Raw genomic sequence first — 57,671 nt, forward strand, 5'->3', positions numbered from 1 at the left:
GATGAAGATAAATCCATTAGTATGTTGTAACTAAAGCGCGCGTTTTTTTAAATTTACTGCCCATCCAGGCCGCGAATTGGCTTAATGGTGGACCACGAGCGGCACGACGGGCAGTGCCAGTACAGCGTATGCGCGGTGAAACCACATTTTTGACAGCGGTAACGCGGCTTGCTGCGGACCTGTTCGCCCACCATCTGGCGCAGAACACCCAGGCTCTGCTTCGCACGCCCCTCTTCGGCTTCATTAATATGGTAATCGATCAGCTTATGGAATACGCGCATCGTCGGGTGGCGCTCCAGCTGGCGCGTCACATAGTTTTGCGCGGACTCAATTCCTTCTCGCTGCTCAAGGATTTGTGCCAGCATGAGGTCGGCCGTCGCCCCGGTGTTTTCCTCCGCGCAGCGGCGTAAAAACGCTTCCCACTCGTCGATTTTCCCCAGCTGCTGGTAACAGGTTTGCAGCATCTCCAGGGTTTCACCGACCAGTTCTTTGTCTTGCTCAATTACCCGTTCCAGGCTCTCGACGGCTTTAGCGTAGTCGCCCTTCTCCATCCACACCCGTCCCATCATGATGGAGACGCGAGCGCTGTTCTTGTCCGCAGCGGCACCTTTTTTCAGTAGCGCCATGGCCTTATCCAGGTCATTGCCCGCCATTTGCTGCAGCGCCAGCTCGCACCAGAAGTTGGCGATTTCGCCGCGGTGCTTCTCTTTACCGAGCTTAACCAGGCGTTCCGCCACTTCAATCGCCGACTGCCAGTCGCTGGTTGACTGATAAATCTGCAGCAGCTGCTGTAGTGCTCCAAGGCGAAAATCCGTTTCATCCACCAGCTGTTTAAACATCCCCTCCGCCCGGTCATACAGCCCGGCTGCCATATAATCGCGCCCCAGCTGCTGAACCGCCAGCAGGCGCTGATCGTAAGTTAACGAGGCGCTTTCCATTAAGCTCTGGTGAATGCGGATAGCGCGGTCAACTTCGCCGCGCGAGCGAAACAGATTGCCCAGCGTAAGGTGGGCTTCGACGGTGCCGGTATCCTCTTTCAGCATATCGAGGAACAGATCGACGGCTTTATCCTGCTGATTGCTCAGCAGGAAGTTAACCCCTGTAACGTAGTCACGCGACAGACGGCTCGCATCGTCCTGTTTGGACTGTTGTGCACTTCTGCGCCCCATATACCAGCCATATGCTGCGGCAACGGGCAAAAGCAGAAACAACAACTCCAGCATAAATGATTATTCCTTCACCGCAGGAACACCGGCTTCAGCGGGCGCAGCGCCGGCTGGCGCAATCTGATGCTCCAGACGCTTAATTTTGCGCTCGGCGCGCGCCAGAGAGACGCGGACGCGCAGCCAGAAAAGGCCGCAAATCAGCCAACCGATGGCAAAACCGGCAGCAAAAAGCACGGCCAGCAGCGTTGAGATACGGAATTCACCCTGCGCGAGCAAATAGTTGAACGTGACCACCTGGTCATTCTGCGCTCCCAGCGTCACTGAAATGACGAAGATTGCTAACACCAATAAGAAAATTAGAAAATATTTCACATGACTTCCCGTTATGTGGGTTGCGCGTAAGAATCCCGCGTTCAGCCCTATAAAGTATCATTTTCGCCGCAGCGGTGAAATGGAAATGCATGACGCCAGTACAGGATATGCGGCCTGAAGCTGGCAATATCAACACTATTCCGGCGCTGCCGCCCTTTTTTTAATATCCTGCGCCTCTTCACCCGGCGGCGATAGCGGACCGCAGAACCGCTGGGCAAGCCAGGTCGCCAGGGTCACCAGCAGCCAGGAAATGAGCGTCGCGACGATCAGGTCCTGCGGCCAGTGCATGCCCAGCGCCAGGCGGCTCCCCATCACCGCTACGGCCCACGTCAGCAGCAGCGCCATGGTTACCCAACGACGCCGGGGCCACAGCAGACCTACGCCAAGCAGCGCCCAGCTGGCAGCAAACATGGTGTGACCAGAAGGGAAAGCGAAGCCGGTCTCTTTTTGCCAGTGATTACGCAAAAAGTGCGGAATTTGCTGCTCCTGGGCCAGCTGCTCATGCACCAGTTTAGCGCGTTCTTTGCGTTTCAAGGTGTAGAATTGGGTGACCGGCACCTGCCGGGCCTGTTCCAGCCAGATGACAAAGGGGCGAGGCTCCTGAACGCGGTCTTTAATCCACGACTTCATACCCTGGCCCAGCAGGATCGCGGCGCCCAGAATCAGGAACAGGACTACCGCGGCGCGCAGACGAAATCGCAGGCACCACAGGAACCAGGCGCATAAAATAACGTGCGTGATGATGCCCCAGGGTTGCGTCACCGTCTCGGTCACCCAGTACAGCAGCTTCATCATGCCTGCCGACAGTTCCGGATGCCATTTCCAGCCGGAAATCCACACCACAGCAGGCATAATCAATAGCAGGGCCGCGCCAACGGCGGTTCGTCTGGCAATCAACAGCATTTCATCTCCTTATTCTTTGACCTCAATATCATAACGGAAAGTAGTTCGTTTGTGCGCTTTGCGCGCAGGTAACCGTACGCAATTAGGAGAACGTCGCGCCGTTGTGGCAAAATAGCGGCAAACAGAAGCACAGTCAGGTGCTGATAGAATCTGGAGAATCACATGCAGCTTAAACGTGTGGCAGAAGCCAAACTGCCAACCCCATGGGGCGATTTTCTCATGGTGGGTTTTGAAGAACTGGCAACCGGGCAGGATCACGTCGCGCTGGTTTTCGGCGATATTTCGGGGCAATCCCCGGTGCTGGCCCGCGTACACTCTGAGTGTCTCACGGGCGATGCCCTTTTTAGCCTGCGCTGTGATTGCGGATTTCAGCTGGAAGCGGCGCTGTCGCATATTGCCGAAGAGGGGCGCGGTATCCTGCTGTATCACCGGCAGGAAGGGCGCAATATCGGCCTGCTGAATAAAATTCGCGCTTACGCTTTACAGGATCAAGGCTATGACACCGTCGAGGCTAATCATCAGCTGGGCTTTGCCGCCGATGAGCGTGATTTTACCCTGTGCGCGGATATGTTTAAGCTGCTCAACGTTGAACAGGTGCGTCTGTTGACCAACAATCCGAAGAAGGTTGAGATCCTTACCGAAGCCGGAATCAACATTGTCGAACGCGTGCCGCTGATCGTGGGCCGCAACCCGAAAAATGCCCACTATCTCGATACCAAGGCGGCGAAAATGGGCCACCTGCTGAGTAAATAATCCGCCGCATTAATAAGAAAAGGGCCAGAGCATATGCTGGCCCTTTTTATATCAGACGCAGGTTTAGAGCATATTGCGGATCACATAGTGCAAAATACCGTCGTTCTGATAGTAGGTCAGCTCAGTCGCGGTATCGATACGGCAGCGGCACTCAATGACCTCCTGACTACCGTCCGCGCGGGTGAGCTTGACCGGTACCGTCATACCTGGCTGTAGAGCCTGCAGGTTGCTGATATCAATCCGCTCCTCGCCGTTCAGCCCCAGCGTTTTGCGCGTTACCCCTTGCGGAAACTCCAGCGGCAGAATCCCCATACCAATCAGGTTGGAGCGGTGGATACGCTCGAATGACTCGGCAATCACCACCCTGACGCCCAGCAAACGCGGGCCTTTAGCCGCCCAGTCGCGGCTGGAGCCGGAACCGTACTCTTTGCCGGCAATGACCGCCAGCGGCGTGCCCTCCGCTTTATAGAGCATTGCAGCATCGTAGATAGCAATAGGCTGGCTATCCGGAAGATGGCGGGTCATTCCCCCTTCCACGCCGGGCACCATTTCGTTACGTATACGGATGTTGGCAAAGGTGCCGCGCATCATCACCTCATGGTTGCCGCGACGTGAGCCGTAGGAGTTAAAGTCGATGCGTTCGACGCCGTGATTCTGCAGATAACGCCCCGCAGGACTGTCGGCTTTAATGCTGCCCGCCGGTGAGATGTGGTCGGTAGTAACCGAGTCGCCCAGCATGGCCAGAATGCGCGCGCCATGAATATCCTCCACCGGTTCAGGTTCAACGCCCATTTCATCAAAGAAGGGCGACAGACGAATATAGGTCGAATCATCCTGCCAGTCGTAGGTATCAGAGCGATCCACTTTAATCGCCTTCCACTCGGCGGTCCCTTCAAATACTTCAGCGTACTCTTTGCGGAACATCTCCGTTGAGACCTGCTCAACCGCCTGGGCCACTTCGCTGCCGCTCGGCCAGATATCTTTCAGATACACCGGCTGACCCTCTTTACCGGTCCCTAATGGTTCACGCGTCAGGTCAAGATTCATATTACCCGCCAGAGCGTAGGCGACCACCAGCGGCGGTGAAGCCAGCCAGTTAGTTTTTACCAGCGGATGAATACGTCCTTCAAAGTTGCGGTTGCCGGAAAGCACGGCCCCGACGGTCAGATCGCCCTGCTTGATTGCCCGCTCAATGGGATCCGGCAGCGGCCCAGAGTTACCGATACAGGTGGTACAGCCGTAACCGACCAGGTTAAATCCCAGCTCATCCAGATAGGGCGTCAGCTTTGCATGGGCCAGATAGTCGGAAACCACCTTCGATCCCGGCGCCAGCGATGCTTTAACCCACGGCTGCGGTTTGAGGCCCAGCTCGACAGCTTTCCTCGCCAGCAAGCCAGCGGCCATGAGCACGCTGGGGTTGGAAGTATTCGTACAGGAGGTGATCGCGGCAATCACCACCGCCCCGTCCGGTAGCGAGTACTGCTGCCCGTTTAAGGTATAGTCGATTGGTCGTTTATCTTTCTGCGCGTGGTTCACCTCCAGTTCGGTGCTGGCAGCAAAGGCATGAGGCACATCGCCGAGAGCCACGCGATCCTGGGGACGCTTCGGCCCTGCCAGACTGGCTTCGACGCTACCCATATCCAGCGCCAGCGTACTGGTGAAGACCGGTTCATCTCCGGGCTGACGCCACATCCCCTGGGCTTTCGCATAGGCTTCCACCAGCGCCACCTGCTCTTCACTGCGCCCGGTCAGGCGCATATAGTCAAGCGTGACCGCATCAATCGGGAAGAAGCCGCAGGTTGCGCCATACTCCGGCGACATATTAGCGATAGTCGCACGGTCCGCCAGCGGCAGGGAATCGAGGCCATCGCCGTAGAATTCAACAAACTTACCTACTACGCCATGTTTACGCAGCATCTGAGTGACTGTCAGGACCAGGTCCGTCGCGGTGATGCCTTCACGTAGCTTGCCGGTCAGCTTAAAGCCGACAACGTCCGGTATCAGCATGGATACCGGCTGTCCAAGCATGGCGGCTTCCGCTTCGATACCGCCCACGCCCCAGCCGAGTACGCCTAAACCGTTAATCATTGTGGTATGTGAATCGGTACCGACCAGCGTGTCCGGGAAGGCTACCCACTCGCCGTTTTGCTGTTCGCCCCATACCGCCCGACCGAGATATTCCAGGTTAACCTGGTGGCAAATCCCGGTGCCCGGCGGCACCACGCTGAAGCGGCTGAAAGCCTGTTGTCCCCAACGTAAGAAGACATAACGCTCATGGTTACGCTCCATCTCAAGCCGGACGTTTTCTTCAAAGGCATCATCATCGCCGAAACGGTCTACCGTAACCGAATGGTCAATGACCAGGTCGACAGGAGAAAGCGGGTTCACTTTGGCGGTGTCGCCTCCCAGGCGTTTTACCGCTTCGCGCATCGCCGCCAGATCGACGACGGCGGGAACACCGGTGAAGTCCTGCATCAGAACGCGCGCTGGACGGTAGGCAATTTCCCGGTCGGCATGGGCATGCTCCAGCCATCCGGCAAGGGCATCAATATCTTCGGCGGTGACGGAATCACCGTCCTGCCAGCGCAACAGATTTTCCAGTAGCACTTTAAGTGATTTGGGCAAGCGCGAGAGATCGCCCAGTTCTTTGGCGGCCAGCGGTAAGCTGTAGTAATGCCAGGTTTTATCTTTAACCTGAAGCGTATCCTTGCTGGCTGCTCGTAGGGTTGACGACATAGCTCCTCCTTTACCTTAGGGATAGCATCCCCTGATCCTCCTCAGGGTCATTATTAAAGATAACACATCTTTGATGTAACACTTTGATAACAACTCAAATTGCTAAAATTGGTTAAGCGGATTAAGACAGGAAATTTGAATAATAGAGGGTGGTAATATTGAGAAGCATTGAAGAAGGTGCGTTTACTTCAACAACCGAGGTGTATTAGTACGCGAGTACAAAGAAGGACTAATCGCCATTATTTTGCCGATTAGTCCAATAGAGAAAATTTATTGAGCGAATCTAAAAAGAGAAAGATTATATCCTCCTTATTGCCGCTATTTTTATCAGATGGAAATTATTCTCAATATTTCACTTGTCATAAAACTGACACAACCATTTTGACTGGCAGGTGCTCTAGCTTAGAAACCAAACGTTGCAGATAACCAGAGCAATGACGCTCCAGAACATCGCAAGCCCAAGGATAACGGCGCTCCAGGCCTTACTTCTCAAAACCGGATCTATCTCAGTCTTGTCACGTTCCTGTGACATCGTAAACTTCATATAATCGATATCACTAATCATTTTTTCACCACCAATCGCTAAGAATTGCTAACCACAGATAAATCTTAATTATGGATGCGCTATTAATCCAGCGAATTCGCTTCCCGGCAGATATCTTTAATCATTATTTTGATCGCGACAGGTATATTTGCAAATCTGGTATGAGGAGTTAACGAAAATTGTGATTCAGACAACGTTTAGATATTCAAATTCAGGTCATTATAGGTTTTGGCATCCCCGTGAGGATGCCATCATTTTTTCTGCGGTTATTTTTCCGGTAACTTAATATCTTTGAACATGGCCTCAATATCTTCATTTGAGCGCAGAGCGACCGCGGTATCGACCACGTCTCGGGTCAGATGCGGTGCAAATCGTTGAATAAAATCATACATATAGCTTCGTAAGAAGGTGCTGCGCCGGAAGCCTATTTTGGTGGTGCTGTGGCTGAATATATCATTGGCGTCCAGCTTGACCAGGTCCGGATCGGAAACCGGGTCGACCGCCATACTGGCTATTACCCCTACCCCAAGCCCCAGGCGGACATAGGTTTTAATCACATCGGCGTCAGTCGCGGTAAACACGATGCGCGGCGTTAAACCGGCGCGATTAAAGGCGGTATCCAGTTCAGAACGACCGGTGAAACCGAAGGTGTAGGTCACCAATGGATACTGCGCCAGCTCTTCAATCGATACCGACTCTCGCGACGCCAGCGGATGTTCCGGCGTCACGACCACGGAACGGTTCCAGTGATAGCACGGCAGCATGACCAAATCATCATAGAGATGAAGCGCTTCCGTAGCGATAGCGAAGTCGGCATTGCCTTTCGACACCGCCTCGGCGATTTGCGTTGGCGAGCCCTGATGCATGTGCAGCGAGACGCGGGGATAGCGTTCGATAAAACCTTTGATAACCCCCGGCAGCGCGTAGCGCGCCTGGGTATGCGTGGTCGCCACGTACAGCGAACCTTTGTCAGGCCAGGTGTGCTCTCCGGCCACCGATTTAATCGCATCCACCTTCGACAGTACTTCGCGAGCGATGCGGATGATCTCCTGGCCCGCAGGAGTAACCTGGGTCAGATGTTTGCCGCTGCGGGCGAAAATCTGAATTCCCAGCTCATCTTCCAGCATGCGAACCTGCTTGCTGATGCCCGGCTGTGAGGTATACAGACCTTCGGCAGTAGAGGAGACGTTCAGATTATGGTTAACAACCTCAACGATATAGCGGAGCTGCTGTAGTTTCATGGCTGATATCCGATAGCGCGTAAAATGAACCCGCTTAATACATTTTACGTTCAGGCGACGATCCGGCTGGCAATCCAGTCTGGCTCTGCCTCTCTGCGACTCGCCATTTAGACGCCACAACGTATCCTGAAGACGATGATGTATAAGACGATTTGATAATAAAAAAGAGATTAGCTATAACCACTATATCATTTATATCTACTATGTATAGATACTAACAAAAAATAATAAGACAGTTATAAGGCGGGAGATAAAAAAGCAGATTAACGTGGGAGATCAGTCACTTGGGAAATGAATGAAGGGCCGCAACGCGGCCCTCAGGAGAGGTTATTTCTTCGCTTCGGTCCATTTACCGTCGATATAGAAGGCTGACCAGCCGGTCGCTTTACCCTCTTTCTCAGAAGCAACGTACTGCTGTTTAGTTTTGCGGCTAAAGCGCACCAGCGTTTTGTTGCCTTCCGGATCCTGCTGCGGCGCATCGGCCAGATAGCGCAGCTTCTCAGGCAGACGATCGCGGAAGCGGAACAGCTCCTCCACAAGCGGCGCGCGAGTTTCGCGGGATTTCGGGAAAGTATTGGCGGCAAGGAATACGCCCGCCGCGCCATCGCGCAGGACGAAATAGGCGTCTGACTTCTCGCACGGCAGTTCCGGCAGCGGAACCGGATCTTCTTTCGGCGGAGCCACTTCCCCATTACGCAGGATCTTACGGGTGTTTTTACACTCGTCGTTGGTGCAGGCCATGTACTTACCAAAACGCCCCATTTTCAGGTGCATTTCGGAGCCACATTTCTCACACTCAACGATCGGACCGTCATAGCCCTTGATGCGGAATTCGCCCTCTTCAATCTCGTAACCATCGCAGGTCGGGTTATTACCGCAGACGTGCAGCTTGCGCTTCGGATCGATAAGGTAGCTGTCCATTGCCGTGCCGCATTTTTTACAGCGGCGTTTGGCCCGCAATGCATTGGTTTCGGCGTCATCGCCTTCCAGCACGTTGAGGACTTCGTTTTCCGGCACCAGGTTAATGGTGGTTTTGCAGCGCTCTTTCGGCGACAGCGCATAGCCCGAGCAGCCAAGGAACACGCCGGTGCTGGCGGTCCTGATCCCCATCTTGCGCCCGCAGGTTGGGCAGTCAATGCTGGTCAGCACCATAGGGTTCGGCTGCATGCCGCCCTCTTCCGGATCTTTCTCTGCCGTTTGCAGCTGCGAAGTGAAGTCCCCGAAGAAGCTGTCGAGCACCTGCTTCCACTCGGCCTGATGGTTCGCCACCTGGTCAAGACGGTCTTCCATCTGCGCGGTGAAGTCGTAGTTCATCAGATCGCGGAAGTTCTCTTCCAGTCGATCGGTGACGATTTCGCCCATTTTTTCCGCATAGAAACGGCGGTTTTCCACTCGTACGTAGCCGCGATCCTGAATGGTCGAAATGATTGACGCATAGGTAGACGGACGACCGATGCCACGTTTTTCGAGCTCTTTAACCAGCGAGGCTTCGCTAAAACGCGCCGGCGGCTTGGTAAAGTGCTGCGCTGGCGTCAGTTCGACCAGGCTCAGGCTGTCGCCCTTATTGACCAGCGGTAAAGTACGATCTTCATCGCCTTTACGCAGGGCTGGCATCACCTTAGTCCAACCGTCAAAGCGCAGCGTACGGCCGCGGGCTTTCAGTTTGAAATCGCCGGCTTTTACCGTCAGCGTGGTGGAGTCGTACTGCGCAGGAGTCATCTGACAGGCGACAAATTGGCGCCAGATCAGCTGATACAGTTTCTGCGCATCAGATTCCATATCTTTTAAGGTTTCGGCCAGCACGTTGACGTCGGAAGGACGAATAGCTTCGTGCGCCTCCTGCGAGTTTTCTTTGCTGGCGTACTGATTCGCGCTCTCCGGCAGATACTTCTTGCCGAAGTTATCGCCAATGTAGCCGCGCACCATGCTCAGCGCATCCTGGCTCAGGTTCGTCGAGTCGGTACGCATATAGGTAATGTGTCCCGCTTCATAGAGTCGCTGGGCCATCATCATGGTTTTCTTCACGCCGAAGCCAAGACGCGTGCTGGCGGCCTGCTGCAGCGTGGAAGTGATAAACGGCGCGCCCGGCTTGCTGCTGGTCGGTTTGTCTTCACGCTCCAGCACGCTGTAGCTGGCTTTTTCAAGCAGCGCGATGGCCGCCATGGTTTCATCACGGCTTACCGGACGGAATGGCTTATCGCCGTTGTGCGTTACCTGCAGCGGCAATGCATCGCCGCCTGGGGTGGTGGTGCTGGCGTCAACTTCCCAGTACTCTTCCGGAACGAACGCTTTAATTTCGCGCTCGCGCTCGACCACCAGACGTACCGCAACCGACTGGACGCGGCCTGCGGACAGACCGCGGGCAATTTTTTTCCACAGCAGCGGAGAAACCATATAGCCCACCACGCGGTCCATAAAGCGACGCGCCTGCTGAGCGTTAACACGGTCAATATTCAGTTCGCCCGGCTTTTCGAAAGCCTGACGGATAGCATTCTTGGTAATCTCGTTGAACACCACGCGGCTATAGCGCTGTTCATCACCACCGATAACTTCCCGCAGGTGCCATGCAATGGCCTCCCCTTCGCGGTCAAGGTCGGTTGCGAGATAGATGTGGTCGGCTTTTTCCGCCAACTGTTTGAGTTCAGAAACGACCTTTTCTTTACCCGGGAGTATTTCATAGTGCGCATTCCAGTCATGCCATGGGTCCACGCCCATACGGTTGACCAGAGCGCCGCGTTCATCCTTCTTAGGCTTTTTAGCCCCTTTGGTGGAGGTAGAGTCGGCGCTCTTTTTAGATGCTGAGCCACTGGTCGGCAAATCGCGGATATGACCGACGCTGGACTTAACCACGTAGTCATTACCCAGATACTTATTGATCGTTTTGGCTTTTGCCGGGGACTCAACGATAACGAGAGCTTTACCCATATTCACCTTTACCTAATTTGATTCATCCAGGAATACATCGCACATTGATTCACCATCCACTGGCGACACGTCACAACCTATGTTGCGTCGTTGTCGATGGATATCAACCCTTTGCACCGGTTTCACATCCATAAAACCAGATAGCTGAGTTTGCTGGCTTTTTCTTGCCAGGCGACATAGCACGAATAATTTTTGGCCGAATGTCAAGCAAATCTGTTACCAGATCGCTGAAAGCGTCACACTGTACCTGATAAAATTCGTTACGCAACTTTATTAGCATGCAAAAGCAAATCCCGCCACTAACTGATGTTTATTCGGCGCCTGCAATTACCCCTGTAAGATCAATGGAAAATTTGCCCCTCGCCGTCGTGCGGCGTAGACTACCCGCGAAGAATCACAGGAGGCATTTATGCAAGGTACAACCCAACCCATCGATCGCCAGACGCTTCTGGAAAAAGCCAACAAACTCATTCGCGAACATGAAGATACGTTAGCCGGGATCGAGGCCACCGACGTCGTGCAGCGTAACGGCGTGCTGGTGTTCAGCGGCGAGTTTTATCTTGATGAGCAAGGACTGCCCACGGCGAAAAGTACGGCGGTATTTAATATGTTTAAATACCTCGCGCACGAACTGTCTGATAAGTATCACCTGGCGGATTAACACTTCTGCCCGGCCCTGACGAAAACGCGAGGCCGAAGCCTCGCGTTGTCTGGATTACATCAGCGGTTTTTGCCCGCGCTGCCACCAGCGCAGCAGGAGTTTATCAGCGCTTTCCGCGGCGCTACCGGTAAAACGATCGAGCATTTTCTTACGCTGCTGATAGCGCACGCCGATCACCTCGTGTTTATCCATCAGACCCAACAGTAGCTCATCGCTGGTTTCCACCGCATCCACAAGCCCTTTCTCCAGCGCCTGAACGCCGTACCAATGTTCGCCAGTGGCTACCTGTTCAATATCGAGTTCGGGACGCATCTGGTGAACAAAATCTTTGAACAGTCGATGGGTATCGTTGAGGTCTTCGCGGAACTTCTGACGCCCTTCTTCGGTATTTTCGCCCAGCATCGTCAGGGTACGTTTGTACTGGCCTGCCGTATGCAGCTCGATATCGATATCTTTGTTCTTCAGGAAGCGATGAAGGTTCGGGATTTGCGCGACGACGCCAATAGAGCCAAGGATAGCAAACGGCGCACAGACGATTCTGTTCGCCACGCAGGCCATCATATAACCTCCGCTGGCCGCGACTTTATCTACCGCCACCGTTAGCGGGATCTGTTTGTCGCGCAGACGCTGCAGCTGTGAAGCGGCAAGACCATAGCCGTGAACCACGCCGCCGGGGCTTTCGAGGCGAATGACCACCTGATCGCGCGCCTTTGCCGCCGCCAGGACCGCGGTGATCTCTTCGCGTAGACTGCTGACTTCATGCGCATCCATGCTGCCTTTAAAATCGATCACCCAGACGCGCGGTTTGGCGTCCGGCTCAGGCGTTCCCAGCTTCGCCCGCGCCTTAGACGCCTTAGCTTCCTGCTTAAGCTTTTTCTTTTGCGCTTTATGCCACAGCTTCTGCTGCGGCGCATCGAGCAACGAAACCGCCAGCTCTTCCTTCATCTCTTTATATTGCTCGCTAAGATTGGTTACCCGCAGCTCGCCGCGCTGTTTTTTGCGCTGAGTCAGGTTAACAATAATGGCGACGATAACCGCAATTGCGACAACGATGGTCGCGATTTTGGCCAAAAACAGGCCATATTGAGCAACTAATTCCACGTTTTCACCTTGTGTAAACCACTGACGTTGGCGCACAGTGTACATCAGCCGTCGGCGAGAAGTCTTTGTGCTTTGTGTCGCGTGCGAGGCGCCTTCCTGTTTTTTTCAGCGACGATGAAATCGTTGCAAGATATTAATTCCGCGAAGAGTTTCCGCTTCGCCGATTGCATTAGCGGGCGCTTTCAGGCATAAAGCGCAAAAGTGAGATACCGAACAGCAAGCGCGATCGTCAGCAGATCGCCCGAGGAGTCGCCGTGCACTATCAACCGCAACGTCACCTGTTACAGGACCGCATCATCCTGGTTACTGGCGCCAGCGACGGCATTGGCCGTGAAGCCGCCCTGACCTATTCCCGCTATAGCGCCAGCGTTATTCTGGTCGGACGCAATGAAGAGAAACTGCGCGGCGTCGCGCAAGAGATTGAGCAGGCTGGCGGCATTCCCGCCAGCTGGTTTACTCTCGACCTGTTAACCTGCACGCCGCAGGAGTGCCAGCAGCTGGCGCAGAAAATAGCCATCCACTACCCACGACTCGACGGAGTGCTACATAACGCGGGTCTGCTGGGCGACGTTTGCCCGATGGATCAACAAAAGCCGGAAGTATGGCAGCAGGTGATGCAGGTGAACGTGAACGGCACCTTTATGCTCACCCAGGCGCTGCTTCCTTTATTACTCAAATCCGAATCGGGTTCGCTGGTCTTTACCTCTTCCAGCGTCGGCCGCCAGGGACGCGCGAACTGGGGCGCTTACGCCGCGTCGAAATTTGCTACCGAAGGCATGATGCAGGTGCTGGCCGAGGAGTATCAGAACCGCCATCTGCGGGTCAACTGCATTAACCCAGGCGGCACCCGCACCAAAATGCGCGCCAATGCGTTCCCGACGGAAGATCCGCAAAAATTGAAAACCCCCGCTGATATCATGCCGGTATACCTGTGGCTGATGGGCGACGACAGTCGTCGTAAGACGGGAATGACTTTTGACGCCCAGCCGGGCCGCAAACCAGGAATCGCACAATGAGTGATGAACGCCACCGCGAACGCCAGCAGCGGGTAAAAGACAAAGTTGACGCTCGCGTCGCCGCCGCGCAGGAAGAGCGCGGTATCGTGATCGTTTTTACCGGCAACGGTAAGGGTAAAACGACTGCCGCCTTCGGTACCGTCACCCGCGCAGTTGGGCACGGTAAGAAAGCAGGCGTCGTGCAGTTTATTAAAGGCACCTGGCCGAACGGCGAGCGCAATCTGCTCGAACCCCACGGCGTCGAGTTTCAGGTGATGGCGACCGGTTTTACCTGGAATACGCAGGATCGCGAAAGCGATACCGCCGCCTGCCTCGCGGTCTGGGAGCACGGGCGCCGCATGCTGGCCGATGAAAGCCTCGATCTCGTTTTACTGGACGAGCTCACCTATATGGTGGCGTACGACTATCTGCCGCTGGAAGAGGTGCTTACCGCGTTACGCAACCGTCCGGCGCAGCAGACGGTGATTATTACCGGACGCGGCTGCCACCGTGAAATTACCGAACTGGCCGATACCGTCAGCGAACTACGTCCGGTGAAACACGCGTTTGATGCCGGTATCAAAGCGCAGATGGGGATCGACTACTAGCCACCAGCCGCTCAAGCAGCGCATGGTTGAGCGGCAGACACAGGCAATCCTCCCCCGGCGCCAGTTCGCTTTCGACAATATTTTGCCGTGAAACGAAGCGCTTGCGATATTCGGTCGGCGTAACGCCGCAGTATTTATTAAAGGCGGCAATCAGGTATTTATGCTCCTGAAATCCGCAGCTGTGGCTAATCTCGGTAATCGGCGTACGGGTATCGCGCAACAGCGTGCGGGCTTTGTTTAGCCGCACCAGCGTCAGATACTCTTTAAAATTATAGCGACTCACCTTTTTAAACAGCCGCGAAAACCATGAGTAGCTCATCCCGCTATGGCAGGCGACCTCGCTCAGCGTCAGCGGCTGGTCAAAGTGTTGATTGATAAAATCTATGCCTTTTTTGATCATCGCCTCGTCGCGCAGCGAACTTTCGCCGCGCTGCGTCGGCTTGCCGGCGGAGACTAATGCATCCAGTAACAGATAAATGGCGGCGATACGCTGAAACGGCGCAGGGTTGTCGATCAGCTGTTTCAGTAACCCCGCCAGCCGCTGATGTACTTCACTGTCCGCCGCAGTGTAAGATCGTCCGCAGGTACTCCATTCCAGCTGCGGCGAGGGGTGAAGTTCGTCAAACAGGCCGGGCGAAAACTGAACGGTGACCAGTTGGCTGCCCGCCGCCTCCGCGTTGAGGGAATGAACCTCTTCCGCATTGATGTACAGCATGTCCCCCTGCGCCAGCTCCAGGCTCTGCTGGCCGACGGCGAGCGTAAACCGCCCTGCCAGTACGGTAATCAGCTCAGGAGCCGGATGCCAGTGCGGCTCGCAGTAGCGAACCTCCGCGGCAAACACGTTCAGCTTCTCGGCATCGAAGGCAATCAGCTCGTAGCCGCTGTTCGCCGTCTGTCGTCCGCTCTGCGTGAGCGAACCGGGGTGAGTCACTGAAAAAGGAAACATGCGCACTCTCCTGTCATTGGCAACGATCAGCGCCCTGTCAGCACGGCGTTAAGTTCGTCGCGCTCAATATCCAGCGCCAGAAACTCGGTCAGCGCAATCAGCAGCCCGCAGAACAAATCCGGCGCCAGGCGGATCAGTTTTTCACGGACCTGTTCCGCAGGCATCTGGCTCTTATCGGCAATCAACTTGACTACCCGGGCAAAAGCTTCCGGCTGCTGAATCAGCTGCTGCAGCGAATTATCATCGCTAAGCGGGACGTACCGCTGCGGGCAGTCCACTTCGATTTCCGCCGTCAGCGGCAGATCCCGCGATGAGCCGCCGACTCGGATCTGCCAGAGCCCCGGCGTCACGACCCAGTCGCCGAGGCCAGGATGATAGCAGGCCAGGTCGCCGATAGGCAGCTGCAGGCTGACCCGGCGGCACTCCCCTGCGGCCAGCGCCACTTTACTGAAGGCTTTTAATGACTGCACTTCGCGAATCAGCTCTCCCTGAGGCGCGCTCACGTACAGCTGAACTATCTCCTTGCCTGCATACTCTCCGCAGTTGGTCAGATCGAACGAAACGGTAAGCGTCTCGCTTGCGCCTACACGGGAGGCTGAGAGCGCAATATTATCGTAAGCAAACCGGGTATAGCTTAAGCCAAAACCGAAGGGAAACTGCGGCGTCAGACAACGCTTGTCGTAATAGCGATAGCCGACAAAAAGCCCTTCTCCGTAATGATGGCGCAGGTTTTCGCCCGGATAGTGCAGCCAGGCCGGCGTTTCCTCCAGCGTATTGGGCACCGTCACCGTCAATTTACCGCAAGGGTTGCGCTGGCCGAAGAGGATTTCCGCAACCGCGCGCCCCATTCCTTGTCCGGCAAAAAACGTTTCCAGCAGCGCCTTGCACTCGCCAAGCCACGGCATCACCACCGCATCGCTATTTGCCAGCACCACTACGATATTCGGCTGGACTGCCGCCACTTCGCGAATCAACCGTTCATGCACCGGCAGAATATTCAGATCCTGACGATCGCCATTTTCACCATCTTCACCCACGGCGGTACTGACGAAAATCACCGCCACGTCAGCTTCCTGAGCGACCCGGCAGGCCTGCGCCAGCGCCTGTTCATCGCTGCGCAGATCGTCCGGCGCGCCTACGGCCCATGAGACGCTAAAATCGTCCCCGGCGAGATCGAAAATTTCATCCAACGGGCGGTCGAGCAGATACGGCACCGTTGTCGCGCATCCGGACCCCTGGATCACCGGCTCCTGGGCTGGTTTACCCAACACCGCAATACGCGGTGTTTTCTCCGGATGCAGCGGCAGCAGTCTATCTTCGTTTTTCAGCAAGACAATGGATTCGCCGGCCAGGCGCTGCGCCAGCGCGTGGTGCGCCGGGAAATCGGCTCGCGTTTCCGGGCGGCGATGGCGCTGAACCTTGTCGAGCAGTTTCAGCATGCGTAGACAGGCGCGGTCTACCACCGCCATCGGCACCTCTGCGGATTCAATAGCCGCCAGCAGAGTTTGTTTATCGCGGCGGGTTTCCGGCATCGCCAGATCGTTACCCGCCATCAGCGATGCCGGGCGATCTTTAATACCGTACCAGTCGGACATGACCAGGCCGTCATATCCCCACTCATCGCGCAATACCTGAGTGAGTAAAAACGGATCCTGCGAAGTTTGTACGCCGTTAAGACGATTGTACGAAGACATGACCGTCCACGGCTGGGATTTTGTAATCGCCCGCTGGAAACCCGCCAGGTAGATTTCCCGCAGCGCCCGTTCTTCAATGATCGAATCCATTTCCGTACGGCGGTACTCGGAGTTGTTCGCCGCAAAGTGTTTCAGGCTGGCGCCGACGCCCTCCTGCTGCAGACCGTTGATCAGCGCAGCAGCAATGTCGCCGCTGACCACCGGGTCTTCGGCATAATATTCATAGCCTCGACCAGCCAGCGGCGTACGGCGGATGTTAATGCCCGGTCCGAGCAGAATCCCAACCCCCATATGCTGGCACTCTCTTCCCAGCGCCTGCCCCATCTGATGCACCAGTTCCACGTCCCAACTGCAGGCCAGGCTGGAACCGTTAGGAAAGCAGGTCGCCGGGAGCGACGTACTGAAGAGCGCCTCGCTTCCCCCTTTCGCGGTAGGTTCTTCCGCGCTGGCCTGGTCTGCTGTTTGGGTGATGACCGAAATAAAATCATCCATGCTCCACTTTTCCCGGCCATCAATCTGCGCGCTGCTGTAGCGAACGCCATAGGTACCGTCGGTCATAATGATATCTTCGATACCGTGCTGCGGCAGCGACGCGGTACGCCACAGGCCGCTGCCGGTCAGTAGCGCCACTTTATCTTCGATGCTCATCGCGGCGAGGGTGGTATTAAAATCGTTATTCATCTCTCTGGCTCCCTGAGGTTAAAGCGCGTTCTGTTTACGCAGGCTGATTTTTTGCACAATATCGCGATAGGTTTTTTCATCCAGCGAATAGCACGCGACAAATATGGCGCTGAGAGCAAACATCGCGCCGGGGAATAGCGTCATCAGTACGTTAATACCGTTAATTGCGCTGGCAGTAATGTTACCCGCGTCATAGTGATAATAGTCCAGCATCCATCCCGCACAGCCGCCGCCGATAGCCATTGCTATTTTGGTGATGAAATTAAAGAAGCCGTAGATGGCGCCTTCGGTACGCACCCCATGGTGCCACTCGGCATATTCCACGGTATCGGCAATCATTGACCACATGGAAACAAAGCCCATCCCCAGCGTAATGCTATACAAGCATACCCCGGTCATAATCAGCCAGATATTGTCGCCAGCGATAAAATATTGCATAAGTACGCCGACAATGCCGATTAACAGCGCCACCAGAGTCATTTTCTTTTTACCTATCAGCGCAATGATTTTTTCCGAAATAACGGTGCCGACAATATACGCTGCGGACTGAATCATAAAGAAGGTCGACGTAAAACCTTCGCTGCCAATAATGTATTTAATGAAGTAAATAGCAATCGCCATCCACACGGTATAGGCAATATAAAAAAAGACGGTAAACATCGAGAGGTTAATAAGCGGCGCATTGCCTGCCACCGCCTTCAACATTTCCCGCAGCGTCGGCGCGGGAGTCTCCTCTTCCTCGCCAACGTGCTCTTTGGTCATTCCGAAACAGGCAAGGAACAAAAAGGTCGCCAGCAGCGCAAAGCAAGAGACCGCAAAGACGTAGCCCAGTTGCTTATCACTAAACGGGGAAATCAGCATATCGGCAGTAGTGGAAACAATCAGATAGCCAACAATCGCCAGCACAAACCGGTATACCGATAGCGATGAGCGGGAGGCTTCATGCTGGGTCAGACGATTAGTCAGCGCCGAATAAGGCGTATTCACCGCCGTATACGCCAGGCAATAAATGGTATAGGAGATCAGCGCAAAATAGAATTTTGCCTCACCGCCGAATGGCACAAAGCAGAGCACCGTTAAAAAGCCGAGCGGAATTGAGCCATATAACAACCACGGGCGTAGTTTACCGTAACGGCTGTGGGTTTTATCGATGGCAAAGCCAATCAGAATATTAAAAGCGGCATCAACCACGCGCGCAATAACAAAAATCAGGCTCGCCTGTACGGCGCTAATGCCGTAAATGTTGGTATAGAAAAAGAGTAAGAACAGAGAAACAAAACCGAACGATAAATTAGAGGCAAAATCACCAAAGCCATAACCTATTTTTTCTTTAACGCCGATAACCACATAGCTTGCCGATAGTTTTCCTGCTGTATCCATTTTAGGCTACCTGTTTTTGTAATCAGTGGCCTCAGTATATGGCGTTGCCTGGCGCACCGCTTTGCGTTATTTGTCCGGGGATTTCCTGTTTTTTGTCTTTATGCAGAAGTGTGAAAGGAGTCACAGGAGGAAGAATTCCGGCGGTAACCGCCGGAACTGAAATTATTAACCGTTACCGTTATTACGGCTGCTGGAGCGACGGTTGTTATTATTATTGCCCATCTGACTGTGGCGCTTAACCGCACGGCGAATCTGGTTCGCTTTCATACGGCGACGGTCTTTTTCAACCGCAACCTTAGAGCTGGTTTCCGGCGCAAGTTCGACCAGTTCGCGCAGGTAGTTGGTCTGCGCCAGGTCCAGCTCGGTATAGCCGCCGCGCGGCAGGCCTTTCGGCAACAGAATATCGCCATAGCGCACGCGGATCAGGCGGCTGACCTGCACACCAACGGCTTCCCACAGGCGGCGAACTTCGCGATTACGGCCTTCCGTAAGGGTGACGTTGTACCACTGGTTGATCCCCTCGCCGCCGGTAAACTTGATAGTTTTAAACGCCGCCGGGCCGTCTTCAAGCTGCACGCCGCGAGCCAGCTGGCGCAGCTTGTCATCATCGATCTGCCCGAACACGCGCACCGCGTACTCACGTTCCACTTCGCGGCTCGGGTGCATCAGGCGATTCGCCAGCTCACCGTCGGTGGTAAACAGCAGCAGACCGCAGGTATTAACGTCCAGTCGGCCGACTGCAATCCAGCGCGCGCCGCGCAGCTTTGGCAGGCGATCGAACACCGTCGGACGTCCTTCCGGGTCATTACGGGTACAGAGTTCGCCTTCCGGCTTATAGTAAGCCAGCACGCGACAAATCTGTTCCGCAGACTCTTTCACCGAAATCAGGTGACCGTCGATGCGAATTTTTAAACCCGGGACAATTTCAACGCGATCGCCAAGGGTGGCGATTTTGCCATCGACGCTGACGCGGCCAGCTTCGATTTTGGCTTCGATTTCACGGCGGGAGCCGTGGCCAGCGCGGGCCAGCACTTTTTGTAATTTCTCGCTCATTGAGCTTCCTTAAGGTGTCGCCTTCCCAGGCGTCTGGTATACTTCGAAAAACAGGGAGTCGGATAGAATTCAACCTAACACCCTGTTCTGTAAATAAATGATGCATCGGCTCGTGTCGTTTTTTATGTCACCGCAGCAGACATAACAGAGACACGCCTCTCGCGTGGCCGAACATGGTACACGAACTTGAGGATGAATGCTTCTTTGCATTACGCACATAGCACAACTTACCACGCGCCTCGGTGCAGGCGCATGGCAAGCAGACAGATGCCAGGCGGCATCATAGCTTCTTTTAAAGTGGATAAAACATCAGGCAGCGCTGAATGTCAGTATAAAGCAAACGGCAAGATGGTGTTCGCTGTATCCCCTTCCTTCCCTGAAAACAGGGCTATTACAGGAACGGCGTCACGTCACCCACGCCTTCACGCACCACCACCGGTACGTCTTCAGTAAGATCGATAACCGTGGTCGGCTGTTGTCCCAGATAGCCGCCGTGAATAATCAGGTCTACCTGCTTCTCCAGACGATCCTTGATCTCTTCCGGGTCGGATTCGGTAAAATCACTGCCCGGCAGCATCAACGAGGTGGAAAGCATCGGCTCGCCGAGCGTTTCCAGCAGCATCTGGGCAATCGGATTTGACGGTACGCGCATACCGATGGTTTTACGCTTATCCTGCAGCAGACGGCGCGGGACCTCTTTGGTGCCCTTAAGGATAAAGGTGTAATTACCCGGCGTATTATTTTTAATCAGACGGAAGGCGACGTTATCGACGAATGAATAGGTCGACAGCTCGGACAGATCGCGGCACATCAGGGTAAAGTTGTGGCCGTTTGGCAGATTACGAATTCGGCAAATCCGCTCCATCGCGCCTTTATCTTCAATTTTGCAGCCTAAGGCGTAGCCGGAGTCGGTCGGATAGACGATAACCCCGCCTTTACGCACGATGTCCACCGCCTGGTTAATCAACCGCGCCTGTGGGTTTTCCGGATGGATATAAAAAAACTGGCTCATACTTCCCTCTCAATTTTGTTCTACGGCCACTTCCCAACTGCGCCAGATCCCTTCTACGCCAGCGGGTAGCCAAAGTTTGCGGCCCAGCTCGATCCACGGACAGGGCTGATGAAAATCAGACCCCTGCGAGGCATGAAGGCCATACTGCACGGCGTAAGCGGCAAGCTGAGCCCGCTCGTGCGGCGCCTGCTGACACTGGGCGACTTCCATCGCATCGCCTCCCTGCTCGCTAAAGTGGGCCAACAGTCGTTTCAGCCACTTGGCAGAGAGGTCGTAGCGTCCGGGATGGGCAATGACCGCTTTACCGCCGGAATGATGAATGACATCAATCGCTTGTTTTATTGTACACCACTGAGGCGGAACGTAACCGGTTTTCCCGCGCGCCAGATACTTCTTAAAAACGTCAGCCATATTGTTGGCATAGCCGGCCTCCACCAGAAAGCGGGCGAAGTGGCCGCGGGTTACCGCGCCGCCGTCAGCCAGCTTCAGCGCCCCTTCCCAGGCGCCAGGGATCCGCGCTTTTTCCAGCCGCTCTGCAATCTGTTGTCCCCGCATCTGGCGGCGCGCTTTCTGCTCATCGAGCAGCGCGGTCATCGCGGGATGGGCGATATCAATATTCAGCCCGACAATATGGATTTCATGGTTTTCCCACAGCGTGGAGATTTCCACTCCGGATATCAGCGTCAACGGTAAACCGGCGCGTTCAATCTCCGCCCGGGCCGCGGGGATCGCCGCCACGGTATCGTGATCGGTTATCGCCAGGGTGCCGACGCGCATCTGATGCGCGCGATGGACAAGTTCTTCTGGAGTCAGTCGCCCGTCAGAGGCGATGGTATGGCTGTGCAGGTCGTAAATCACTGCGTAGTTGGTGTTGCTCAAGATGACTCCTGCTGGACATGAACCTGTACCCGTCATACTTTAAGTCACAAGCAGATTGACTGATGTTCTGCAGCTTAAGGGATTAAGGATAGTAATAAGCGCATCATCATACCGACTGATAGAGAAAATCTGCAAACGGGGGTTGACTTTAATCTCTCGGACTAGTTAACTAGTACGCAAGTTCACATGAAGAGGTATCATCAATGAAAACGCAACTCATCACTCTGCACGGCTGGTGGCGCACCTCCTGTTATCGGGCGGCGTGATCGCGTTTTGCACTCAGCATACAGATACCCGGCCCGCCAATGAGCGGGCTTTTTATTGGACAAATTATTACAGCGAACAGGCGACAACAAACAATGCAAACATCAAAACCGGCACTCGAGCTTCTCACCAGCGACGCCATCTATCGGGAAAACCCGACGGCGCTATTCCACCAGCTATGCGGCGCGCGTCCCGCCACCCTGCTGCTGGAATCCGCGGATATCGACAGTAAGGATGATTTGAAAAGCCTGCTGCTGGTGGATAGCGCGCTGCGTATTACCGCACTAGGTGACACTGTCACTATTCACGCATTTTCCGCCAACGGCACGGCGCTGCTTGAGCTGTTGGACAGCGCTCTGCCTTCAGGCATTAATAACCAGCGTCAGCCAAACGGTCGGGTATTAACTTTCCCGCCGGTCAGCGCGCTGTTAGATGAAGATGCCCGTCTGTGTTCACTGTCGGTATTCGACGCCTTTCGCCTGCTGCAGAAACTGATTACCGTACCGCAGGACGAACGCGAAGCCATGTTCTTCGGCGGTCTGTTCGCCTATGACCTCGTCGCCGGCTTTGAAAACCTACCGCCGCTGGAAAGCGACACCGCCTGCCCGGATTACTGCTTCTACCTGGCGGAAACGCTGCTGGTTATCGACCATCAGACTAAAAACACACGCATTCAGGCGAGCCTGTTCACCCCGCTGGAAAGCGAAAAGCAGCGTCTGCTGCAGCGCATCGCTCAGCTTCGTCAACAGCTGAACGAGCCGCCGGCGCCGCTGCCGGTGACGACGGTAGCCGAGATGCGCTGCGATTGCGACCAGAGCGACGAAGAGTACGGCGCCGTGGTGCGTAAAATGCAGCGCGCCATCCGCGCGGGCGAGATTTTCCAGGTGGTACCTTCGCGCCGCTTCTCGCTGCCCTGTCCGTCGCCGCTGGCCGCTTATGATGTGCTGAAAAAGAGCAACCCCAGTCCGTACATGTTCTTTATGCAGGACAACGACTTCACCCTGTTCGGCGCTTCGCCGGAAAGCTCGCTCAAGTACGATGCCAGCAATCGTCAGATTGAAATTTACCCGATAGCCGGTACCCGTCCGCGCGGCCGCCGCGCCGATGGTTCGCTGGATCGCGATCTCGACAGCCGTATTGAGCTGGAGATGCGCACCGACCATAAAGAGCTCTCCGAACATCTGATGCTGGTTGACCTTGCGCGTAACGACCTCGCGCGCATCTGCACGCCGGGAAGCCGCTACGTTGCCGACTTAACCAAAGTCGACCGTTACTCCTTCGTGATGCACCTTGTCTCCCGCGTGGTTGGCGAGCTGCGCAGCGATCTCGACGTTTTGCATGCTTATCGCGCCTGTATGAATATGGGCACCCTCAGCGGAGCGCCGAAAGTGCGCGCCATGCAGCTCATTGCCGCTGCCGAAGGCAAGCGCCGGGGCAGCTACGGCGGCGCGGTGGGCTACTTCACCGCCCATGGCGACCTCGATACCTGCATCGTCATTCGTTCTGCCTATGTGCAGGATGGCGTTGCCACGGTGCAGGCCGGCGCCGGTATCGTGCTCGACTCCGTTCCCCAGTCAGAAGCGGATGAAACCCGCAATAAAGCTCGCGCGGTGCTGCGCGCTATCGCCCAGGCCCACCACGCGAAGGAGATTTTCTAATGGCCGACATTCTGCTGCTCGATAATATCGATTCTTTCACCTATAACCTGGCAGACCAGCTGCGTTCGAACGGCCATAACGTGGTGATTTATCGCAATTCCGTCCCGGCGCAGGCGCTGATTGAGCGCATCGGCACCATGGACAATCCAGTACTGATGCTCTCCCCGGGTCCGGGAATCCCGAGCGAAGCGGGCTGTATGCCGGAGCTGCTGACCCGCATGCGCGGTAAGCTGCCGATTATCGGCATCTGCCTCGGTCACCAGGCGATTGTTGAAGCCTACGGCGGCTACGTCGGCCAGGCCGGTGAAATCCTTCACGGCAAGGCTTCAAGCATTGAACACGACGGCCAGGCGATGTTTGCCGGTCTGAGTAATCCTCTGCCGGTCGCCCGCTACCACTCGCTGGTGGGCAGCAATATCCCGGCCGGACTAACGATCAACGCCCACTTTAACGGCATGGTCATGGCGGTGCGTCACGACGCGGATCGCGTCTGCGGCTTCCAGTTCCATCCTGAATCGATTCTGACCACCCAGGGGGCGCGTCTGCTGGAACAGACTCTGGCCTGGGCGCTGCAGAAGCTGGAACAGACGAATACCCTCCAGCCGATTCTGGAAAAACTGTATCAGGCAGAAACCCTGAGCCAGCAGGAGAGCCACCAGCTGTTTTCCGCAGTGGTGCGCGGCGAAGTGAAGCCTGAGCAGCTGGCCGCCGCGCTGGTCAGCATGAAGGTACGCGGCGAGCATCCGCAGGAGATCGCCGGCGCCGCTACCGCGCTGCTGGAAAACGCCGCGCCGTTCCCGCGTCCGGATTATCCGTTTGCCGATATCGTCGGTACCGGCGGCGACGGCAGCAATAGTATCAATATTTCAACCGCCAGCGCGTTTGTGGCTGCCGCCTGCGGCCTGAAGGTCGCCAAACACGGCAACCGCAGCGTGTCGAGCAAGTCCGGTTCTTCCGACCTGCTGGCAGCATTCGGTATCAATCTGGATATGAATGCCGATAAATCTCGCCAGGCGCTGGATGAACTGGGCGTTTGCTTCCTGTTTGCGCCGAAATACCACACCGGTTTCCGTCACGCGATGCCGGTACGCCAGCAGCTCAAAACCCGTACCCTGTTCAACGTGCTCGGGCCGCTGATCAACCCGGCGCATCCGCCGCTGGCGCTGATTGGCGTCTACAGTCCGGAACTGGTGCTGCCGATTGCGGAAACCCTGCGCGTGCTGGGCTACCAGCGAGCCGCCGTGGTACATAGCGGCGGTATGGATGAAGTATCGCTGCACGCGCCGACGGTGGTCGCGGAGCTCAGCAACGGTGAGATCAAGAGCTACCAGTTGACCGCCGCCGACTTCGGCCTGACGCCGTATCATCAGGAGCAGCTGGCAGGCGGCACGCCGGAAGAAAACCGTGACATTCTTACGCGCTTACTACAAGGTAAAGGTGAAGCCGCTCACGAAGCCGCCGTTGCCGCCAACGTCGCCATGTTGATGCGTTTACATGGACACGAAGACCTGAAGGCCAACGCGCAGCAAGTCATCGATGTGCTGCACAGCGGAGCGGCCTATGACAGAGTGACCGCATTAGCGGCAAGAGGGTAAATAATGCAGACCGTTTTAGCAAAAATCGTGGCCGACAAAGCGATTTGGGTAGAAGCCCGCAAACAACAACAACCGTTAGCCAGTTTTCAAAATGAAGTGGTACCGACGCAGCGCAATTTTTACGATGCCCTCGCCGGCACCCGCACCGCATTTATTCTTGAGTGCAAAAAGGCCTCGCCATCAAAAGGCCTGATTCGCGAAGATTTTGACCCGGCGGCCATTGCCGGCGTCTACAAGCACTATGCCTCGGCTATCTCAGTGCTTTGCGATGAGAAGTATTTCCAGGGTAGCTTCGATTTTCTGCCGATGGTCAGCAAGGTCGCGCCGCAGCCGATTCTGTGTAAGGACTTTACTATCGATCCTTATCAAATCTACCTGGCGCGCTACTACCAGGCTGATGCCTGTCTGCTGATGCTTTCGGTGCTGGACGATGAGCAGTATCGTCAGCTCTCCGCCGTCGCGCATAGCCTGAACATGGGCGTGTTGACCGAAGTGAGCAATGAAGAGGAACTGGAGCGCGCAATTGCGCTGAAGGCTAAAGTGGTCGGCATCAACAATCGCGATCTGCGCGATATGTCGATTGACCTCAACCGCACCCGAACCCTGGCACCCCGCCTCGGTCATGGCGTCACGGTCATCAGCGAGTCCGGCATCCATACTTATGCTGAAGTGCGCGAATTAAGCCACTTTGCCAACGGCTTCCTGATTGGTTCTGCCCTGATGGAGCATGACGATCTGAACGCCGCCGTAAAACGCGTGCTGCTCGGTGAGAATAAGGTCTGCGGCCTGACCCGCTCCCAGGATGCCCAGGTGGCATATGAATCCGGCGCGATCTATGGCGGATTGATTTTCGTTCCGACGTCGCCGCGAGCGGTGAACGAGGCTCAGGCGCAAGCGGTAATTGCCAGCGCGCCTCTGAGCTATGTCGGCGTGTTCCGCAATTCGCCGGTGGCGGAAGTTATTGCCCGCGCGAAAAATCTGAGCTTAGCCGCCGTGCAACTCCACGGTAGTGAAGACCAGACCTATATCGACGCCCTGCGCGCCGAATTACCGGGCAAGGTACAAATCTGGAAAGCCCTCAGCGTTGGCGAAACGCTACCGCCGCGCAATCTGAATCATGTCGACAAATACGTTCTCGACAATGGTCAGGGCGGCACCGGCCAGCGTTTCGACTGGTCTCTGCTGCAAGGCCAGGATCTGCGTAACGTTCTGTTGGCTGGCGGCCTCGGCGCCGATAACTGTGTTGAAGCCGCGAAAAGCGGCTGTGCCGGACTCGATTTTAATTCAGGCGTAGAGTCACAGCCGGGTATTAAAGATGCCAGCAAGCTGGCCTCGGTGTTTCAAACGCTGCGCGCATATTAAGGAGCAACAATGAGTACTTTACTGAATCCCTATTTCGGCGAATTCGGCGGGATGTACGTTCCGCAGATCCTGATGCCTGCCCTGCGCCAGCTGGAAGAAGCCTTCGTCAGCGCGCAGAAAGATCCGGCATTCCAGGCCGAATTTAGCGACCTGCTTAAAAACTACGCCGGTCGCCCGACGGCGCTGACCCAATGCCGTAACCTCACCGAAGGTACGCGCACGACCCTGTATCTGAAGCGGGAAGATCTGCTGCACGGCGGCGCACACAAAACTAATCAGGTGCTCGGCCAGGCGCTGCTGGCAAAACGCATGGGCAAAACGGAAATTATCGCCGAAACCGGCGCCGGTCAGCACGGCGTTGCCTCAGCCCTTGCCAGCGCCCTGCTCGGCCTGAAGTGCCGCATCTATATGGGCGCCAAAGATATCGAACGCCAGTCGCCGAACGTCTTCCGCATGCGCCTGATGGGTGCGGAAGTGATCCCGGTACATAGCGGCTCATCCACCCTGAAAGATGCCTGTAACGAGGCTTTGCGCGACTGGTCAGGCAGCTATGAAAAAGCCCACTACATGCTTGGCACCGCCGCTGGCCCGCATCCGTTCCCGACCATCGTGCGTGAATTCCAGCGGATGATTGGCGAAGAGACTAAAGCGCAGATCCTGGAGAAAGAAGGACGCCTGCCGGATGCGGTTATCGCCTGCGTTGGCGGCGGCTCCAATGCTATCGGCATGTTCGCTGACTTTATCGACGATACCGCCGTTGGCCTGATTGGCGTGGAGCCCGCTGGACATGGGATCGAAACCGGCGAACACGGGGCGCCGCTTAAGCACGGCCGCGTGGGCATCTACTTCGGTATGAAATCGCCGATGATGCAGACCGATGAGGGGCAGATTGAGGAGTCCTACTCCCTCTCCGCCGGTCTGGATTTCCCGTCCGTTGGCCCGCAGCATGCTTATTTAAACAGCATTGGTCGCGCCGATTACGTGTCGATTACCGATGATGAAGCGCTGGATGCTTTTAAAGCGCTCTCCCGCCATGAAGGGATTATTCCGGCGCTGGAATCCTCCCATGCCCTGGCGCACGCGCTAAAAATGATGCGCGAAAACCCGGAAAAAGAGCAGCTGCTGGTGGTTAACCTCTCCGGCCGCGGCGATAAAGACATCTTCACCGTACACGATATTTTAAAAGCGCGAGGGGAAATCTGATGGAACGTTATGAGACGCTGTTTGCACAACTGAAAGCTCGCCGGGAAGGCGCGTTTGTTCCCTTCGTCACCCTCGGCGACCCTAATCCTGAGCTGTCGCTGAAAATTATCGATACGCTGATTGAAGCCGGTGCCGACGCGCTGGAGCTGGGCATTCCTTTCTCCGACCCGCTGGCGGATGGCCCGACGATCCAGGACGCCACCCTGCGCGCTTTTGCCGCCGGGGTGACGCCCGCGCAATGCTTCGAGATGCTGACGGCAATTCGCCAGAAGCACCCGACGATTCCAGTCGGGCTGCTGATGTACGCCAACCTGGTGTTCAGCCCCGGTATCGATGAATTCTACGCCGCGTGCGAACGCGCTGGCGTCGATTCGGTGCTGGTGGCCGATGTGCCGGTTGAAGAGTCCGCGCCGTTCCGCCAGGCCGCGCTGCGCCACAATATCGCGCCGATTTTCATCTGCCCGCCGAATGCCGATGACGATCTGCTGCGCCAGATCGCCTCTTACGGGCGCGGCTATACCTACCTGCTGTCGCGGGCGGGCGTAACCGGTGCGGAAAACCGCGCCGCGCTGCCGCTGCATCATCTGATTGAAAAGCTGGCCGAGTACAACGCCGCCCCGCCGCTGCAAGGATTTGGCATCTCGGCGCCGGAGCAGGTTACCGCCGCGATTGACGCAGGCGCGGCCGGGGCGATTTCCGGCTCTGCCATCGTCAAAATTATCGAGCGCAACGTGAACGACCCGCAGGCCATGCTGGCAGAATTAAAGACCTTCGCCCGCAGTCTGAAAGCCGCCACTAAAGCCGCCTGATGATGCTTGCCGTCCGGCCCTGGGCCGGGCGGTTATTTCAGCGGTAAGCTGTCGGCGTATTTACGCGTCAGACGAAACAGCGCCATCATCTCTTCTTGTGGCCATCCGGCCAACACCTTAGCTATCGGCCGTTTTTTGCGCCCGAGAGACATCCTTTTATGAACGGGACGGCTTCAAGGGGGATAGCAGCCTGTAAATGCCCGATGAACACCTCAATGTAAAAAGATCGCTGCCGCACAAAAATTGGGGTTGATATCTTAAATGAGAAATATTATCTTTCTCATTACCGAATAGTTGAGTAAACAACTCAGGTATTCGGTACGACATTGCTCACATTGCTTCCAGTATTTTTGCCCGCACTTGTGCGGGCTTTTTTTTATGGCCGACATCCAGTATGTCCCTCCCGATAGCGCGCCGGATATATGCTTTGCCAACGCGGCCTCCAGCCGCGATCCGAAACACCTATTACCAGGAAAGCTGTCAGCCTACCCTCTAACTCTTTGCGAATGTGGATAGCTGCGGTCTCTCGTGTTAATGCATGGCCTGACTGGCGTCATACCTTGCGGGCACCACTAATGGCGGCAGAAAGCGTGAGCCAATCGCTAAAGATAGGCCACTGGGACAAAATACTGGATGGTGTAATAAGGCCGATCGTTTCCTGACGTCACGTTTTGCGGCTGAACAAAACGTTCGATATCGTAGCCCTCGCGGCGATACAGCCCGAGCTCAGGAAGATGTTTCATATAAACATTATTTGACAGTAAAACATAATCCTCCCAGCTACCGCTAAATTCCATGCCCAGGTATAAACCCCGCTTAGCGACCCTTATCTCGCGGAAAGGGCGTTCCCGTGAGCTCACTGGTGCACCAATAAAACTGCCGATGGTCACTTTATAGAGATTATTGGCGGCAGGTGAGAATTCAGAGAGGATATAGATGTCTCGCTCGCCGCCCGGCATTTCCGCCGCGATTTTCCGCCTGGTGACATTTTTCCTGGCGCAGATACCCTCGGCCAGGGAGAGCGTATAGGTGAAGCCGTATCCAGAAAAGGTTTGCTCTTCGAGAAAACAAAGCCAGGGTACAGGCAGTCTGTCGCCCTGCGGCCCCACCTTCTGATAGAGCGCCGACATATCCCAGTATGCTGAATGTCGATACTGGCTGGGGCAACGACCAAAGGCTTTTTTAAACTCGCGGGAAAAGGTTTGATGAGAGTCAAAATGCAGTGAGCAGGCAATAGATGAAATAGGTTGGTGAGTCAGCCTGAGTTTACCGGCAGCAAGCGTCATGCGGCGCATTCTGATATACTTGCCGACAGGCAGTCCGGCATATTCATGGAATATATTATAAACTGAACGCCGCGAATATCCCACGCCACGGGCGATATCTTCGACCGATGGATTTATTGTCAGGCGAGACTCAATCCATTCAACTATTTCATTAAAAACATTTTCTTTCATTGCGGTAAATGACATCCATATCAAATTTTAGCCCGCTGGTATTTTACCAGTAATTAAGTATTGACACTAAGCTTTTTGTGCATAATAAAAATTTATCGCGGAACGCATTCATAAAAATGGAGCCTGTAAACCCCAGCCATATGAAAAATAAGATTTTTCTTACAAAAAATATCTCAAATCTCATTTTGTAGACAAATGTTGCTTTTTTTGCAGACCTACAATATCTTATTTTAAACTTTAAAAGCAGATCGCGACTATTAAGCTCACTTTTTTAACAGCTATATTTTTACCGGCATTCTTTTAAATCAGAGTGCATATATTAATAACTATGTGAATCTATGTATGCTTAATATTTTGATCAATACCAAAAATGTTTACTCAAAACACGCTATAAAACAAATGGTTATGGAATCCATCACCACAGACGAAAACGTTATCTTTGAAGACAAGTACACTCAAAGCAACATTGCACAAGCACATATCATATTCACCGAAATGGAACCTGGAGAGATCTTTCTGTGCCATGATGAGTTGAAATATAAAAAAGAAAAAAGCCTGCTATTTATTCTTCAAGAGAAAAAAAGCGTATCTTCCAAAAGTGAAATTCCTAACTGCACAAAAGATTGTTTATTTTTATACAAATCCGATTCAATTCCTGTGATTACGGGGAAAATATACATTCATATAAATTTATTTTTATTAAGAGGATGTGAAGATATTGCACCAAAGGTAAATCTTTGTATCAACTGCCCATGTAAATCAATAACCCATGCGCAGTCAAAAGTAATACATGCTCTCAGTCTTGGATTGAACCAAATGCAAATAGCCCGTGAGTTAAAAGTCAACTATAAAACCGTGTACTCACATAAAAAAAACGTTATGCATGATTTTAAAATAAAAGGCACTCAGGATCTTAATAAATTCATGCATGTATTGAATAAAAGAAAACAATTTATTTCTTAGCTATCCACTCATCTGAGGGATCTTTGCAAAACCTGTAGCCACTAACAAAAGATCGTCAATACCGCTACGCCTGCCGTCACAGGCCGGCCAGGCCCGGTGCCGACCATACCGTCTTTTTTCAGCGCGCTCCCGAGATAAAGCCCTACAGGAATGATAGTATTCAGTGCAGTAAACGCAGGTACAACCTCTATCCCGGGAGCGATTTATGCACGAAGAAGTACCACTGAAATATTACGACATTGCGGATGAGTATTCGACGGAGTCCGCCGAGCCCGTCAGCGAGTCAGAACGTGAGCCCCTGGCGCGCTATTTTCAACTGCTGATTACGCGGCTGATGAATAACGAGGAAATCAGCGAGGAGGCGCAGGGAGAGATGGCCATACAGGCGGGGATTGATGAACAGCGGATCGATGATATAGCGGTATTCCTGAATAAATGGGGTAACGAGTAGCGGCCGGTCAAGCCGTTTTGCAAAGAGCAAAAGCAAATACCACATCATCGTTGGCGACAACGCTTTGCGCGAACGAGAAACAAAGCTGGTCATGACGACCAGCTTTGAGCAAGAGTTTAGAACCGATAACCCGCAGAGAACATAAACACCCACGGATCCAGACGAATACTGTCGTGCTGCTGCGCGCCCGCCAGCTTATAGTTGGCGGTGGTGTCGATATCCATGTACCACACCGACATGTTAATCAGCCAGTCGCGGTTAATCAGATAGTCCATCCCCACCTGCCCCGCGGCTCCCCAGGAGTCTTTCAGGCTCAGGTCAGAAATGCCCGTCTTTTTACCCGTATCGTTCACGCTTTCGTCAAAGAAAGTCGTGTAGTTGATACCTGCGCCAATATACGGACGCAGCTTGCTGCTGGCGTCGCCAAAGTACCACTGTGCCATTAGCGTCGGTGGTAAATGATGAACGGTCGCAATATTGCCGGTTGCCGCCGTTCCGACTTTGTGGCGAAACGGCGTGGCGGCCAGCAGCTCTACGCCGATGTTGTCCGTCGCCATATAGGTGAACGTCAGGCCCAGTTGAGTATTATTGCTAACGTTAAAGCCCCCCAGACTGCCTAACGTTCCGCCCGCGCCTTCTGATGGTCTGACCGTAGCCGAACCCGCACGGATAAAGAATTCCCCAGCTTCATGCGCCCAGACGCTACCGGTGGAAAGCGTGCCCAGAATAACAACCGCCGCTGCTAACTTTTTCATACCCACTTCCTCATTATGGTTATTCAGCGCAAGAATATACCCATAATGAGTTATGTTTGATCCAACATAGATCACATTAAGTGGGCAAATTTAACATTTATTGATCCAGATTAATTTTCACTTTCTCAATGCAATCAGTGATAAACGAGATGTATCAAGTTCTCCCTTGTCGCTTCTCAACAGAGGTCATCACCGATTTCCCCTTCTATTTACAAAGATATACTTAGCGCACAGGAGCAGAGACTGCTACCCAGCCGCGATTTGCGGTACAATCGCCGGCTAGTTAATACCTGCAATACTCAAGGAGAATGCATGTCTATCACGGCGAAGTCCGTCTACCGTGACACCGGGAACTTTTTCCGCAATCAGTTCGTTACTATCCTGCTGATTGCGCTGTTATGCGCGTTCATTACGGTAGTACTTGGCCATGCCTTTTCACCCAGTGAAGAGCAACTGTCGATTCTGAGTCAGGGCGATAGCCTGGCGGGCAGCGGCGGGCTGTTCGAACTGGTTCAGAGCATGACGCCGGAGCAGCAGCAAATTCTGCTGCGCGCGTCCGCAGCCTCGACCTTCTCCGGGCTGGTTGGCAACGCCATTCTTGCCGGCGGCGTTCTGCTGATGATCCAGATGGTCTCCGCCGGCCAGAGAGTCAGCGCCCTGCGTGCGATCGGCGCTTCCGCGCCGGTGCTGCCAAAGCTGCTGCTGCTGATCCTGCTGACGACGTTTGTTGTGCAGATGGGGATGATGCTGGTGGTGGTGCCGGGCGTCCTGCTCGCCATTGTGCTCTCTTTCGCGCCGATCATGCTGGTACAGGATAAAGTTGGTATTTTCAGCGCCATGCGTAGCAGTATGCGCCTGGCCTGGGCCAACGTACGCCTGGTGGCGCCGGCGATTATCGGCTGGCTGCTGGCGAAAACGCTGCTTCTGCTGTTTGCATCCAGCTTCGCGGTCCTGACGCCAAACGTTGGCGCGGTGGTAATAAATACCCTCAGCAATCTGATCTCCGCATTGTTGCTGATCTATTTATTCCGCTTGTATATGCTCATTCGTAACTAACTTAACCCGGGGCGGCGCGACCTGCCCCTACCTGAACGACGGAATCGATGTATGAAGCAGTTTCTGGATTTTTTACCGCTGGTAGTCTTCTTCGCATTCTACAAGCTTTATGATATCTACGCCGCGACGACCGCGCTGATTATCGCCACCGCTATCGTGCTGATTTACAGCTGGGTACGCTATCGCAAAGTCGAAAAAATGGCGTTAATTACCTTCGTGCTGGTCGCCGTATTCGGCGGCTTAACCATCTTTTTCCACAACGACGAATTTATTAAGTGGAAAGTGACGGTTATCTACGTCCTGTTCGCCAGCGCCCTGCTGTTCAGCCAGTGGGTGATGAAGAAGCCATTGATCCAGCGTATGCTGGGTAAAGAGCTGACGCTGCCGCAGCAGGTGTGGTCACGTCTCAATCTGGCCTGGGCGGTGTTTTTCATCCTTTGCGGGCTGGCGAATATCTACATCGCTTTCTGGCTGCCGCAGAATATCTGGGTCAACTTCAAGGTCTTCGGCCTGACCGCTCTGACGCTGGTATTCACCCTGCTGAGCGGTGTGTATATTTATCGCCATATGCCGCAGGACGACAACCACTAACCTTTCCCCCACGGCGCGCCGCCCGGCGTGCCGTGTTATTCGTTTCCCCCTTGTATAAACCACTTCAGCTGAATCGATTCGTAATGTAAGATATTTCTCACAGGAGATGGCATTCCTCCTTGAACCGCCATGTGGCTAATGATGCCTGCTTTTTATTCCCGGACCGGGAATGGGCAGGCCTATCTGAATGGCTGGCACCGCGTCCGGGAAGATTCATCTTCTAAGGATCCGACGATGCGCGCATACCGCTTTTCATCACTCTCTTTGCTTTTATTCCTCGGGAAATGGCTGCTCCTCGCTTTTATCATTGCGGTGCTGGCGGGCACGGCCTCGGCATTTTTTCTTTTCTCACTGGAGTGGGCTACGGCAACGCGGGAAGCTCACCGCTGGCTTATCTGGCTCCTGCCGTTTGCCGGATTTGCCGTCGGCTGGATCTATCTGCGCTACGGTACCTGCGTGGAGGCAGGCAACAACCTGATTCTGGAAGAGATCCATGATCCTAAGTGCGTCATTCCCCTACGGATGGCGCCGATGGTATTTTTCGGCACCGTTGTTTCTCATCTGTTTGGCGCCTCCGTCGGGCGTGAAGGCACGGCGGTACAGATGGGGGCCTCGATCGCCGATCGCTTCACGGCCATTTTCCGTCTTAACCACGATGCACGGTCAATGGTGCTGATGGCCGGGATCAGCGCCGGTTTCTCTTCGGTTTTCGGTACCCCGCTCGCCGGAGCGCTCTTCGGGCTCGAAGTTCTGGCTATCGGACGGATAAACTACAACGCCATTCTTCCTTGCCTGTTTGCCGCAATTATTGCCGATCGGGTTGGCATCATGTGGGGCGTGCAGCATACGCACTACTTTATTACCGGCTTTCCCACGCTAACGCTCTGGACGCTGCTGGCAATCATTATCGCCGGCTGCTGCTTTGGCCTCGCGGCGCGCATTTTTGCCGACAGCACGCAGGCAATCGGCGCGTTGATGAAAAAATGGATTCACTACGCGCCGCTGCGGCCGTTTATTGGCGGACTGGCGATTGCCTGCGCGGTCTGGTTGCTGCACGGAGAGCGCTATATTGGCCTGGGCATACCGGTGATAGTGGACGCTTTCCAGCAACCGCTGGCGCCGTGGGATAGCTTCGGCAAACTGCTCTTCACCGCCGTCTCTTTAGGTAGCGGATTTAAAGGTGGTGAAGTCACTCCGCTGTTTTATGTCGGTGCGACGCTGGGCAATGCGCTGGCGCCGCTGCTGCATATGCCGCTCGGCTTTCTGGCCGGAATAGGTTTTGTCGCCGTCTTTGCCGGGGCGGCGAATACGCCTGTTGCCTCAACGCTGATGGCGATTGAGCTGTTTGGTTCTGAAATCGGTATTTACGCCGCGCTGGCCTGCGTGGTGGCCTGGCTGGTCTCAGGCTATAGCGGTATTTATCGTTCGCAGCGTATAGCCTGCCGAAAACAGAGCGATGTGCCAACTGGCATCAAGCTGTCAGAATTCCCGGAGTGGTACCAGTCACAAAAAAGCCGACAAAAGGCCGACAAAGAGACGCCCGCCTCCTGACAATCGCACCTGGAAGCCGGTGAGGGTAAGCCCCGCCGGTTTCTCCATGATGTCTGTCACATACCGGAAAGTTGCGGCAATTGTGAGGATTTGATGGAGATTATCTTCACTTTATTGAAATGATAATAATTATCATTGATATTCTCGATCTCAATTTTTCATGATTTGATATGGATATTTATAATGAGAACGCAGAAAAATCACATAGCAACGCCCCTGGCCCTGGCCATTGCAGGCTTACTCAGCCCAGGGGTCTTCGCCGAAGAGGTGGAACAGGATACGGAGACCATGGTGGTTCACGGAACCGCCGAAGAGGCGCTGAAGCAGCAGCCGGGCGTCTCGATCATTACCGCTGAAGATATTGCTAAGGACCCTCCGGTTAACGATCTGTCAGAAATCATCCGTAAAATGCCCGGGGTAAACCTGACCGGCAACAGCGCCAGCGGCAGCCGCGGCAACAACCGTCAGATCGACATTCGCGGGATGGGACCGGAAAACACGTTGATTCTTATTGACGGCGTGCCCGTCACTTCCCGCAACTCCGTACGCTATAGCTGGCGCGGCGAGCGTGATACCCGAGGCGACAGCAATTGGGTACCGCCGGAAATGGTGGAACGCATTGAAGTTCTGCGCGGACCCGCCGCTGCGCGCTACGGCTCTGGCGCTGCGGGTGGGGTCGTCAATATTATCACCAAACGCCCCACCAACGACTGGCACGGATCGCTCTCGCTCTATACCAATCAGCCGGAAAATAACAAAGAAGGCGCCACTAACCGGGCTAACTTCAGCCTCAACGGACCGCTGGCCGGGGATGCCCTGACCATGCGTTTGTACGGCAACATTAACAAAACGGAACCCGATGCCTGGGATATTAACCGCGCGCAAAATGGCTCTTATGCAGCGGGCCGCGAAGGCGTGCGCAACAAAGATATTAACGCCCTGCTGTCGTGGAAAGTCACCCCGCAGCAGATCCTCGACTTCAGCTACGCCTACAGCCGTCAGGGCAATATCTATGCCGGCGATACGCAATACAGCAACAGCAATATGAGCCCAAATGGCCTGGTGGATACGCTGTACGGTCAGGAAACCAACCGACTGTACCGGCAGACCTGGGGCCTGACCTACAACGGGATCTGGGACTGGGGCCAGTCGAAAGCGGGCGTCTACTACGAAAAAACCAACAATACCCGTCTGCAGGAGGGCACCACCGGTCGCGTAGAAGGAATGATCAATAGCGATGTCTACGACACCAGCCGCCTGGAGTCTTGGCGCTCAACCGCTGAAGTGAATCTTCCCTTTAACTGGCTCACAGAACAGACCCTGACTGTGGGGATGGAGTGGAACCGCGATGAACTGAACGATCCGGCTTCGATGCAGGCCACCACAACGACGGACACGCTGCCGGGGATGTCCGGCGATCCTTCGCAACGCAGCCCTAAAAACAGCGCCACGCTGACCGGTATTTATCTGGAAGACAATATCGAAGCGATGCCGGGAACCAATATTATCCCCGGCCTGCGTTTCGACTATCATAACGACTTCGGCAGCAACTGGAGCCCGAGCCTGAATCTGTCACAGGATCTGGGCGATATGTTTAAGGTTAAGGCGGGCATTGCCCGCGTGTTTAAGGCGCCGAACCTGTATCAGTCGAGCGAAGGCTACCTGCTCTCTACGCGCGGAAACGGCTGTCCGATAAGTATTGCGGAAGGCAATTGCTATCTTTTAGGTAACCCGGATCTCGACCCGGAAATCAGCGTCAACAAAGAGCTCGGCCTTGAGTTTAACCTCAACGGTTATAACGCCGGCATCACTTGGTTCCGCAACGACTACAAAAACAAGATCGTCTCCGGCACCGAGGTGCTGGGTAATACCGCCAGCGGAGCGAATATCCTGCAGTGGGAGAACGGCGGGAAAGCGGTCGTCGAAGGCCTTGAAGGCACGCTGCTGGTTCCGCTCATTGCCGATACGCTCAGCTGGCGCACCAACGCCACTTATATGATCAAATCGGAAAACAAAGATACCGGCAACCCGCTGTCCGTTATTCCGAAATACACCATCAATACCCTGCTCGACTGGCAGGTGACCAGCAAGTTCTCGGCTAACGTCAACTGGACCCTGTACGGTCGACAGAAACCGCGCGAATACGCGGAAATTCGTAACGAAAACGGGGTGCTGGCCACCAACGAAGTCGGCGCGTATTCTGTCGTCGGCGTCGGCGGCAACTATCAGCTAACCAAAGACCTGCGGCTGAATGCCGGGATCAGTAACCTCTTCGATAAGCAAATTTATCGGGAAAACGAAGGCGCTTCGACCTATAACGAACCGGGTCGCGCCTATTACGCTGGCGTCACGCTCTCTTTCTAACCCCCTCACGCCCGCTATAGCGGGCGTATTCCCCTATTCTCTCAACCTCATTTTCATAGTAGCATCCGCCTGATCGTCTTTGACCAGTACAGAGTAGAGAATGACAACAACAGATCTTGCGCCGAAGGGCGAATTGGTTTTACGCACCCTGGCGATGCCGGCGGACACCAACGCAAACGGCGATATTTTCGGCGGCTGGCTGATGTCGCAAATGGATATTGGCGGGGCCATTATGGCCAAAGAAATTGCCCACGGTCGCGTCGTGACCGTGCGCGTCGACGGCATGACCTTTTTGCGCCCGGTGGCGGTCGGCGACGTCGTGTGCTGCTACGCCAACTGCGTGAAGCGCGGCAATACGTCGATAACTATCAATATGGAAGTGTGGGTTAAGAAAGTGTCGTCTGAGCCCATCGGCCAGCGCTACAAAGCCACCGAAGCGCTGTTTATCTACGTCGCGGTGGATAATCAGGGAAAACCGCGCGCTCTGCCGACTCTGTGATTCAGCCGGCCCGGGGCATCCGGGCCGATTGTTTACAAAAAACCGAGTAAAGAAAAGAAGAAGTAGCCCAGCACAATAATAATTACCGGCAGGACGTACAGCGGAAAATACTGCACCAGGATGGTGTGGCGCGGCACCACAACGCGTGCGGAAATTTGTTCGCGCGTCAGCCCTTCCGTTCCTTTAGCCTGTTCCAGAATCAGCTGATCCTCAACGCCTTCGCGCAGAAACTTCGCCTGGCGCCCCATCCGCGCCCCGGAAGCCTGTAGCGCCATGCCGACGAACACCAGAATATAGATGATCCAGAAACCGATATTCATGCCGTGCTTAAAATCCGGCAGCGGCGAGTTGTACCAGAAGAAATTGAGGAACGGCGTGTTAAAGCGCATCATCTCGATCATCACATGAGCAAAGTCCATCATCACCGCGTCGATGCCCGGTTTTTTCTCGCTGTGCTCGTACATAAACTTCAGCACGGAGATCAGCGTCGAGATAACCGCCGGGATAAATACCACCCATCCCAGAAGTCGTTTAAGTACTGCAATGCGTCCAGCTTGTTGATACGTCATGGATTCCCCTTGTTAAGACGCCTATCCACTCTTAGTCTACCTTCGTCGGCGAATTTCGCCCAATAATGCGCGGTATGATATACCATGAGTGCCGATTCGTTATCTACTTACGCTACAGGAGAGGGACTTATGTCAGCCAGGCGCCAGATTCACGCCGCGATTTTTGATATGGATGGATTACTGATTGACTCCGAGCCGCTATGGGACAAAGCAGAGCTGGAGGTAATGGCCAGCCTTGGGGTGGATATTCGTCGCCGCAATGAAATGCCGGATATTCTCGGGCTGCGCATCGATTTAGTCGTCGACCTGTGGTTTGCCCAACAGCCGTGGCAGGGCCCGGACCGCGCGGAGGTCACCGCGCGGATCATCAATCGCGCTATCCAACTGGTGGAAGAGGCGCGTCCGCTGCTGCCGGGGGCGCGGGAAGCGGTGGCGATGTGTAAAGCACAGGGACTGAAAATTGGCCTGGCGTCGGCATCGCCGCTGCGAATGCTGGAAAAAGTCCTCGCCATGTTTGAACTACGCGACCAGTTTGACGCCCTCGCTTCCGCTGAAATGCTGCCGTACAGCAAACCGCACCCGCAGGTCTATCTGAACTGCGCCGCCAGTCTCGGCGTCAGCCCGATGAACTGCGTGGCGCTGGAAGACTCGGTCAACGGGATGATTGCCAGCAAAGCGGCGCGGATGCGCTCTGTCGTCGTACCGGAAGCGGAAAATAGCCATGACCCGCGCTTCGTGCTGGCCGACGTCAAGCTTGCCACCCTTGAATCTTTGACCCTGAGCGACCTGCTCGGCTAAAGGCATCGCTGATGATGGGGTTGCTGCATCGCCCCATTATCACAAAATTAAAACAGCGTTTCATTTTTATTTGTCTTTTCTTCTCCCGCCCTCTATGCTTGTCCCAACGGCGTTATTTGACGCATAAAATCAGCATACAGAGGTGCATATGGTACTGAACGCCTTTGACCTTACGGGCAAGGTCGCTATCGTGACGGGTTGTGATACCGGACTGGGCCAGGGAATGACGCTCGGCCTTGCGCAGGCCGGATGCGATATTGTCGGCGTCAATCGCCGGATCCCCCATGAAACCGCAGAGAAGGTTCAGGCGCTGGGCCGACGTTTTATGGCAATTCAGGCCGATCTGAGCCGTCAGGATCAGATCGCAGCCATTGTTACTCAGGCCGTGGCCGCCATGGGCCGGGTTGATATTCTGGTGAATAATGCCGGAACCATACGCCGCGCCGATGCGCTAACCTTTAGCGAAAAGGACTGGGACGACGTGCTTAACCTGAATCTGAAATCCGTTTTCTTTCTGTCTCAGGCGGTCGCCAGACAGTTCATCGCGCAGGGCGACGGCGGAAAAATTATTAATATCGCCTCAATGCTCTCATTTCAGGGCGGTATTCGGGTCCCGTCATACACCGCCTCCAAAAGCGGCGTGCTGGGCATTACCCGCCTGATGGCCAACGAATGGGCGGAACATCGTATTAACGTTAACGCCATCGCGCCGGGCTATATGGCTACCAATAATACCCAGCAGCTGCGCGACGATGCCGAACGCAGCAAAGAGATCCTCGACCGTATCCCGGCCGCACGCTGGGGTGTTCCGGAAGACCTGCAGGGACCGGTGGTCTTTCTTGCTTCCCAGGCGGCGGATTACATTAACGGCTATACCCTGGCGGTGGACGGCGGCTGGCTGGCACGCTGATGGTCTTGTGACAAAGAGTTACACCGTCACCTCTTCCGCACACTGTATAAAAACCCTATACTGTATGAATTGACAGTTTAGGGTGTTTATCATGACGGCGGAAGGCCACCTCCTCTTTTCTATTGCCTGTGCGGTATTTGCGAAAAATGCGGAATTAACCCCCGTGCTGGCCCAGGGTGACTGGTGGCATATCGTTCCGTCCGCCATCCTGACCTGTCTGCTGCCGGATATCGATCACCCCAAGTCGTTTCTCGGGCAACGATTAAGCTGGATATCAAAACCGATTGCCCGCGCCTTCGGCCATCGCGGCTTCACCCATAGCCTGCTGGTGGTCTTTGGCGCGGTGGCGATTTTCTCGTTGAAGGTTTCGGATAGCTGGATCGTCCCGGCGGATGCGGTTCAGGGCCTGGTGCTGGGCTACCTCAGCCATATTCTTGCCGACATGCTTACCCCTGCCGGGGTTCCGCTGCTCTGGCCCTGCCGCTGGCGCTTTCGCTTCCCTATTCTTGCGCCGCGCAAAGGTAATCAACTGGAGCGCGCGCTGTGCATGGCGCTGTTCATCTACGCCGTGTGGATGCCGCAAAACGTTGCCGAAAACAGCGCCGTTCGCTGGTCATCGGAGATGATAAATTCGCTGCAAACTACCTTTCATCGCTTTATTAGTCACCAGACTGGACGATAAAGCAGCGAATTATTCAAATAGTTATAATCAATTCCATTTGAATATAAGGAACGGATTACGCCTTCTGCTACCCTTGCCGTCATAAGAGTTGGTTATTGACCAACCTGGTGATAAAAGATATCAGGAGAACGGGGATGAACTTTCCATTAATAGCGAACGTAGTTGTGTTCGCGGTTTTACTGTTGGCGCTGGCCCAAACCCGCCATAAACAGTGGAGCCTCGCTAAAAAAGTGCTGGTCGGTCTGGTTATCGGCGTTATTTTTGGCCTGGCACTACAGCTAGTCTATGGCTCCGACAGCCCGGTGCTGAAGGACTCTATCCAGTGGTTTAATATCGTCGGTAACGGCTACGTTCAGCTGCTGCAAATGATCGTCATGCCGCTGGTTTTCGCCTCGATTTTGAGCGCGGTGGCCCGCCTGCATAACGCTTCGCAGCTGGGTAAAATCAGCTTCCTCAGTATCGGTACCCTGCTGTTTACTACGCTGATTGCGGCGCTGGTCGGGGTGCTGGTGACTAACATGTTTGGCCTGACAGCCGAAGGCCTGGTCCAGGGCAGCGCGGAAACCGCCCGCCTCAACGCCATTCAGAGTAATTATGCCGGTAAAGTCGCCGACCTGAGCGTCCCGCAGCTGATCCTCTCCTTTGTGCCGAAAAATCCGTTCGCAGATCTGACCGGCGCGAACCCGACGTCGATTATCAGCGTGGTAATCTTCGCTGCATTCCTCGGCGTCGCGGCGCTGAAGCTGCTGAAAGACGATATCGCCAAAGGCCAGCGCGTGCTGACCGCTATCGATACGCTGCAGAGCTGGGTGATGAAGCTGGTGCGTCTGGTCATGCAGTTAACGCCGTACGGCGTACTGGCGCTGATGACCAAAGTGGTTGCGGGCTCTAACCTGCAGGACATTATCAAGCTCGGCAGCTTCGTTATCGCCTCCTATATTGGTCTGGGCATCATGTTCGTGGTGCACGGCCTGCTGCTGGCGGTCAACGGCGTGAGCCCGCTGAAATACTTCCGCAAAGTCTGGCCGGTTCTGACCTTCGCCTTCACCAGCCGCTCCAGCGCGGCGTCTATTCCGCTGAACGTGGAAGCGCAAACCCGTCGTCTGGGCGTGCCGGAATCCATTGCCAGCTTCTCAGCATCGTTCGGCGCTACCATCGGACAGAACGGCTGTGCGGGACTCTATCCGGCGATGCTGGCGGTGATGGTCGCACCGACGGTCGGTATTAACCCGCTCGATCCGCTGTGGATTGCTACCCTGGTTGGCATCGTCACCGTCAGTTCCGCCGGCGTCGCAGGCGTGGGCGGAGGCGCGACGTTTGCCGCGCTGATCGTCTTACCGGCGATGGGGCTGCCGGTCACGCTGGTGGCGCTGTTAATCTCGGTTGAACCGCTGATTGATATGGGCCGTACGGCGCTGAACGTTAGCGGCTCAATGACCGCCGGTACCCTGACCAGCCAGTGGCTGCGCCAAACCGATAAAGCTATTCTCGATAGCGATGACGATGCAGAGCTGGCGCACCGCTAAGTCGATACGCCCTTCGCGTAGTCAGAAACTAAAAACCGCTGAATTTTCAGCGGTTTTTTATTGTTCCGGCTCATTCAGGCGTCGATTTCACCTTCCTGCCTCATTTGCGTCGCCCAGCGCTGCGCCGCTTCCGGCACGTTAAACGGTGGGGAGCGACGGAAACGTTCGTCGATCAGCACAAAGGCGACGTATTTACCCCGCAGAACCCAAACGTCGCGAAAACCATCCATTTTGACGGCGTGTTCCGGCGGCGCAGGCTCCACTCGAGGCACGTAGCTAATGACCTGACGATTTTGTTGGCGAAGTGGTTTCATGACAAATAAATTCACTAAATACGGCGGTAAACAGAAACCCCTATCATAGCCGAAAACGCCCGCTTTCGTCGCCCCCTGCTTGTGGTCCTTTAGTAGCAAAACTCTTATAAAAATATATTCTTGAAATGATGTTCTACAATTAGAAGGGTTTTGGTTTAGCAAAGACCATTTTCAGTAATGAAAGCAGGAGCGTGCAATGTCTGATAAACCCCATAACCCGAAATCCCCTCAATCACCGGTGCATGATGACCGGGCGGCAAAACCTGGCCTGGGCGCATTAGCGCCAGAAGATCAGGATTGGCAGCCCACACCGCACCCGACCGCGCCGGGCGAAGAGCCGACGGCGCCGGGTAGCATGAAGGCCCCGGATACGACCAACGAAAAGCTCGATGCCCTCGAGAAACAGCGTAAAGGCGGTGAGAATGCTGCGCTTACGACCAATCAGGGTCTACGCATCGCTGACGACCAGAACTCGCTGCGCGCGGGTCAACGCGGCCCCACGCTGCTGGAAGATTTTATCCTGCGTGAAAAAATAACCCATTTTGACCATGAACGAATTCCCGAGCGCATCGTTCATGCCCGCGGCTCCGCTGCGCACGGCTATTTCCAGGCGTACAGCGATTTAAGCGACATCACCAAAGCGGCTTTCCTCTGCGACCCGCAGAAAAAAACGCCGGTATTCGTCCGTTTTTCCACCGTTCAGGGCGGCGCTGGCTCCGCCGATACGGTGCGCGACATCCGCGGTTTTGCCACCAAGTTTTATACCGACGAGGGTATCTTTGACCTGGTCGGCAACAACACGCCGATCTTTTTTATCCAGGATGCGATCAAGTTTCCCGATTTTGTCCATGCGGTGAAACCGGAACCGCACTGGGCCGTCCCGCAGGGGCAAAGCGCGCACGATACCTTCTGGGATTACGTCTCGCTGCAGCCTGAAACGCTGCATAACGTCATGTGGGCGATGTCGGACCGCGGGCTACCCCGCAGCTACCGTACCATGGAAGGGTTTGGCATCCACACCTTCCGCCTGATTAACGCGGAAGGTAAAGCGACCTTCGTGCGCTTCCACTGGAAGCCGGTCGCGGGTAAGGCCTCCCTGGTGTGGGATGAGTCGCAAAAGCTGACCGGCCGCGACCCCGATTTCCATCGTCGTGACTTATGGGAATCGATTGAAGCCGGAGATTATCCTGAGTACGAGCTGGGATTACAGCTGATCCCGGAAGAGGATGAATTTGCTTTTGATTTCGATCTGCTGGATCCCACCAAGCTCATCCCGGAAGCGTTGGTTCCGGTGCAGCGCGTCGGTAAGATGGTCCTTAATCGCAACCCGGATAACTTCTTTGCCGAAAACGAACAGGCGGCCTTCCATCCCGGGCATATCGTTCCAGGAATAGACTTCAGCAACGACCCGCTGCTGCAGGGCCGACTCTTCTCCTATACCGATACGCAGATTAGCCGCCTCGGCGGGCCGAATTTCCATGAAATTCCGATTAATAAACCCACCTGCCCGTATCATAATTTCCAGCGCGACGGCATGCACCGGATGGATATCGATACCAACCCGGCAAACTATGAACCTAACTCCATCAATAACAACTGGCCGCGGGAGACGCCGCCGGCCGCTAAACGCGGCGGCTTCGAATCTTATGCCGAGCGGATTGACGGAGAAAAAATTCGCCAGCGTAGCCCTTCCTTTGGCGAGTATTACTCTCAACCCCTGCTATTCTGGCGTAGCCAGACGCCAATTGAGCAGCAGCATATTATCGACGGATTCAGCTTCGAGCTGAGCAAGGTTGTCAGAGAGTGGATCCGCGAGCGGGTGGTCGATCAGCTGGCGCATATCGACCTGCAGCTGGCTCAGGCCGTAGGTAAAAACCTGGGTATTGAGCTCACGGACGAACAGCGCAGCATTACGCCGTCGCCGGATGTCAACGGCCTGAAAAAGGATCCGACGCTAAGCCTGTACGCCATTCCCAGCGGCGACGTGAAAGGCCGGGTGGTGGCGGTACTGCTTAACGATCGTCCGGTTGCCAAAGAGCTGCTGACTTTGCTCAAGTCGCTGAAAGTGCACGGGGTACATGCCAAGTTACTCTATTCACGAATGGGGAAAGTGCAGGCCGATGATGGCACCGAGCTGCCGGTAGCCGGAACCTTTGCCGGCTCGCCATCGCTGACCGTGGATGCAGTCATCGTTCCCGGCGGCGATCTGCAAAGTCTGAGCAGCAACGGTGATTTCAACTATTACCTGCTGGAAGCATACAAACACCTGAAGCCGATTCTGCTGGCAGGCGATGCACGGCAGTGCAAAGCGCCGCTGCAGGTTGCCGATCAGGGCGAAGAAGGCATTGTTGAGACCGATGCCATTGATAGCCAATCAATGGATGAACTGATCACCCTGATGGCGGCGCATCGGGTGTGGTCGAGAAGCGCTAAAATCGCCGCGATCCCGGCGTAAAAAAAGCCCGGCAGAGATGCCGGGCTTCTCACTTCCCTTTATACATCGCGGTAGGTTCCAAGCCGGTAGCCGCGCTCGGCAATCGCATACTTCAGCGACCCGGCGGTCAGCACATCTAGTTCGGTCAGTCGCGGATAGCAGTAGGCGCTGCCCATTATCGTGTTATCCACGAACGCCGGGTGACACATCACCTCCAGCGATTTTTCCTCACGCTGGACAGAGGCATCCAGGGTTTGCAGAAACAGCGCTTCCGAAACCCCTTCCCCGTAGAACTCGCTGGCAAATCCATCACTACTGCGCGCGGCATCCTGCGCCAGGCCTGACAGCGTCGCTAGCTGGCGGTCGATCCGCAGCGCCACGCCCTTCTCGCGGGCAAACGCCGCGACGATGGGGTAGATCTGCGCGATCATATGGACATGATGATGGCTGTCGATATGCGTCGGTTCATGGCCAAACAGCTCGACAAAACGCTGATACTGACGCTCCAGTTCGTGGGCGATTTCGTCCAGCGGCAGGCTGCCCTCTTCCGCCATCTGCCAAATCCACTTTCCAAAGCGCCCTTCGCGGGTTAGCCCCGGCATCGCCGCCAGCGGCTCGCCCAGCGTCAGGACAAAGTGCATCCCAACAGCCAGCTCTGGGACGCAGCGGCTAAGCTGGGCAGCGTGGCTAATCGCCGCGCCGTTGACCAGCGCCGTCGTGGAGGTGACCACACCGTTCTTGCAAGCTTCGATAATGCCGTAGTTTTGCCCCCTGCTGAGGCCAAAATCATCGGCATTGACGATTAACACGCGTTCCATTAGCCGCTCCCGTTACTGTTTCAGTTTTTCGATAGTCGCCGCAAAGTTTGGCAGCCACTGCTCGTGCGCGAGGATCATCTCCCGCGCCAGCTTTTCAGCATCGCGATCGGAGTGGATCAGCGGGCTCAGATTAAGCGCCAGCAGCACATCGTCCAGTTTACCGCTGATAGCCGCTTCGCTGGCCGCAACTTCAAAACCTTTAATGGTGTAAATCAGCCCCAACACTTTCTCATCGAAATGCGTGATGCGCGGAGTTGGTTTCGCGCCGTCGCGGCCCAGCGTACAGGTCATCTCGACCGCCCAGTCTGCCGGGATGTTATCAACGTGACCATGATGCGGCACGTTCACGTAATGCTCGGCCTGCTTGTCATTATAAATGGCGTTAATCACTTCACAGGCCGCGTCGGAATAATACGCCCCACCGCGCTGTTCCAGTTCTTTCGGCTTAACGTTCAGATCCGGATCTTTGTACAGCTCAAATAGCTGTTTCTCAACCTTCTGCACCACCTGCGCGCGCGCACCGCCTTTGTAGTATTCGCCCATTTCAATCGCCAGCATCTCTTTTGGCTTAAAGTAGTAGAGCAGATAGGAACAAGGGATCAGACGCAGCGAACGAAGCAGTCCTTCGCTAAAGGGTAAATCAAAAATATTTTTCACCGAGTTAGCGCTCAATCGACCCGATGCCACGCCGTCCAGCAGCTCGTCAAAGCGTGAAACGCCGTTAACCAGTACATCGCGCACAAATACCAGATGGTTCAGGCCAAACAGATCGATATTGAGCTCATCGCTCGGGCTCAGCTGCAGAACGTCGGTGATAAACATCTTCATGCCAATCGGAATATTGCACACGCCGATAAAACGCTTGAAGCCGGTATGACGATAAACCGCTTCGGTGACCATCCCCGCCGGATTGGTAAAGTTAATGACCCAGGCATTCGGACAGACTTCCTGCACATCTTTCACAATGTCAAAAATGACCGGAATAGTGCGCAAACCTTTAAACAGTCCGCCCGCGCCGTTGGTTTCCTGGCCTAAATAGCCGTGGCTCAGCGGGATACGCTCGTCCTTCTCGCGGGCCTTGAGCTGGCCAACGCGCAGCTGGGTCGTTACGAAATCTGCGCCTTCCAGCGCCGCGCGGCGATCGAGGGTCTTGTAGACTTTCATCGGCACGCCGGCTTTTTCCACCATGCGCTGGCACAGCGCATGGATAATATCGAGCTTTTCCTGCCCTTCCGCGACGTCCACCAGCCACAGTTCGCTAATCGGCAGTTCATGATAACGCTTCAGGAACCCTTCCAGTAATTCCGGGGTATAGCTGCTGCCGCCGCCGATAGTCACTACCTTCAATTTCTGGCTCATCTTTTTCTCCCTTGCGGATAACGCGTATGCGACACCCGCTCTCCGTGTAAATACGGACAGTTAATTTGAATATTTAGACCGCGCGGACTATTCCGCGCCCGGTTAATTAATACTGGTGAGGTGTTTCCGATAGCTGCTGGGGGTAAAAGAAGTCAGCTTCTTGAATGTTTTAATAAACAAACTTGGGCTACTGTACCCCGACTCATAGGCAATATCGGTCACCGAGTAGTTGGTTATCTCTAACTGTTTTTTAGCGAAGTTGATGCGAATATCGTTAATCATCTGCATCGGCGTTTTGGCGTAATAACGCTGGGTTGCCCGAGTTAAGTACTCCTGGGTTTTCCCGGAAAGTTCAACCATATTCTCCAGCGCCCCCTCGCCAAACTTAAGCTTATCGTGCATCCCCTCCACGGTATTTTTCAGCCATTGCGGAATGACGTCTTCCGCAGGCTCTTCACGATAATGTCGGAGCCGATTCAGAGTATAAAAGGAGACCAGCTCGATAAATTCGTCAAATTCAGTTTCGCGAAAATTCAGTGATGCAATAACCGACTCAATATAACTGAGAAAAGTACTTTTAACGGCATAGACCTGAGAAGCAACCAGACCAAACGGCAGCAGCGGCAGATAGTGTTTTTCAAAGAAACTTTTGCTGATACCAACGTTCAGAATGCGCGTCGCGCCAAATTCATAAAAGCTTTGGTGGTGCGACCCCATTGGGATAAAAACGAAATCCCCGCGCTCCAGCAGCACCCGCTTGCCATTAATAACCTGATAATAGCGCCCGGTTAAAACGATGGTGTACTCGTAATAATCATGCTGGTGAAGCCCGCTTACGCTCTCCGTTTTGTTATAGATGACCACATGAAAGTTTTTGCCGTTAAAGAGTTGTTGCTCCCGGGCGGTACTGATTTCAGTGGTCATCATCTTTGGTTGCCTCATCGTGTCGATGACCTATTGTACCTTCTCGTGCAGCTCAATCAATTCGGCAACCAGCTCACGTGCCAGCATTGAGGTCATCAGATGATCCTGCGCATGCACCAGCACCAGGCTCACCTTCATTTTGCCTTCTCCCTCATCGCTCTCAATCAGCTGGGTCTGCACCAGATGCGCTTCGCTCAGCGCCATGCGCGACTGTTCCATCATGGTTTTAGCCGCCGCAAAATCTCCCTGCTTTGCCTGCTTCAGCGCGGCATAAGCCAGACTACGCGCTTGTCCGGAGTTGATAATCAGCCCCATCACCACCTCTTCGAGGTCGTTTACCGCGGTCTCTTCTGCTGCGATGTTATCCAGATCAAACATAATGACTCCCTTAATTTGCCAGACGGTACGGGAAACTTCCCGTACCGCTCGATATTAGAATTTCAGTGCGTTAGCGATATCTTCTTCGCTCTCTTCCTGCTCAATGACGCCCTGCGCTTTGTTGGAAATAACCACAAACGGCAGGTAGACCAGGGTCGATACAGCAAGGTTGAACAGGGCCAGCAGCAGAGCTGCGACGCTACCGTTAGTGTTAAAGAAGGCGCCTAAACCGGTCGGCATAGTCCACGGCGCGATGTTGGTAATCGGCGGGATGATGCCCAGGGTATACGCCGTCATGGTGATGGCCGCCAGCAGAGGCTGAATCAGAATGAACGGAATAAACATCACCGGGTTCATGATAATCGGCAGACCGAAAAGGATAGGCTCGTTAATCTGGAAGATGCCGGACGGCAGCGCCAGTTTCGCCACCTGACGATGATCCTCGCGGCGGGAAGCGATAAAGATGGCGATGATCAAGCCCAGCGTCGCGCCGGTACCGCCGAGGAAAATGTAGGAATCAAGCATCGGCTTGGCCCACATATGGAAGCTCTTACCCGCCGCCAGCGCGGCTTCAACGGAGCCGTACTGCTGATAGGTTGCGATGTTTTCCAGCGCCCATGGCGTCATAATGCCGCTATCGAGCGCCGACAGCGCCAGCGACCCGTGTACGCCGAAGAACCACAGCAGCGAGGTGAAAATAACGTATGCCCAGCCTACCACGGCACCCATTGAGGCCAGCGGCGTGGAGATAGTGTCCATGATGATCTGGTGGAAGTTCGTTCCCCAGTGGGTCAGCGCCCAGGAGATAATCCCCATAATAGACAGGATAATAAAGGCCGGGATAACCGCTGAGAATGAACGGGAGACCGAAGCCGGCACGCTGGACGGCAGCGTAATCACCCAGTTGCGATGAACGATAAAGGTGAACATCTCGGCAACGACCAGACCGATTACGATACCAGAAATAATGTTGGCACCGCCTAACCAATTCGCGCCAACGGCGTAGGCTTCCCCGACGCTATAAGGCGTAACGGTCATAAATGCCGCAACCGCCAGCAACCCGGCCGCCATTGGGTCAACTTTACGCTCTTCAGCTAAAGCCGAACCAATAAAGAAAGGCGCCATCAGCGACATAATACCTAGCGTACCGTTATAAACGTTGCCGCCGATAGCTTTAAAACCGTTCAGTGTTTCGATTGTCGAGGCATCCAGACGGATGCCCATTGAATAAAAGAATGAACCGTCGCCAAAGCTCAAAAATACGTTATTAATTAAAACAAACATGGCCCCGGCTAACGTCAATGGCATTAACTTAATAAAGCCGTTTTTAATTGCATTGACGTGAGGTTGCCTTCCTATTCTGACCGCAAACGGAAGGAGTACCTTTTCAAGCGAATCAATCACTTTACTCATAATAAATACCCTTTAAGGCCGCAATGTAATTATTGCGGCAATGATAGATGAAATTACTCTTTGACGGGAAAATAAACTCGGGGTATTTCGGACAGCAAATAGTTAAAACACACCCTCACGAAATTTTAACCATTGCCATCCGAAATATGTCGAGTTTTAAAATATAAATTATTGCGCAGCAGCTTTCTTAATGGCCGCAACGGCCGCTTTCAGAACACCTAAACCATCGATCTTACCGTACAGCACGGAATCAATAACTTCTACGGGTTTATTTGGTAGTAAACGTTGAATGTCCGGCAGCATATAGGAAATCTGTGGGCCTAATAATACGACATCAGCATCAGGTCCTTTTTCACCGGCCAGAGTCTCGGGAAATGCTTCAATAATAACCGGCACTTCATACTTCTCGGCCTGAGCACGCATTTTCGAGACCAGCAGTGATGTAGACATCCCAGCAGAACAGAACAGGTAGATATGTTTCTTTTCCATGAACGCTTCCTCAATTTGTGTGACCGGGTCTCCTGAGCGCATCGTTGATGCCGGAGAGGCGGTAAGAGATGTTTCTTTGAATTAGTATTGTTTATGCATTGAGTATACGGCATCGTTCATCGGCAGGATAATTCCTCCTTGAACAGAATTGTCTCTCATTGACCTCGCGTTTTGACTGCCCTCACATTTCCCTCAAATAATTCGCGCAATTAAATAAGCATCAGCGCTCATAAAAAAGCCCGACCAATGGTCGGGCTTTCGTAGGAATCAGCACTATGGCGGGATGTTACTTACTGTTGCGCGGGTCGGTATCGTATTCAGCGCAGGTCTGATAACCAGAATTCATCACACGGCCGGTTTCATCCAGCGCGACGAAGTAGGTTTCAATTTTACCATCGCGTTGACCCAGGATGTATGTCTGACAGGTACCGCGTGCGTGGATCATCGTCACTTCTGATGAAGGTTTACCAGCAATTTGCGCAACCTGCGCGCGGGTCATGCCTTTTTTAACGTCTTTAACCACCGGCTGGGTGAACTGATCTTTAGTACGGTCATAGGCCGTACACCCTGCCAGCATGGTTAATACAGCTGCTGCGCCCAGAAATCCTGCAAAATGCTTGTTCATATTCCATCCTCTTTTTTTTGGCGTGTAAATAAGCCTGGAATAAATATCGTTATTTTTCAAGCCGAAGGTGGAAATGAAGCGAAATTAAGATCTTTCCAATAATAAAGCCCGTTCCGTTGAGGTTGCCTGCTTTTGCTACACTCAAAATTGTGATCCTTGTCGTTTTACCGTCAAAGAGGTAGGTTAAACCTCTGCTGATTGCCATACAGATTCACTTTCCGGAGGGCGCGATGACGCTACAACAAGAGATTATTCAGGCGCTGGGCGCTAAACCCCAGATCGATGTCGAAGCCGAAATACGCTGCAGCGTAGACTTTTTGAAGTCCTATCTGCAGAAATACCCTTTTATTAAATCACTGGTCCTCGGCATCAGCGGCGGCCAGGACTCCACGCTTGCCGGTAAGCTCTGCCAGCAGGCAATCAATGAGCTCCGCGCCGAAACCGGTGACGACAGCCTGCAGTTTATCGCCGTTCGCTTGCCGTACGGCGTGCAGGCGGACGAGCAGGACTGTCAGGACGCCATCGCTTTTATTCAGCCGGACCGTGTATTAACGGTCAATATTAAGGGCGCCGTGCTGGCCAGTGAACAGGCGCTGCGCGAAGCCGGCATTGAGCTTAGCGACTTTGTTCGCGGCAACGAAAAAGCCCGCGAACGCATGAAAGCGCAGTACAGCATCGCCGGGATGACCCACGGCGTGGTGGTAGGTACCGATCATGCTGCGGAGGCTATTACTGGTTTTTTCACTAAATACGGCGACGGCGGCACGGACATCAACCCTCTTTTCCGCCTCAACAAACGTCAGGGCAAACAGCTTTTGGCCCATCTGGGGTGTCCGGAGCACCTGTATAAAAAACTGCCGACCGCCGATCTTGAGGACGACCGCCCCTCCCTGCCGGACGAAGTGGCGCTGGGCGTGACCTACGAGAACATCGACGACTATCTGGAAGGTAAAACGCTGGACGAGAAAGTCGCGAAAACGATCGAAGGCTGGTATCTGAAAACCGAGCACAAACGCCGCCCGCCAATCACCGTCTTCGACGACTTCTGGAAAAAATAACCCATCCCCCCTCGCCCCGACTCCGGTTGGGGTGATTTATTGTCCTTTTCGCTCCGCCCTTCCCCTGCTATACTGGATAAATAAACAGCACCAGGAGCAATAGTGGCAAGAAGGCAATCCGCCCCGCGTCTCGAATTTGAAGCGGCGGCAATCTATGAGTATCCCGAACATCTGCGTCCGTGGCTTGAGGCTCTGCCCAGGCAGCCGGGGGTATATCTGTTTCACGGCGAAAGCGATACCCTTCCGCTCTATATCGGCAAAAGCGTTAATATCCGCAGCCGGGTGTTGTCGCATCTGCGCACCCCCGACGAAGCGGCTATGCTGCGCCAGTCACGACGCATCACCTGGCAACGGACGGCGGGCGAGCTCGGCGCACTCCTGTTAGAAGCGCAGCTCATTAAGGAACAGCAGCCTCTGTTTAATAAACGTCTGCGGCAAAACCGGCAGCTGTGCTCATTGCGCCTGGCTGACGCCCGACCGCAGGTGGTTTACGCCAGCGAGCTGGATTTCTCGCGACAAAGCGATCTCTATGGCCTTTTTGCCAATCGCCGCGCCGCGCTGCAGGCGCTGCAAAAAATTGCCGACGAGCATCGCCTTTGTTATGGATTAATGGGACTCGAGCCGCTCAACCGCGGGCGCGCCTGCTTTCGCTCGGCGCTGGGCCGCTGCGCAGGAGCCTGCTGCGGGAAGGAGAGCGTTGAAGCGCACCAGCAGCGTTTGGTGGAAAATATGCAAAAAATGCAGCTGGTATACTGGCCATGGGCCGGGGCGATCGCGCTGGAAGAGCGCAGCGAGGATATGACGCAGTACCATATTATTCAAAACTGGCTATGGCTGGGCGCCGTAGAATCCCTGTCGCAGGCCTCATCGCTCACGCGCCTGGCGGCAAAATTTGACCATGATGGTTATAAAATACTGTGTAAACCGCTGCTTAGCGGCCGCTATAAGCTGCATCCGCTGTAAAACTGACCGTGGGCCACCTCTGTCCTGACGAACAGATCATATCGCATTCCCTGGTGATATGGCCTTGCCCGGTTTAAAAACTGCTGCCATACGCGTTTCCCGTCAGTCCGGTAAGACCTGCCGGGAAACGCACGATGCCGGCATAAGATCCCGCAGTAGGTTATCGGGGCGTCTCCCTTAATTACCAGCCTCCTCCACCGCCTCCGCCTGAGCCGCCGCCGGATGAACCGCCACCGGAAGAGCCGGAACCGCTATAGCCTGAACCCGATGATGAACCGCCCCCTGAACCGCTGGTCGGCGAGGATATAGAGGAGGTTCGACAGGACTCGCTGAAATGATGCACGCTTTCCCAGCCAGCACCGGCAAACGCTTCCGACAGAGCGCCAGTACTACTCAGATAGTGGGCAAAGGTGTTCGCCCAGGTTTTCCCCACGCCAAGCGCCAACGCTACGGGCAGTAGTTCTTCAAAATGGGAGATCATCTGCGCAGGCGGGTAAATAATCTGATAGCGGTTCTTTTCAGCGGTGCCAAGATACAGCTTCAGTCCTTTGGCGACGGCCAGCTCATCCAACCCGCGCTGCGTATAACGAGGCGTTTTCCAGCCAACAAAAACGCACAGGGCGAACGCCATCAGCAGCGCGCCAATATATCCGGCGGGAAGTTGGGTTATGGGCAACATTCCCAACAGAAAATTGCTTCCGCCGAGCATCGCTAAAATACCAAAAGAGGCACAAAACAGTACCGGGGCGGGGCCCCAGTCGCGCCACATCTCCCGAGGATGACAAAGAAACCGCAAGAAAAAAGCCAGCAGCGAACCGCCGATCAGCATAAAAACTGCGGCCGGTATCGTCAGCAGCGCGGCCTCCGCATTAACCCAAAGACCGCACGCTACCGGAACAAGCAGCGCAATGTAGATGCAGCGCCGCAGCGGTTGCCCCCATTTACGAAAGAGTTTAGCCCGCTGTTCTTCACAACGCGTCTCCTGACGTTTACGCGCACTCTGCACTGACCGCTGATGGGCCTTACTAAGATCGATATTTTTCTGTTTGCCTTTAAATAGGGTGCTTAATAGCTGGAGATCGTCTCTGTTTAACCGTCTGTTTCCCTCAACGGGGAGGCGGGTCAGCCGTTGTTTGATGCCGGAATTTAATCGCCACGGGCTGCGGGATGGATTTTTGTCGCTCGTCAGCGTCATCCCGCGTTTCGCGACCAGCGCTAATAAATCGCTGCTAAAAGCCACATCATCATATTTACGCCGGGTAATAAAACGCAGGTGGCCTGGCGACATGGAGGCAGGCAGCGAAAAGAGCGGCACAACAGGCGGCATTCTCAACCCGGCCTGGGTGACGTTTTTCCGCCACCAGAGCAGATAATAAACGAGCATGAACAGCAGCGGCAGCCATATCACCCAGGTTTTCAGGTTGGGGAAAAGTAAATGCACCAGCGGCGAAGCGGCCTCCGGCGCCGGAGCGCGGGCAAGTATCTCCCGCGGCCAGGTATAAACAACCGTCAGCCCCTCCCCCTTTGCCAGCGGACGCAGAGAGCGCACGCTACCGTCGGGCAGAATCGTTGCGTTGTGCTCTTTCGCGCCAGCGATCCCTGTATAAACATCAATTGAGCGCAGCCTGGCATCTTTGGCGTCAGCGTTGAGATTTGCGGCGCTATCCGGTAGCGCCAGGCTAAAGCTGGCCTTGCTAATTGGCCAGGCCCAGTCATTGCCCGTCACGTTCCAGTACAGTTCATCCCACTGGGGAAATCGGCTGAAATGGTTGCTGATTTGATAGCGAATCCGATAGTGATAGATCCCTGGTTTTAATATCTTTTCGCCGCTGCCGATACATACCGTCAGGCTTTTTGCTGCCTCATCAAGGCTAAATGGCTCAGAGACGCCATCGCGCGACACCGATTCGATCGTATAGTCAACACGGAAGATTTTGCCATCCTGGCGGTTCCACGTGAGGGGAAGCGTGCGCAAAATCCCTCGCCGAATCTCCTTCCCCAGGGCAAGTACCTTGATATTCTCCTCAATCGCCATGCTGCCGTTCGGGCTAAAGCGCGCCCGGGAATCAAAAGAGAGGATATGTTCATACGCCGGAATAGCGCCAGCGGGGAGTTGAGAAGCATCTCTAATAATAATCGGGTTGTTTGCGGAGAATGCTGCGCTGGCAGGCAGCAGCAACAGCAATACGAACGCGCGCACTACCCGCAGAGTTATACAGAGCATTTAATCACTCCATCCGTGGAGATTGAGCTTCTTCCGGTGAGTCCAGTTCAAAGAAAGCTTCTGCTTTAAATTTAAATAGTCGCGCCAGCAGCAGGCTGGGGAAAGACTCGACCAGAATATTCATATCGCGCACCGTACCGTTGAAATAGCGGCGAGCCATCTGCAGCTGCTCTTCTATTTCATTAAGCGATTGCTGTAATGAGAGGAAGTTGTCGCTGGCTTTGAGTTCCGGCCAGGCTTCGCCGAGCGCGAAAATACGTCCCAGCGTAGCGGAATAGTGGCGTTCGCTGTCGGCTATCTGTTTGGTGCTGCCGACCAGTACGCTACGCTGGCGGCCCAGCTCTTCCAGCAATTCCTTTTCGTGCTGTGCATAGCGTTTCACCAGACTCAGTAGATTGGGCGCCAGATCGTGGCGGCGCTTAAGCTGTACAGCGACGCCGCTCCAGGCCTCGTCTTTGAAACGACGCAGGGAGATAAAGCGGTTATAGGTCATGATAACCCAGACGAGGACGACAACAAGGACGGCGAGGCCGATATACATTTCCATATGCAAAATCCGAAGCGATAGCGGGCAGCAGAGTCAGGGTGACTGCGCCCATGATAACGGTTGAAGCCTCATCCTCGCATATTCGCCCCTGTCGGGTAAATCAGGTTTCACCGGCGTTTTGCCGTTGCCCCGCAGCAGATGCAGATAAAAAAACCGCCGGCCCTGCCCAAAGCCTGTTGGCATTCTTGGGCAAGACCGGCGGTCTTAAGTCAGCGCGCTGAATTATTCAGCTGGTGCAGGCATTTTACCTTCCGGCGCTTTACGATCTGTCAGATGCTTCTCAAAATTAGCATTGAACTGTTTTTTCTGTTCCGGGGTCAGAATGTTGTAAATCTTGTTCTGAGTTTCCAGTCGAGCCAGCGCCATTTCTTTATGCTGGGCTTCCATTTTATCAATCTGCGCTTCCGCTTTTGCCTTATCGAAGGTATCGCTGGCAACCAGTTCATGCATCGCGCGGCGCTCATCCAGGGACGGACGCTTCATATTGTCGCGCTGGCTCTTCATGATGTCGCGAATTTGCGTTTTCTGCGCGTCGGTCAGGTTCAGACCTTTAAACATCATTTCATGTGGGCCCGCCGGGCCGCGCTTATGATGCATCATCGGCGCGGTCTCGCCTGAGGTTGCCGTAGTATCAGCCGCGTGAGCCAGGTTAGCCGCGCCAAGAGCCAGAGTAGAGGCAACAAACAGAGCTGTAATCTTTTTCATCGTTCAATCCTTACTTTGCGTTATTCTTACGGCGCGTTGCCGTGTTGACGAGATTAACTTTACGACGTTTATCGTCAATTAGTCAGAGCAAGCGTAAAACATTGAAAGTATAAAAAACAGTTTCTGACCAATTATGGAGAAAATAAGGATTATGGGGAGATAATTGCAAGAAAAAATAATTAACAGGCTGTTTTGTCGAGAAATTATGAAGACTATAAACCAGCGCAGATTAAAAACAAAGCATTTATCCAGGAATAATCCGCAATCAGCCGATAGCGCACAAAAAATTAAGATCTAAAGGAAAAAACAGCCGGCAAAATAAATGCCATCGCCCACCGGGGCGACAGCATATTCAGAAGCGTTCGAGCATCAGCCCGGCTCGCTGGCCAAAAGCTACGTCGGGGTTGGGAAACAGCACATATTCTGGCTCCTTAGCCGCGACATAGCGGGTTTCGCCATCTTCAGCCAGCAGCGTCCCGGCAGAAAAGGGGGTGAAGTTTAGCGTCTGCGCCGACATATGCAGCTGAAATTTGTCGCTGCTGCGGGTAATTTGCTGCACCACTCTGTAGCGCAGCGGCGAATCACCGGCAGCCAACGCCCTCTCGCCGGCCAGCAGACGCGCCAGCGCGCGCTGCGTCGCGGCAAACTGGCTGAGATCGTTGTCGCCAAAAGGAAGCGCTTTTCCCAGTTCCAGCGTGCAGGAGTGC

General features: G+C 54.5%; 52 protein-coding genes, 1 riboswitch and 1 other annotated feature (1 of these 54 only partly in view). Of the genes, 23 read left to right on the forward strand and 29 right to left on the reverse strand.

Translation table 11 applies throughout. The annotated features are described in order from the left end of the window. Nucleotides 1–53: 53 nt before the first annotated feature. The 3 genes from lapB to pgpB all read right to left on the reverse strand — a co-directional run bounded on the left by lapB (nt 54) and on the right by pgpB (nt 2,441). Nucleotides 54–1,223 (reverse strand): lipopolysaccharide assembly protein LapB, encoded by a 1,170-nt coding sequence (lapB, locus tag IAE27_RS21440; protein ID WP_049128048.1) that lies wholly within the window; start codon nt 1,221–1,223, stop codon nt 54–56. 6 nt (nt 1,224–1,229) lie between these two features. Next, nucleotides 1,230–1,538, reverse strand: a complete 309-nt coding sequence (locus tag IAE27_RS21445; RefSeq protein ID WP_004101395.1) for a LapA family protein — start codon at nt 1,536–1,538, stop codon at nt 1,230–1,232. 135 nt (nt 1,539–1,673) lie between these two features. After that, nucleotides 1,674–2,441 carry a phosphatidylglycerophosphatase B gene (gene pgpB, locus IAE27_RS21450; protein WP_049128050.1) on the reverse strand — a complete coding sequence of 256 codons (768 nt, stop codon included), beginning with the start codon at nt 2,439–2,441 and terminating at the stop codon, nt 1,674–1,676. A 162-nt stretch (nt 2,442–2,603) separates the two neighbouring features. Here pgpB and ribA point away from each other — a divergent pair, with 162 nt between their 5' ends. Continuing rightward, nucleotides 2,604–3,194 carry a GTP cyclohydrolase II gene (gene ribA, locus IAE27_RS21455; RefSeq protein WP_004101393.1) on the forward strand — a complete coding sequence of 197 codons (591 nt, stop codon included), beginning with the start codon at nt 2,604–2,606 and terminating at the stop codon, nt 3,192–3,194. A 63-nt stretch (nt 3,195–3,257) separates the two neighbouring features. On the opposite strand, the gene acnA is transcribed toward ribA, so the two are convergent. The 4 genes from acnA to topA all read right to left on the reverse strand — a co-directional run bounded on the left by acnA (nt 3,258) and on the right by topA (nt 10,640). Continuing rightward, nucleotides 3,258–5,930, reverse strand: coding sequence for an aconitate hydratase AcnA (gene acnA / locus IAE27_RS21460; RefSeq protein WP_049128052.1), 2,673 nt, complete (start codon nt 5,928–5,930; stop codon nt 3,258–3,260). Between the two features lie 397 nt (nt 5,931–6,327). After that, on the reverse strand, nt 6,328–6,495 hold the full coding sequence (locus IAE27_RS21465; protein WP_004101391.1) for a YmiA family putative membrane protein: 168 nt from the start codon (nt 6,493–6,495) through the stop codon (nt 6,328–6,330). Nucleotides 6,496–6,740: 245 nt separating this feature from the next. Continuing rightward, nucleotides 6,741–7,715 carry an HTH-type transcriptional regulator CysB gene (gene cysB, locus IAE27_RS21470; protein WP_004101390.1) on the reverse strand — a complete coding sequence of 325 codons (975 nt, stop codon included), beginning with the start codon at nt 7,713–7,715 and terminating at the stop codon, nt 6,741–6,743. A gap of 327 nt (nt 7,716–8,042) precedes the next feature. Next, a complete protein-coding gene (gene topA, locus IAE27_RS21475) occupies nt 8,043–10,640 on the reverse strand; it encodes a type I DNA topoisomerase (RefSeq protein WP_154022455.1) in 2,598 nt (865 codons plus the stop codon). Nucleotides 10,641–11,049: 409 nt separating this feature from the next. Between topA and IAE27_RS21480 the strand changes: the two genes are divergently transcribed. Then, entirely contained in the window at nt 11,050–11,301 is a 252-nt protein-coding gene (locus IAE27_RS21480; RefSeq protein WP_004101388.1) for a YciN family protein, read from the forward strand. Nucleotides 11,302–11,355: 54 nt separating this feature from the next. Here the strand turns inward: IAE27_RS21480 and sohB are convergent, their stop codons facing one another. Then, on the reverse strand, nt 11,356–12,402 hold the full coding sequence (gene sohB / locus IAE27_RS21485) for a protease SohB (RefSeq protein ID WP_016808521.1): 1,047 nt from the start codon (nt 12,400–12,402) through the stop codon (nt 11,356–11,358). Nucleotides 12,403–12,656: 254 nt separating this feature from the next. On the opposite strand from sohB, the gene IAE27_RS21490 reads away from it, so the two are divergent. Then, nucleotides 12,657–13,418 carry a YciK family oxidoreductase gene (locus IAE27_RS21490; RefSeq protein ID WP_004101383.1) on the forward strand — a complete coding sequence of 254 codons (762 nt, stop codon included), beginning with the start codon at nt 12,657–12,659 and terminating at the stop codon, nt 13,416–13,418. Continuing rightward, nucleotides 13,415–14,005, forward strand: a complete 591-nt coding sequence (gene cobO / locus IAE27_RS21495; protein ID WP_004101381.1) for a cob(I)yrinic acid a,c-diamide adenosyltransferase — start codon at nt 13,415–13,417, stop codon at nt 14,003–14,005. The genes IAE27_RS21490 and cobO overlap by 4 nt, the downstream gene beginning before the upstream one ends. On the opposite strand, the gene IAE27_RS21500 is transcribed toward cobO, so the two are convergent. The 6 genes from IAE27_RS21500 to rnm form a co-directional block, all read right to left on the reverse strand. Next, a complete protein-coding gene (locus IAE27_RS21500) occupies nt 13,977–14,951 on the reverse strand; it encodes a helix-turn-helix transcriptional regulator (protein ID WP_004101380.1) in 975 nt (324 codons plus the stop codon). The two genes, cobO and IAE27_RS21500, sit on opposite strands and share 29 nt — an antisense overlap. A 26-nt stretch (nt 14,952–14,977) precedes the next feature. Continuing rightward, nucleotides 14,978–17,326, reverse strand: a complete 2,349-nt coding sequence (locus tag IAE27_RS21505) for a beta-glucosidase (protein WP_154022454.1) — start codon at nt 17,324–17,326, stop codon at nt 14,978–14,980. Between the two features lie 18 nt (nt 17,327–17,344). After that, nucleotides 17,345–18,706, reverse strand: coding sequence for an MFS transporter (locus tag IAE27_RS21510; protein WP_200092862.1), 1,362 nt, complete (start codon nt 18,704–18,706; stop codon nt 17,345–17,347). Nucleotides 18,707–18,871: 165 nt separating this feature from the next. Beyond that, on the reverse strand, nt 18,872–19,759 hold the full coding sequence (gene rluB, locus IAE27_RS21515) for a 23S rRNA pseudouridine(2605) synthase RluB (RefSeq protein ID WP_004101377.1): 888 nt from the start codon (nt 19,757–19,759) through the stop codon (nt 18,872–18,874). Nucleotides 19,760–20,150: 391 nt separating this feature from the next. Continuing rightward, nucleotides 20,151–20,771 (reverse strand): L-threonylcarbamoyladenylate synthase, encoded by a 621-nt coding sequence (locus IAE27_RS21520; RefSeq protein WP_004101372.1) that lies wholly within the window; start codon nt 20,769–20,771, stop codon nt 20,151–20,153. A 9-nt stretch (nt 20,772–20,780) separates the two neighbouring features. After that, nucleotides 20,781–21,650, reverse strand: coding sequence for an RNase RNM (gene rnm / locus IAE27_RS21525; protein ID WP_004112415.1), 870 nt, complete (start codon nt 21,648–21,650; stop codon nt 20,781–20,783). A 227-nt stretch (nt 21,651–21,877) separates the two neighbouring features. Beyond that, nucleotides 21,878–21,973: a sequence feature (Trp leader region), on the forward strand. A 36-nt stretch (nt 21,974–22,009) separates the two neighbouring features. On the opposite strand from rnm, the gene IAE27_RS21530 reads away from it, so the two are divergent. Genes IAE27_RS21530 through trpA form a run of 5 tightly spaced genes read left to right on the forward strand, consistent with a single transcriptional unit; the run spans nt 22,010 to nt 28,541 of the window. After that, a complete protein-coding gene (locus IAE27_RS21530; protein WP_200092863.1) occupies nt 22,010–23,572 on the forward strand; it encodes an anthranilate synthase component 1 in 1,563 nt (520 codons plus the stop codon). Further along, on the forward strand, nt 23,572–25,167 hold the full coding sequence (trpD, locus tag IAE27_RS21535) for a bifunctional anthranilate synthase glutamate amidotransferase component TrpG/anthranilate phosphoribosyltransferase TrpD (protein WP_200092864.1): 1,596 nt from the start codon (nt 23,572–23,574) through the stop codon (nt 25,165–25,167). Before IAE27_RS21530 ends, trpD begins: the two co-directional genes overlap by 1 nt. A gap of 3 nt (nt 25,168–25,170) precedes the next feature. Continuing rightward, on the forward strand, nt 25,171–26,529 hold the full coding sequence (gene trpCF / locus IAE27_RS21540; protein ID WP_200092865.1) for a bifunctional indole-3-glycerol-phosphate synthase TrpC/phosphoribosylanthranilate isomerase TrpF: 1,359 nt from the start codon (nt 25,171–25,173) through the stop codon (nt 26,527–26,529). 9 nt (nt 26,530–26,538) lie between these two features. Further along, complete coding sequence (trpB, locus tag IAE27_RS21545; RefSeq protein WP_004101367.1) at nt 26,539–27,732, forward strand: tryptophan synthase subunit beta; 1,194 nt, start codon at nt 26,539–26,541, stop codon at nt 27,730–27,732. Further along, entirely contained in the window at nt 27,732–28,541 is an 810-nt protein-coding gene (trpA, locus tag IAE27_RS21550; protein WP_004101366.1) for a tryptophan synthase subunit alpha, read from the forward strand. Before trpB ends, trpA begins: the two co-directional genes overlap by 1 nt. A 602-nt stretch (nt 28,542–29,143) precedes the next feature. Here the strand turns inward: trpA and IAE27_RS21555 are convergent. Beyond that, nucleotides 29,144–29,998 carry a helix-turn-helix domain-containing protein gene (locus IAE27_RS21555; RefSeq protein ID WP_105890146.1) on the reverse strand — a complete coding sequence of 285 codons (855 nt, stop codon included), beginning with the start codon at nt 29,996–29,998 and terminating at the stop codon, nt 29,144–29,146. Between the two features lie 342 nt (nt 29,999–30,340). Here IAE27_RS21555 and IAE27_RS21560 point away from each other — a divergent pair, with 342 nt between their 5' ends. Continuing rightward, on the forward strand, nt 30,341–30,961 hold the full coding sequence (locus IAE27_RS21560) for a helix-turn-helix transcriptional regulator (protein WP_108703926.1): 621 nt from the start codon (nt 30,341–30,343) through the stop codon (nt 30,959–30,961). 205 nt (nt 30,962–31,166) lie between these two features. Beyond that, nucleotides 31,167–31,412, forward strand: coding sequence for a YmjA family protein (locus IAE27_RS21565; RefSeq protein ID WP_004112403.1), 246 nt, complete (start codon nt 31,167–31,169; stop codon nt 31,410–31,412). A gap of 116 nt (nt 31,413–31,528) precedes the next feature. Here the strand turns inward: IAE27_RS21565 and ompW are convergent, their stop codons facing one another. Beyond that, nucleotides 31,529–32,167, reverse strand: coding sequence for an outer membrane protein OmpW (gene ompW, locus IAE27_RS21570; protein WP_004101362.1), 639 nt, complete (start codon nt 32,165–32,167; stop codon nt 31,529–31,531). Between the two features lie 312 nt (nt 32,168–32,479). On the opposite strand from ompW, the gene IAE27_RS21575 reads away from it, so the two are divergent. The 5 genes from IAE27_RS21575 to yciA all read left to right on the forward strand — a co-directional run bounded on the left by IAE27_RS21575 (nt 32,480) and on the right by yciA (nt 38,228). Then, the gene (locus IAE27_RS21575; RefSeq protein WP_004101361.1) at nt 32,480–33,223 is read left to right on the forward strand and encodes a YciC family protein; all 744 of its coding nucleotides are present in this window, start codon (nt 32,480–32,482) and stop codon (nt 33,221–33,223) included. A gap of 51 nt (nt 33,224–33,274) precedes the next feature. Then, complete coding sequence (locus IAE27_RS21580; protein WP_004101360.1) at nt 33,275–33,814, forward strand: septation protein A; 540 nt, start codon at nt 33,275–33,277, stop codon at nt 33,812–33,814. 93 nt (nt 33,815–33,907) lie between these two features. Then, nucleotides 33,908–33,969: riboswitch (Fluoride riboswitch) on the forward strand. A gap of 79 nt (nt 33,970–34,048) precedes the next feature. Beyond that, nucleotides 34,049–35,365, forward strand: coding sequence for a voltage-gated chloride channel family protein (locus IAE27_RS21585; protein ID WP_032728677.1), 1,317 nt, complete (start codon nt 34,049–34,051; stop codon nt 35,363–35,365). A 183-nt stretch (nt 35,366–35,548) separates the two neighbouring features. Beyond that, a complete protein-coding gene (locus tag IAE27_RS21590) occupies nt 35,549–37,729 on the forward strand; it encodes a TonB-dependent siderophore receptor (RefSeq protein ID WP_023329577.1) in 2,181 nt (726 codons plus the stop codon). A 100-nt stretch (nt 37,730–37,829) separates the two neighbouring features. Then, complete coding sequence (yciA, locus tag IAE27_RS21595; RefSeq protein WP_004101357.1) at nt 37,830–38,228, forward strand: acyl-CoA thioester hydrolase YciA; 399 nt, start codon at nt 37,830–37,832, stop codon at nt 38,226–38,228. Nucleotides 38,229–38,260: 32 nt separating this feature from the next. Here the strand turns inward: yciA and IAE27_RS21600 are convergent, their stop codons facing one another. Continuing rightward, nucleotides 38,261–38,797, reverse strand: a complete 537-nt coding sequence (locus IAE27_RS21600) for a YniB family protein (protein WP_023320762.1) — start codon at nt 38,795–38,797, stop codon at nt 38,261–38,263. Nucleotides 38,798–38,926: 129 nt separating this feature from the next. On the opposite strand from IAE27_RS21600, the gene hxpB reads away from it, so the two are divergent. The 4 genes from hxpB to IAE27_RS21620 all read left to right on the forward strand — a co-directional run bounded on the left by hxpB (nt 38,927) and on the right by IAE27_RS21620 (nt 42,713). Beyond that, on the forward strand, nt 38,927–39,595 hold the full coding sequence (gene hxpB, locus IAE27_RS21605; protein WP_064398400.1) for a hexitol phosphatase HxpB: 669 nt from the start codon (nt 38,927–38,929) through the stop codon (nt 39,593–39,595). Between the two features lie 148 nt (nt 39,596–39,743). Continuing rightward, the gene (gene kduD / locus IAE27_RS21610; protein ID WP_064398402.1) at nt 39,744–40,505 is read left to right on the forward strand and encodes a 2-dehydro-3-deoxy-D-gluconate 5-dehydrogenase KduD; all 762 of its coding nucleotides are present in this window, start codon (nt 39,744–39,746) and stop codon (nt 40,503–40,505) included. Between the two features lie 91 nt (nt 40,506–40,596). Beyond that, nucleotides 40,597–41,187, forward strand: coding sequence for a metal-dependent hydrolase (locus IAE27_RS21615; RefSeq protein ID WP_154022450.1), 591 nt, complete (start codon nt 40,597–40,599; stop codon nt 41,185–41,187). Nucleotides 41,188–41,321: 134 nt separating this feature from the next. Then, complete coding sequence (locus IAE27_RS21620; RefSeq protein WP_115239659.1) at nt 41,322–42,713, forward strand: L-cystine transporter; 1,392 nt, start codon at nt 41,322–41,324, stop codon at nt 42,711–42,713. Between the two features lie 74 nt (nt 42,714–42,787). Here the strand turns inward: IAE27_RS21620 and cedA are convergent, their stop codons facing one another. Continuing rightward, nucleotides 42,788–43,027, reverse strand: a complete 240-nt coding sequence (gene cedA, locus IAE27_RS21625; protein ID WP_024274048.1) for a cell division activator CedA — start codon at nt 43,025–43,027, stop codon at nt 42,788–42,790. Between the two features lie 196 nt (nt 43,028–43,223). Between cedA and katE the strand changes: the two genes are divergently transcribed. Further along, nucleotides 43,224–45,482, forward strand: coding sequence for a catalase HPII (katE, locus tag IAE27_RS21630; RefSeq protein WP_200092866.1), 2,259 nt, complete (start codon nt 43,224–43,226; stop codon nt 45,480–45,482). Between the two features lie 38 nt (nt 45,483–45,520). Here the strand turns inward: katE and chbG are convergent, their stop codons facing one another. From chbG to osmE, 7 genes are all read right to left on the reverse strand, one after another. Further along, nucleotides 45,521–46,279, reverse strand: a complete 759-nt coding sequence (gene chbG, locus IAE27_RS21635) for a chitin disaccharide deacetylase (protein ID WP_004101345.1) — start codon at nt 46,277–46,279, stop codon at nt 45,521–45,523. A gap of 12 nt (nt 46,280–46,291) precedes the next feature. Then, the gene (locus IAE27_RS21640) at nt 46,292–47,638 is read right to left on the reverse strand and encodes a 6-phospho-beta-glucosidase (RefSeq protein ID WP_004101344.1); all 1,347 of its coding nucleotides are present in this window, start codon (nt 47,636–47,638) and stop codon (nt 46,292–46,294) included. Between the two features lie 102 nt (nt 47,639–47,740). Continuing rightward, a complete protein-coding gene (gene chbR, locus IAE27_RS21645) occupies nt 47,741–48,580 on the reverse strand; it encodes a transcriptional regulator ChbR (RefSeq protein ID WP_071530309.1) in 840 nt (279 codons plus the stop codon). A 12-nt stretch (nt 48,581–48,592) separates the two neighbouring features. Next, nucleotides 48,593–48,940, reverse strand: a complete 348-nt coding sequence (gene chbA / locus IAE27_RS21650; RefSeq protein ID WP_004101342.1) for a PTS N,N'-diacetylchitobiose transporter subunit IIA — start codon at nt 48,938–48,940, stop codon at nt 48,593–48,595. Between the two features lie 54 nt (nt 48,941–48,994). Next, nucleotides 48,995–50,353: a PTS N,N'-diacetylchitobiose transporter subunit IIC gene (gene chbC, locus IAE27_RS21655; RefSeq protein WP_004112376.1), complete on the reverse strand. Its 1,359-nt coding sequence runs from the start codon at nt 50,351–50,353 to the stop codon at nt 48,995–48,997. Nucleotides 50,354–50,521: 168 nt separating this feature from the next. Next, nucleotides 50,522–50,842 carry a PTS N,N'-diacetylchitobiose transporter subunit IIB gene (gene chbB / locus IAE27_RS21660; RefSeq protein WP_004101340.1) on the reverse strand — a complete coding sequence of 107 codons (321 nt, stop codon included), beginning with the start codon at nt 50,840–50,842 and terminating at the stop codon, nt 50,522–50,524. Between the two features lie 286 nt (nt 50,843–51,128). Continuing rightward, entirely contained in the window at nt 51,129–51,467 is a 339-nt protein-coding gene (gene osmE, locus IAE27_RS21665; protein WP_004101339.1) for an osmotically-inducible lipoprotein OsmE, read from the reverse strand. A gap of 230 nt (nt 51,468–51,697) precedes the next feature. Here osmE and nadE point away from each other — a divergent pair, with 230 nt between their 5' ends. Continuing rightward, on the forward strand, nt 51,698–52,525 hold the full coding sequence (nadE, locus tag IAE27_RS21670) for an ammonia-dependent NAD(+) synthetase (RefSeq protein WP_004112373.1): 828 nt from the start codon (nt 51,698–51,700) through the stop codon (nt 52,523–52,525). Nucleotides 52,526–52,627: 102 nt separating this feature from the next. Beyond that, nucleotides 52,628–53,488, forward strand: coding sequence for an excinuclease Cho (cho, locus tag IAE27_RS21675; protein ID WP_108703932.1), 861 nt, complete (start codon nt 52,628–52,630; stop codon nt 53,486–53,488). Nucleotides 53,489–53,669: 181 nt separating this feature from the next. Here cho and IAE27_RS21680 read toward each other — a convergent pair whose 3' ends face one another. From IAE27_RS21680 to astE, 4 genes are all read right to left on the reverse strand, one after another. Further along, entirely contained in the window at nt 53,670–55,712 is a 2,043-nt protein-coding gene (locus IAE27_RS21680) for a DUF2207 domain-containing protein (RefSeq protein ID WP_154022448.1), read from the reverse strand. Between the two features lie 4 nt (nt 55,713–55,716). Next, nucleotides 55,717–56,259, reverse strand: coding sequence for a LemA family protein (locus IAE27_RS21685; RefSeq protein ID WP_154022447.1), 543 nt, complete (start codon nt 56,257–56,259; stop codon nt 55,717–55,719). 222 nt (nt 56,260–56,481) lie between these two features. Then, nucleotides 56,482–56,964 carry an ATP-independent periplasmic protein-refolding chaperone Spy gene (gene spy, locus IAE27_RS21690; RefSeq protein ID WP_004101331.1) on the reverse strand — a complete coding sequence of 161 codons (483 nt, stop codon included), beginning with the start codon at nt 56,962–56,964 and terminating at the stop codon, nt 56,482–56,484. Between the two features lie 352 nt (nt 56,965–57,316). Continuing rightward, on the reverse strand, nt 57,317–57,671 hold the 3' portion of the coding sequence (astE, locus tag IAE27_RS21695) for a succinylglutamate desuccinylase (RefSeq protein ID WP_017146079.1). Its footprint extends 608 nt past the window's final position; the window shows 355 of its 963 coding nt (coding positions 609–963); the start codon falls outside the window, past its right edge — the gene reads right to left on this strand; it ends in the stop codon at nt 57,317–57,319.

Origin of the sequence: Klebsiella sp. S69, from assembly GCF_016516145.1 — a bacterium.
GTDB lineage: Bacteria > Pseudomonadota > Gammaproteobacteria > Enterobacterales > Enterobacteriaceae > Klebsiella > Klebsiella oxytoca.

Coding starts and splice junctions, on each gene's coding strand:
- nadE (WP_004112373.1), top strand. CDS start 51,698: ATGACGCTACAACAAGAGATTATTCAGGCGCTGGGCGCTAAACCCCAG.
- pgpB (WP_049128050.1), bottom strand. CDS start 2,441: ATGCTGTTGATTGCCAGACGAACCGCCGTTGGCGCGGCCCTGCTATTG.
- rluB (WP_004101377.1), bottom strand. CDS start 19,759: ATGAGCGAGAAATTACAAAAAGTGCTGGCCCGCGCTGGCCACGGCTCC.
- IAE27_RS21680 (WP_154022448.1), bottom strand. CDS start 55,712: ATGCTCTGTATAACTCTGCGGGTAGTGCGCGCGTTCGTATTGCTGTTG.
- IAE27_RS21465 (WP_004101391.1), bottom strand. CDS start 6,495: ATGATTAGTGATATCGATTATATGAAGTTTACGATGTCACAGGAACGT.
- lapB (WP_049128048.1), bottom strand. CDS start 1,223: ATGCTGGAGTTGTTGTTTCTGCTTTTGCCCGTTGCCGCAGCATATGGC.
- trpB (WP_004101367.1), top strand. CDS start 26,539: ATGAGTACTTTACTGAATCCCTATTTCGGCGAATTCGGCGGGATGTAC.
- IAE27_RS21530 (WP_200092863.1), top strand. CDS start 22,010: ATGCAAACATCAAAACCGGCACTCGAGCTTCTCACCAGCGACGCCATC.
- IAE27_RS21580 (WP_004101360.1), top strand. CDS start 33,275: ATGAAGCAGTTTCTGGATTTTTTACCGCTGGTAGTCTTCTTCGCATTC.
- IAE27_RS21510 (WP_200092862.1), bottom strand. CDS start 18,706: ATGGATACAGCAGGAAAACTATCGGCAAGCTATGTGGTTATCGGCGTT.
- chbA (WP_004101342.1), bottom strand. CDS start 48,940: ATGTTTGATCTGGATAACATCGCAGCAGAAGAGACCGCGGTAAACGAC.
- IAE27_RS21575 (WP_004101361.1), top strand. CDS start 32,480: ATGTCTATCACGGCGAAGTCCGTCTACCGTGACACCGGGAACTTTTTC.
- kduD (WP_064398402.1), top strand. CDS start 39,744: ATGGTACTGAACGCCTTTGACCTTACGGGCAAGGTCGCTATCGTGACG.
- IAE27_RS21560 (WP_108703926.1), top strand. CDS start 30,341: ATGCTTAATATTTTGATCAATACCAAAAATGTTTACTCAAAACACGCT.
- chbR (WP_071530309.1), bottom strand. CDS start 48,580: ATGAGGCAACCAAAGATGATGACCACTGAAATCAGTACCGCCCGGGAG.
- IAE27_RS21620 (WP_115239659.1), top strand. CDS start 41,322: ATGAACTTTCCATTAATAGCGAACGTAGTTGTGTTCGCGGTTTTACTG.
- spy (WP_004101331.1), bottom strand. CDS start 56,964: ATGAAAAAGATTACAGCTCTGTTTGTTGCCTCTACTCTGGCTCTTGGC.
- IAE27_RS21590 (WP_023329577.1), top strand. CDS start 35,549: ATGAGAACGCAGAAAAATCACATAGCAACGCCCCTGGCCCTGGCCATT.
- cobO (WP_004101381.1), top strand. CDS start 13,415: ATGAGTGATGAACGCCACCGCGAACGCCAGCAGCGGGTAAAAGACAAA.
- trpA (WP_004101366.1), top strand. CDS start 27,732: ATGGAACGTTATGAGACGCTGTTTGCACAACTGAAAGCTCGCCGGGAA.
- acnA (WP_049128052.1), bottom strand. CDS start 5,930: ATGTCGTCAACCCTACGAGCAGCCAGCAAGGATACGCTTCAGGTTAAA.
- IAE27_RS21565 (WP_004112403.1), top strand. CDS start 31,167: ATGCACGAAGAAGTACCACTGAAATATTACGACATTGCGGATGAGTAT.
- IAE27_RS21480 (WP_004101388.1), top strand. CDS start 11,050: ATGCAAGGTACAACCCAACCCATCGATCGCCAGACGCTTCTGGAAAAA.
- hxpB (WP_064398400.1), top strand. CDS start 38,927: ATGTCAGCCAGGCGCCAGATTCACGCCGCGATTTTTGATATGGATGGA.
- IAE27_RS21555 (WP_105890146.1), bottom strand. CDS start 29,998: ATGAAAGAAAATGTTTTTAATGAAATAGTTGAATGGATTGAGTCTCGC.
- IAE27_RS21520 (WP_004101372.1), bottom strand. CDS start 20,771: ATGAGCCAGTTTTTTTATATCCATCCGGAAAACCCACAGGCGCGGTTG.
- topA (WP_154022455.1), bottom strand. CDS start 10,640: ATGGGTAAAGCTCTCGTTATCGTTGAGTCCCCGGCAAAAGCCAAAACG.
- chbC (WP_004112376.1), bottom strand. CDS start 50,353: ATGAGTAAAGTGATTGATTCGCTTGAAAAGGTACTCCTTCCGTTTGCG.
- trpD (WP_200092864.1), top strand. CDS start 23,572: ATGGCCGACATTCTGCTGCTCGATAATATCGATTCTTTCACCTATAAC.
- ribA (WP_004101393.1), top strand. CDS start 2,604: ATGCAGCTTAAACGTGTGGCAGAAGCCAAACTGCCAACCCCATGGGGC.
- IAE27_RS21640 (WP_004101344.1), bottom strand. CDS start 47,638: ATGAGCCAGAAATTGAAGGTAGTGACTATCGGCGGCGGCAGCAGCTAT.
- osmE (WP_004101339.1), bottom strand. CDS start 51,467: ATGAACAAGCATTTTGCAGGATTTCTGGGCGCAGCAGCTGTATTAACC.
- IAE27_RS21615 (WP_154022450.1), top strand. CDS start 40,597: ATGACGGCGGAAGGCCACCTCCTCTTTTCTATTGCCTGTGCGGTATTT.
- trpCF (WP_200092865.1), top strand. CDS start 25,171: ATGCAGACCGTTTTAGCAAAAATCGTGGCCGACAAAGCGATTTGGGTA.
- chbB (WP_004101340.1), bottom strand. CDS start 50,842: ATGGAAAAGAAACATATCTACCTGTTCTGTTCTGCTGGGATGTCTACA.
- ompW (WP_004101362.1), bottom strand. CDS start 32,167: ATGAAAAAGTTAGCAGCGGCGGTTGTTATTCTGGGCACGCTTTCCACC.
- katE (WP_200092866.1), top strand. CDS start 43,224: ATGTCTGATAAACCCCATAACCCGAAATCCCCTCAATCACCGGTGCAT.
- cedA (WP_024274048.1), bottom strand. CDS start 43,027: ATGAAACCACTTCGCCAACAAAATCGTCAGGTCATTAGCTACGTGCCT.
- chbG (WP_004101345.1), bottom strand. CDS start 46,279: ATGGAACGCGTGTTAATCGTCAATGCCGATGATTTTGGCCTCAGCAGG.
- IAE27_RS21600 (WP_023320762.1), bottom strand. CDS start 38,797: ATGACGTATCAACAAGCTGGACGCATTGCAGTACTTAAACGACTTCTG.
- IAE27_RS21685 (WP_154022447.1), bottom strand. CDS start 56,259: ATGGAAATGTATATCGGCCTCGCCGTCCTTGTTGTCGTCCTCGTCTGG.
- yciA (WP_004101357.1), top strand. CDS start 37,830: ATGACAACAACAGATCTTGCGCCGAAGGGCGAATTGGTTTTACGCACC.
- IAE27_RS21500 (WP_004101380.1), bottom strand. CDS start 14,951: ATGTTTCCTTTTTCAGTGACTCACCCCGGTTCGCTCACGCAGAGCGGA.
- cysB (WP_004101390.1), bottom strand. CDS start 7,715: ATGAAACTACAGCAGCTCCGCTATATCGTTGAGGTTGTTAACCATAAT.
- IAE27_RS21585 (WP_032728677.1), top strand. CDS start 34,049: ATGCGCGCATACCGCTTTTCATCACTCTCTTTGCTTTTATTCCTCGGG.
- IAE27_RS21505 (WP_154022454.1), bottom strand. CDS start 17,326: ATGAATAACGATTTTAATACCACCCTCGCCGCGATGAGCATCGAAGAT.